Consider the following 57,671-nt stretch of genomic DNA (forward strand, 5'->3'; position numbering starts at 1 on the left):
ACGGCAGCAACAGAATCGGCATGTCCAGCTGTTCGCCGGGTATTTAACACCATGACCATGGATACTCTTCAACTTCAAGGTGATTTGTATACGCATATGTCTCAAATGAATATGTATCCTGCACCTGCAAAAGCATTGCGTCAGGATGTGGACAAACAGCTTCAGACCGCACAGCAAATGCAGCAGCAAACAGGGCAATTTGTTCAACAAAAAACAGGGCAATTTGGCTCCTCCGCTCAGAATGCTCATATTACGGCTAATGGACAGCATCAGCCTTCTCATTTAATGTAACCATACTGGTTAGCAAATGAAGTATTCTACCTCGTTACCTTAAGAATGACGCCTGTTTATACCGGAGACTTCGGTATTAACGGGCGTTTTTTGTATATATACCCATTTAGCTGAGAAAACATAGTCTTCTATAGGAATTCATATGGGGTTATTTTGTTTGCAGAGATGCTCAATTCGTGTCATATTAGTATTAAACTCTTTTCGCGGGCGACGCATGAATGCGCAACGTCATTTGCGAACTATCCGGAGGGAAGGCATGAAGGAAATGAATGAACTAAAGAGGAAAGTGCTGGAACTGCTTAAAGAGGATGCCAGAAGATCTACTTCACTCTTAGCTACGCTACTAGGCGCGGAAGAAGAAGACGTAAAGACGGCAATTGGGCAATTAGAGAAAGATCACGTAATTGTTAAGTATGCAGCTGTTGTTAACTGGGATAAAGTGGATGATGAGAAGGTAACTGCGCTGATTGAAGTGCAGATTACACCCGAACGGGGTCGCGGCTTTGAAGGAATTGCGGAAAGAATCTACCTGTATCCACAAGTGAAATCCGTGTATCTGATGTCCGGTGCTTACGATCTCCTGGTAGAAGTGGAAGGCAGAAACTTACGTGAAGTGGCCAATTTTGTTTCCGAGAAGCTGTCTCCAATTGATTCAGTACTCTCAACTAAAACGAACTTTACCCTTAAAAAATACAAACAGGATGGGATCATCTTCGAGGAGCATGAGGAAGACAACCGTCTGATGATCTCTCCATAAAGGAAGTAATCATATGATCACGAATAAAACGCAACTAACTGGAGAAGACAGCAAATCAATGAATTCTTATTTAGCTCCGCTAGTACAGCAAATTCAGCCTTCGGGTATTCGTAAGTTTTTTGATCTGGCTGCAGGCAGCAAAGATATCATATCACTTGGAGTTGGGGAGCCTGATTTTAAGACCCCGTGGCATGTCAGAGAAGCTTGTGTCTATTCGCTGGAAAGAGGGTTTACAGGCTATACATCCAATGCGGGTATGCCTGAGCTACGGGAGGGAATTGCGAACTATTTGCACACCCGTTTTGCAGTGGATTATGATCCTGCCAATCAGATTATAGCAACGGTCGGCGGAAGCGAGGCCATTGATCTTGCTTTGCGTGCTTTGGTCACGCCGGGAGATGAGATTCTCATACCGGAACCTTGCTATATTTCCTATTCGCCTATAACAGCTATTGGTGGAGGAATTCCTGTAGGGATCGAAACGGTTGGAGAGAATAACTTTAAGCTTACGGCAGAAAGCTTGGAAGCGAAGATCACACCACGATCCAAAGTTCTGATTCTGTGTTATCCAAGTAACCCTACGGGAAGCGTGATGACCCGTGAGGATTGGGAGCCGATCGCCAAGGTAGTAGCGAAACATGATCTTATTGTAATTTCAGATGAGATTTATGCTGAATTGTCATATGGAATGAATCACGTCAGCTTTGCTTCATTGCCAGGTATGATGGACCGTACGATTCTGGTCAGTGGTTTCTCCAAAGCTTTTGCGATGACTGGTTGGAGAATGGGTTATGCTTGTGGTCACCCTGATTTAATCTCCGCAATGCTTAAGATTCACCAGTACACTGTGATGTGTGCTCCTTCTATGGGTCAGGTGGCTGCACTTGAGGCACTGACCAATGGGATGGAAGAGAAGGATCGTATGGTTGATTCTTATAACCAACGGCGGAGGCTAATTGTTAAAGGTTTACGTGATGCAGGGCTGGAGTGCCATGAACCACAAGGTGCATTTTATGCTTTTCCAAGCGTGCGCAAAACGGGACTGACATCTGATCAATTTGCACAACGATTATTGCTTGAATATAAGGTGGCAGCTGTACCTGGAAGTGTCTTTGGTTTAGGTGGTGAAGGTTACTTACGCTGCTCCTATGCTACATCAGTATCTCAACTGAATGAAGCTATAGAACGCATTGGTGCTTTTGTCACACAATTGGAACGAGAGAGAATGGAATAGAGAAAATTGGACTATAGCCTATCCTATAATCCTATGGTATTATTTTACTTTGAGAGTAATTAACCCCTATAATAGAACTAACAAGGATGTATTTTACTCTGAAATTAAGCGTTGCTTTGAAGTTGCTTTTATTACTTTAATGATATTTTGTGGCACGCGCTCAATAATACTTTTAGGAGGGATGATTGTGCTTAGTGCCGATTATTACTTACCTTCCTATGGAGGGCAATGTTTTTCTGGAAATGGGAAACTGTCCCCCAAGGGTGATGCTTCTGCTCGCATACTCTCTCTGGAAGATGAAATTAGAATACTCCGTAGCAAAATGGAGCAGCTTTTTTTACAGGAAAAATCATTCACTTCAGATAATGTGATTGAAATTAGCAGTTTACTGGATCTCAAGATAAATGAATACATGAAGGGGCGTCCAGCTGGGAAATAACGTCGCTACATGCTGTTGAAGAGGACCCTACGGTCCTCTTTTTGTTGTTCCTTTTGAGCTCGTACACATCGAATATTGCAGTCTAATTGGAGGCGAAACTTATTTTTGGAGAAAATGAGGTAGGGATGATAAACTATACTCTTCATTTGCCATTTTTATATAAGAAAGCTTAAACTAGCATTATGTGATTTGAAGAATGGATAGGAGGAGTAAGCCATGGTGATCTATACACGCACGGGTGATGCGGGTCAAACTTCAGTGATTGGCGGCCGGGTTGGTAAGGACGATGTCCGAGTTGAAGCCTACGGAACGATCGATGAACTGAATTGCTTTATAGGTCAGGCAAGGAGCCTGATGGAGGACGATCAGTTTGATGATGTACGCGAGCAGCTGCTGGAGATTCAGCATGAGCTATTCGATTGCGGAACCGATCTGGCTTTTATTAAGCTAGGTGATGGTGGTCAATATATGGTAACAAGTGAGATGGCTAAACGGTTGGAGGGCTGGATTGATGAACTTCAAGCAGAGAATCCACCACTAGAAAAATTCATCCTCCCTGGGGGCAGTCCATTGGCTTCGGTTCTACATGTGTGCCGTACGGTTTGCCGCCGGGCGGAACGCCGGGCAGTTACACTTGGACGAAATGCAGACATTAATCCGGAAGCGGTTATTTATTTGAACCGGTTATCCGATTATTTCTTTGCGCTGGCTAGGACGGCTAATACACGGGCAGGGATTACTGATGTAGAATACATTCGCAGTAAAAAGGTGTTCCGAGACTAATATGACTAGCTATTATTCACCAATTACTTACATTATACCGCCAGAAGAGGATGACTGGTTGCTGAAGACGATCCTGCATAAACGGATGGATGTCTCACGTAAATTGTTGTCACGCCTTAAGCAAACAGAACAAGGGATTACATTAAATGGAGAACGTGTTTATATCAGCGTACATGTTAAGGCAGGCGATATTGTACAGATTCGCATGGAAACAGAGACTTCGGATGATATTTTACCGCAGCCGATTCCCTTTGAAATTCTATTTGAAGATGAGCATCTGCTCGTAGTAAACAAGGCAGCGGGGATCATCGTGCATCCCACACACGGACATTACACTGATACGCTGGCTAACGGAGTAGTTCATTATTGGGCGCAAAAAAATGAACGTTTCCGCTTTCGACCCGTCCATCGTCTGGACCAGGAAACCTCCGGTGTGTTAGTCATCGCCAAGAATCCATATAGCCATCAGCATATTTCTGAGCAGATGATTGCGGGTACAGTGGACAAACGTTATGCTGCATTTGTTCATGGGGCTCCTGTGGAGCCTTTCGGCGATATCGACGGACCTATTGACCGTGATCCTGAGGAGCCGCATCGGCGTATCGTGACACCGGATGGTTATCCTTCTCTGACTCGGTATGAGGTTAAAACCGTATACGCACAAGGTTCAAAAGTTGAACTGAAGCTGGAGAGTGGTCGTACTCATCAGATTCGGGTCCATATGACCTCTATCGGCTGTCCTTTGATTGGTGACAGCATGTATCGTCATGAGCTGTATAATCTACCGGAATTGACTTTAACTCAAAGTGAACAGTTAGAGTCCGTTACAGCACTAGATGCCTCCATACCGCGTCAAGCACTGCACGCGGTGCGTCTGACGTTCAAGCATCCGGTGCTGCTGCAGGAAATGATCTTTGAAGCTCCATTGCCTCCTGATATGGCGGCTTTGGAGGAGATACTGGAGCAAGGACCGATAGCGAAATAGTGATAAAATTATCTTAGTGATGTTAAGCGGAGAGGGCGAATTAGTTCTGGAGAAACGGAGTGTTCGCCTTTATCCTCGGATTTCATCTGCAAAAAGCGGACTAATCAAGAAACCTGAGGATAACAGCGATCGGAAGAATAATTCGCCAGCACAGCGCACTCATCACTACCATTAAAGGAGCACAACATGAGCAAACTAAAAGTATATCAATATCCAAAATGCAGCACCTGCCGCAGCGCAGTAAAATGGCTACAAGCTCAAGGTCATGAGCTAGAGCTTCAGCACATCGCAGAACAGCCGCCCACCGTTGAGGAGCTGCGTGAATTGCTGGCCAATAGCGGACTTGAACTGAAAAAGTTTTTTAATACAAGTGGTGAAGTCTATAAAGCATTAGGTCTTAAGGACAAAATGATACAGCTTAGTGAGCAGGAGAAGCTTGAGCTGCTAGCGAGCCATGGCATGCTAAATAAACGTCCGATAGTCACTGATGGCGTTAAAGTTACGGTAGGCTTCAAAGAAGATCAATATGCTGAAGCTTGGACTAATACTTCCAAGGCATAAATCCGTAAAGGGGATGTTCCAACAGTCATTTCATGGGTGTTGGGACATCCTAATTCTCGACTTTATGTCCATTGTGCGGCCATGCTTCTCATTTTGAGAGCCATGGTTTTTTTATGTTAATTCAAAGGATAAGAATAAGCTCCAATATGTGTAACTTTATGATCCCTTATCAGATCAAGTGTTTTCTGATAGAATACTCTTTGTGCAATAGCATGGACAAGCGCTTAATAACAATACAACGAACGATTAAGGGAGAGGTTTATACATGAGAGCAGAAACAACGGGCCGTGTAATGCTTGTAGATGGAATGGCTCTGCTGTTCCGGGCCTTTTATGCGACCTCTTATGGAGGATATATCCGCAAGACAAAAGCTGGATTGCCGACGAATGCGGTGTATGGTTTTTTGCAGTATTTTTTCGATGCAGTAAGCACCTTTGAGCCTTCTCACGTCGTATGCTGCTGGGATATGGGCAAAGGAACGTTCCGCACCGAGAAATACGATGGGTACAAATCGAATCGGATTGAAGCGCCATTAGAGCTGATTCCACAGTTCGATCTAGTAAAAGATGTAGTAGCTGAGCTAGGTGTGCCGAATATCGGACTTGCAGGCTATGAAGCGGATGATTGCATTGGTACGCTGGCTTCTTGTTACAGTGAAAACTCTGAGGTGTATATTTTGACGGGTGACCATGATATGCTTCAGCTCATTGATGAGAACGTAAAGGTCGTCATTATGAAAAAGGGACGCTCTAACTATAAAGTGTATGACCTTGCAGAATTGCTGGAGGAAAAGGGTCTAACCCCTAGACAGGTGATTGACTTGAAAGGCTTTATGGGCGATACCAGTGATAATTATCCCGGCGTAAAAGGGATTGGTGAGAAGACTGCGCTGAAGCTGCTGACCGAATACAGTACAGTTGAAGGTGTAATTGAGAATCTGCATCTGCTCCCTAAAGGTGTGCGTACCAAAATCGAAGCAGATCTGGATATGCTGCATTTATCGCGAGAGCTAGCTGAAATCCGTTGCGATGTACCAGTGGTCTGCGAGCTGACAGAAGCCTTGTGGCAACTACAGCGGGAAACAGCTGCGCGCAAATTTCAGGAACTAGAGTTCGGCAGCTTGATGCATTTGATTGCTGAGGTGCAAGACGAACGGGGAATTGTACAGATTGAGTTAGGCGATTTGGGTTAAGATCAGACACCCTTCATGCAAAGATGCATGGAGGGTGTTTTGTAAAACTATAAGAACGTATAAGTTTCGCACTATACATTATCCTTATATTTCTCTCTTAAACGTTACCGTCCTTATAAGGACGCCAAAGGCGTTTATACTTGTTGTGATTGTGATAGCGCTTCATTCAACGTATAATTAGGGCTGGTGATTGCTTTTTTTAATGCTATTATTTATTTATGGATGGGTAGCGTATCAACTTCTAACTAGAGAAAGGGAGATAATTGCTGTGAAGCTATTGGGAGCGATTGAAGCAGGCGGAACAAAGTTTGTATGTGGGATTGGTTATGAGGACGGTACCATTGTTGACCGAGTTAGCTTTCCAACAACGACACCGGAAGAAACGATGGGACTAGTAATAGACTATTTTAAAGAGAAGAATGTAGAAGCATTCGGAATCGGATCTTTTGGACCGATTGATCCCGTACTGGACAGCCCTACTTATGGTTACATAACAACGACACCAAAACCTCACTGGGGACAATATAATCTGGTAGGCACAATGGCTGAGCAATTTAACGTTCCGATCGGCTTTGACACGGATGTGAATGGAGCAGCGCTTGCGGAGAGTAAATGGGGAGCGGCTAAAGGTCTGGACAGCTGTCTTTATATTACAGTTGGGACAGGCATTGGAGCAGGAGCGGTTGTTGGCGGCCAGATGGTCCATGGATTGTCACATCCTGAGATGGGACATATTCTAGTCCGTAGACATCCAGAGGATACGTTTGAGGGTTACTGTCCTTATCATGGCGATTGTCTTGAAGGATTAGCCGCAGGTCCGGGGATCGGCAAACGCTGGGGACAACCGGCAGGAGAGCTGCCAGTGGACCATCCGGCATGGGAGATGGAAGCTCACTATCTTGCACATGCACTCATGAACTATGTGCTGATTCTGTCTCCTCAAAAAATCGTAATGGGCGGTGGTGTTATGAAGCAAAGCCACCTGTTCCCTTTAATTCGTACTAAGCTGCAAGAGTTATTGAGCGGATATGTTCAGCATCCATCGCTTAATGTCGACATCGATAATTATGTTGTCTCACCAGATCTTGGAGACAATGCAGGACTTGCTGGAGCGATTGGATTGGCTACATTAGCTCTAGCTAGAAACTAGTATAAAAAGGCATTGACTGTTCGGTAATATATGGTATTCTAGGATTTAACAGTATAGCATTTAATGAGGGAGCACCTCTTTCGCGTTTATCGTGAGAGAGGTGCTTTTTTTGCGTTCGGGGTCTGATTGAGAAAGGATTTGCTCGCTCCGAAGGAGGCTCTTCCCGGGAGGTTACTTTGCTTGCTGTAAGTTGAGAAAGGTAGGGATGAATATGCAAATTGTATTTATGAACCGTTTATCCAGAATATCTGGAGTGGATCAAGAGATGTATGCCCAGCTGTGGATTGGAGAGGAAGAGGGGATCTGGAGTTTGGGCTGGCGTGATTTTTCAGGTGGGGAGAATTACATCGAGAATTTGTGGTATGAAGGTGGTTCATGGAATGAAATGCTCTGTGTATACAGGCATGAGCTGGCAGTGAAGATGGGAGATGGCTATCGACCCTTAATCGACGGGATATTCCACGAGGAGGATAGTCTTACTGGACGTAATCAGGAGCAGCTGAAGCTTCAATATTACAGTGAATATTATGGGAATGAAGCCATTTATGAAGAGTTATGTGCTTGGCGCCGTGGTAAGGCTTCGAGTGAACGGAAGGCGCCCTATATTCTCGCCAGCAATCGTCTGTTGCGCTTGTTAAGTACATTTCTACCGCATACGCCAGAGGAACTGATGCAAATTCCGGGTGTAGGAGAAGGCAAGGTAGCGCAGTTTGGGGCCGATTGGCTGGCTATAACTACTGCGGTGGCAAGGGAACATTCCTTTCCTCTAAGTTGGGTGTATGAAGTAATTGAAGAGGAGTCTTTCGTATCTTGGCTTTATAAACAAAAAGAGGTCAAATATAAAAAGCAGCTAGAACGACTGCGCTTGCGGAGGATTTTGCTACAGGGGATCGAGAATGGATTGGGCTTGGAACAACTTAAGGTGAATAGTGGAGTGAACCGGCGTGAACTGATTGAAGCGGTAGAGGAACTAGAAAGAGAAGGTTATTCCGTCGAAAAGCTGATCCATGTAGAGCTTAGCAATATGCCGCAGAATGAGCAGGAAGCGATTTGGAATGCTTATGTGGAGCTAGGGGATCTTTTCTTAAAACCGGTGCTACATAAGGTGTATGGTGACGATTTTTCCGCTGCTGAAGGATTGGATATTTATTATGAGCGTCTGCGATTGATCCGCATCCGTTTCCGTCGGGAGCAAACGCATAAAGTGGGCATGGCGACCAGTTTCTAAATTTATGCATACCAAAAGACGAAGGCTTCCTTATACCTTACGGTTACAGGGCCTTCGTCTTGCTTATTCGTCCGATTCGTTTCATAGCCATTCCTTCTTGCGGAAAACATACAGCATCCCACAGCCTAAGGTCAGCATGACGCCTATAACGCCATAATAGCCATATTTCGTATGAAGCTCGGGCATATGATCAAAGTTCATACCGTAGATTCCGGTAATTACGGTCAGGGGCATGAATATGGTTGTGATCGCAGTAAACACTCTCATAATTTCATTCGCTCGGTTGGCGATACTGGATTGGTATGCCTCTCGTAAGTTGCCCATGAGATCGCGATACGTCTCAAAGGTTTCAGATATTTTAACCGCATTTTCATAAATGTCGCTAAAATATTTCTGCAGCTGATCATCAATCAGACGGAGGTCTTTTTTGTTTAGGGTATTGATCACTTCTTTTTGTGGTCCCAGCATTTTTTTTAACCATAAAATTTCACTTCGCAGACCGATAATTTCACTGAGATGTGACTTCTTGGTATGCATGAGGATATCTTCTTCCAGCTTCTCAATCCGAGCTTCAATCCGGTCGCCGACGGAGAAATAGTTATCTACGACAAGGTCAATAAGTAAGTAGAGGAACATATCTGGTTCACTTACTTCTTGCTCCCAGAGCATAGGCTTCAGGATTCGTAGTTCATTGATCTTTTGTTTCGTGACAGTGATGATGTAATGTCTTCCAAGGAATACATTGAGCGCCCGCAGGAAAATTTCTTCATCATCAAAGCGGATGCTATTTACAACTATAAAGTAGTGACTTTCGTATATTTCGATCTTCGGACGCTGATCCTCTTCGCTAAGGCAATCCTCAACAGCAAGATCATGTAGGTTGAACAAAGGCTGAAGCAGCTCCAAATCCTCTACATCGGCGTCAATCCAATAGAACCCTTCTGTTGGGGGTGTTAGTGTTTCATCAATTTCATCAATAGGTGTAAAAACCCCTGCATTTACCAGCCGGATTTTCATCTGATTTCACTCCTCCTATCCCCAGGTCTTCACCAGGGACTGCTAAATTAAGCACAGAGAAAAAAATCAGCTTGGCCGGCGTTACAATCAATACATAGGGCCAAATGACGTTTCGAGGGCATGAAGAAGAACTGCTCCCGCCGCCGGCAAGCTGATGATTATCCTGTGTGGTTGCTCATTCTGTACACATATTTGCGAGCTCGGGTCGCCTTCCATTCTTCTTCTCACCTCTTCTTTTCGTTCAGGTATGAAATACTTGTCTAGTATAACAACGGAGTATGCCTCTTTCAAGCAAATTTATTGTGATTTTGAGGCTTCTTCAGCATTGTATGGACTTGACGAAAAGGAGGTTCATGATTTAAAGTTAATTTTAAAGTAATTTAATTGAATACAGCTAAATCTTATCAAGAGCAGGTGGAGGGACTAGCCCTATGAAACCCGGCAACCGGCGTGTAAACGCACGGTGCTAATTCTTGCGGAATTTCTGCAGACGTTTAATCGTCTTCAGGAACATTCTGGCAGATGAGAGAGGCGCATATGACTGTAGATATGACCTTTCTCGATTTCCGAGGAAGGTCTTTTTATTGTTCAGCAAGCCGCAGTGCGGCAAAACAACTAAATTCAGCTAAGGAGTGGAAAGACAATGCCAATTAAAATTCCCGACAGTTTACCGGCGAAAGAAGTATTATCCGGAGAAAATATTTTTGTGATGGACGAAAGTCAGGCTTTCCATCAGGATATCCGTCCACTACGGATTGCTATTCTGAACCTCATGCCGACTAAAGAGACGACAGAGACTCAATTGCTGCGTTTAATTGGAAATTCGCCACTACAAGTTGATGTTACTTTACTGCATCCACGTTCCCATATTTCCAAGAATACTTCTGCTGAACATTTGAAGAGCTTTTACAAAACCTTTGACGAGATCAGCCACCGCCGTTTGGATGGTTTAATCGTTACAGGTGCTCCTGTAGAACAAATGGAGTTCGAGGAAGTATCGTATTGGGAAGAACTGAAAGAGATTTTTGAATGGAGCAAGGACAATGTGACTTCAACCATGCATATTTGTTGGGCGGCACAGGCAGGCTTATATCATCATTTTGGTGTTCGTAAAGTGGCATTGCCTGAGAAATGCTTTGGCGTCTTCCCGCATACGATTAATCAAAATAACATTAAACTGCTGCGCGGCTTTGACGAGGTATTCCATGTACCACACTCTCGTCATACCGATGTCTCTCGTGAAGATATTGAGAATAATCCAGATCTGCAGATTCTGGCGGAATCCGAAGAAGCTGGTATGTATCTAGTGGCTACAAACGACGGTAAACAAATATTTGTGACCGGACATTCCGAATATGATCCTCTATCCTTGAAATGGGAATTTGACCGTGATGTGACTAGAGGGATGGAGATGGCTTTGCCGAAACATTACTTCCCTAAAGATGATCCAGAACGTACACCTCCAGCAGTGTGGCGCGCGCATGCCAATTTATTATTCTCTAACTGGCTCAATTACTATGTATATCAAGAAACGCCTTATGATATCGACCCGATTGTTTATTAAAAACAGCGCTACAATATAAATTAGGAGGCATTAATCATGGATGACAAACTTAGGATTGAAAGTAGACTGGCTCAAATAGGTTCTCAAGAAGATCCAGCCACAGGAGCAATTAATTTTCCGATCTATAATGCAACGGCATTTCGTCATCCAAAACTCGGTCAGAGCACAGGGTTTGATTATAGCCGCACCAAAAGTCCGACCCGTTCAGTGCTTGAGAATGCAGCTGCGGAACTGGAATCCGGAGATGCAGGATTTGCTTGTAGCTCAGGGATGGCAGCAATACAAACGGTGCTTACCTTGTTCGCTCAAGGCGATCATCTGATCGTTTCGCTGGATCTTTACGGCGGTACCTATCGTTTGTTGGAACGGATTATGTCCAAGTTTGGAATCACTGCTTCTTATGTAGACACGAATGATTTGGATGCACTGGAAGCTTCGCGTCGTCCAAATACGAAAGCTGTATTTATTGAAACGCCAACGAACCCACTTATGATGATCACGGATATTGAAGCTGTGTGCAGTTGGGCACGTCACCATGGGTTACTTAGCATTGTAGATAATACGCTGCTGACTCCATTCTTCCAACGGCCTATAGAATTAGGTGCGGATATTGTAGTTCATAGCGCAACTAAGTATTTGGGTGGTCATAATGATGTACTGGCAGGCCTAATTGTATCCAAAGGTGTAGAATTATCAGCTGAATTAGCTATTCTGCATAACTCTATTGGCGCCGTGCTCGGACCAACAGACAGTTATCAGTTGATGAGAGGCTTGAAGACATTGGCGCTGCGTATGGAACGTCACGAGAGCAATGCACTAGCGATTGCCCATTACTTACTAGAGCATCCAGCGATTGCGGAAGTGTTCCATCCAGGATTGCCCGATCATCCAGGGCATGAAATCCAGAATCGCCAATCTTCAGGCAATACCGGTATTTTTTCTTTCAAATTAAAAGATGCCAGATACGTGGAGCCGCTTCTTCGTCATATTCGTCTTATTGCATTCGCAGAGAGCCTGGGCGGCGTAGAGTCACTTATGACTTATCCGGCTGTACAAACGCACGCTGATATTCCTGTGGAGATTCGAAATGCTGTGGGTGTAGATGATTGTTTGCTACGCTTCTCCGTCGGTATTGAACATGCAGAGGATTTGATTGCTGATCTTGGCCAGGCACTAGAGGCCGCTAGGGCAGAAATTGAGTCTTTGTAACAGGAAGATATGTTCAATCGAGCGTTAGTGGAGAAATAGAGTATAACTAGCAGTATCGCTTAGTGCGATGCTGCTTTTCTTCTGGATGGGATTTTGCGAAGAATGTAAAAGCATTTTTCAAGCTGTTCAGATTGTGATACGATGAGGAAATGAACTGTTCATTAGTATGAGAAAGGGTTGTCGTCTTAAAAGGAGACAACGTTTTTTCTTCCTGTTATTTTGTGATTCTACCATACCCCTAAGGGTTTAAAAGGAGGATGCGAACGATGAGTGCGATAGATCTTATTTTGGACAAAGCCCTACGGGGTGAACGTCTCCAATTGGAAGATACCATCCGACTGTTCGAGAGCAACGAAATTGAGAAAATGGGTGCAGCTGCAAACACCATAATGCAACGCTGGCATCCAGAGCCGATGGCCACGTTTGTAATTGGTCGTAATATTAACTATACGAATGTATGTGATGTCTACTGTCGTTTCTGCGCATTTTATCGCAGACCGGGCTCTGACGAGGGTTATGTACTGCCGGATGAGACGATTTACCAAAAAATCGCTGAGACTATCGCTGTAAATGGTACGGAAATACTGATGCAAGGCGGTACGAACCCAAATCTTCCTTTCAGCTATTATACCGATATACTTCGCGGAATTAAGCAACGTTTTCCTGAGATTACAATGCATTCCTTCTCTCCTGCTGAGATTATGAAGATGAAAGAAGTATCTGGATTATCGCTCGAGGAAGTTGTGCGTGAAATCCATGCTGCTGGTCTGGATTCTTTACCAGGTGGAGGAGCGGAAATTCTCGATGACCGTACACGCCGCAAGATCAGTCGTCTTAAGGGCTCATGGCGCGAGTGGATGGACGTAATGCAGACAGCACATAAGATCGGGATGAATACAACAGCTACGATGGTCATTGGACTTGGTGAGAGTATGGAAGAGCGGGCACTGCACTTACTTCGTGTGCGTGAGGCTCAGGACGAGTGTATTGCCAACAAATATGATTCAGAGGGTTTCTTGGCCTTTATTTCTTGGACATTCCAACCGGACAATACTAACTTGAAGCTGGATAGACAATCGCCTGAGGAATATCTGAAGACGGTTGCCATTAGTCGCCTTGTTCTAGATAACATTAAGAACTTCCAGTCCTCTTGGGTAACTATGGGACCAGAGGTCGGCAAGCTTTCCCTTCAATATGGCTGCAACGATTTCGGCAGCACGATGATTGAAGAGAACGTAGTATCTTCTGCGGGCGCGACCTACAAGGTCAACATCGAGTCGATTACTGGGCTGATCCGCGAAGCAGGCAAAATCCCGGCACAGCGGAATACACGCTACGATATTCTGCGCGTGTTCGATGATGCTAATGCGAAAATTGATAATGATTTCATTATGCAGAACTAATATATAATTTAATCAACGCTTGTTGCTCGTTAATCCGTTTAGTGGATGATTGAGCAGCAAGCTTTTTTTTGTGAAATTTCGATCACTAGCCGTCGCACAAATGTCATCTACGTAAGCGAAGCTTGGTGTTGGGAACGCCTTGAGAATGGAGGTTATGTACCTGTGAACATAAATTCATTATTTTATTACATTTCTGTATACACATTATTATCCAAAAGTGATATCATAATCATATCAAAAGAATATCTTATGGGGGTGCTTTTTTATGAAGGAGAAGACGCTTCGTCCTGTCAGCGGATTTTGGGTTATCGCATTGATTGCAGTTTGTTTGGGTGGTGGAATCTACGGTGCTGTTCAGGAATATATCGCAGTATCGGTCATTCTGTTCGTTGTAGCGGCAATACTATGTACGAGTATTACAGTTGTACAACCCAATAAGTCGGTTGTAGTCACCTTTTTTGGTAAATATGTAGGGACTATTGCAACGAGTGGATTGTTTGCAGTCATTCCGTTCAGCGTTCGTAAGACAGTTTCCCTGCGTGTTCGTAACTTTAACAGTGTGAAGCTCAAGGTCAATGATGTCGAAGGTAATCCCATTGAAATTGCTGCAGTTATCGTCTTCAAAGTGATTAACTCCGCTAAAGCCCTCTTTGATGTAGATAAATACATGGCTTTCGTAGAGATTCAGAGTGAAACGGCGCTGCGTCATGTAGCCAGCAAATACCCTTATGATAATTTCAATGAATCTGGTATGTCCCTGCGTGCCAATGCAGATGAAATTGCTAAAGAGTTAGCGACTGAGCTTCAAGAGCGCTTGTCCTTATCTGGTGTAGAAGTCATTGAAGCCCGGCTTACACATTTGGCTTATTCAACAGAAATCGCCAGCACTATGTTGCAGCGGCAGCAAGCTTCTGCCATTCTGTCTGCTCGTCAAATCATTGTTGAAGGTGCAGTTGGCATGGTCGATATGGCGATTAAACAGCTTAAAGAGAGCGGTGTAGTGGAGCTTGACGAAGAACGTAAAGCGGCCATGATCAATAATCTGATGGTGGCGATCGTGTCGGAGCGCGGAGCGAGTCCGGTCATTAACGCCGGCTCGTTGTATTAAGGCGGTGCATCATGGCGGCCAAGAAAAGCTTTCCATTGCGGATCGATCCGGATCTGCATGAGGCGTTGGAACGTTGGGCGGGAGAGGAATTTCGCAGTGTAAACGGACATATCGAATACTTGCTGCGTGAGTCTTTGAAACGTGCAGGCCGCTTACCTGAAAGGAAACGCCGAGAAGAGTAACTTGTTAAGGACAGTTCTAACGCTATTTTCTGGATGTAGAACTCACCGTGTAGGTGACTGTTAACGCGGTTTACAAAATTTCGCCCCTTCTACAGACTTGACTGTCAGAGAGGACAGATTTATAATTACTCCATAATTCAATGTTAACAGCTTTGACAAAGATATGAATGGATTGTTCTGGACCGTATCAGAGAGAGGGAACATAGGCTGTAATTTCCTCCGGTATCCTACTATCAATTTACCCCTTTGTAGCTGCGGTTATGAATTCCCTGAAATGGGATAGTAAGAACTGCCGGTTCATGGTCGTTATTCCATGCTTACGAAGGATTCTGACTCGACTCTGCTTTAAGAGCAGATTGAGAGAATCGAATTTGGGTGGAACCACGGGTGCAATCGCTCGTCCCTTTGCGGGACGGGCGTTTTTTGTATGCGTGGATAATTTCGTTTCGCAAAATTTAAAATTATTGTTTGGCTTAAGGAAATGAAGGAGGAAATTAAAATGGTAAGTATTAAACTTCCGGACGGCTCCGTTCGGGAATACGCAGAAGGTAGTAATATTGATGATGTAGCAGCTTCTATTAGTAGTGGACTTCGCAAAAACGCGGTGGCAGGGAAATTGAATGGTATTGTCGTGGATCTGTCCACTCCGCTAGAGGAAGGCGCATTGATAGAAATCGTAACTTTGGATTCACCTGAAGGCTTGGAAGTTATGCGTCACAGTACTGCCCACTTGATGGCGCAAGCTGTAAGACGTTTATATGGAACAAAGGAAGTTAAGCTTGGTGTAGGTCCTGTTATCGAAGATGGATTCTACTACGATATGGATTTGGAACATCCGCTTAATCCTGAGGATCTGCTAAAGATTGAAAAGGAAATGGATCGCATTATCTCTGAGAACCTTCCAATCGTACGTAAGGAGGTTAGCCGTAAGGAAGCGCTCCAAATATTCGGTGAGCTAGGCGATCCTTACAAACTTGAACTAATCGAAGCATTGCCTGAAGATAGTGTGATTTCGATCTATGAACAAGGCGAATTCTTCGACTTGTGCCGTGGACCACACTTACCTTCGACTTCTAAGATCAAAGTCTTTAAATTGATGAATGTAGCTGGTGCTTACTGGCGCGGCGATAGTAAGAATAAAATGCTTCAACGCGTATACGGTACAGCTTGGATTAAAAAAGCGCAGCTCGATGAGCATCTTCGTCTGCTTGAAGAAGCGAAAAAACGCGACCACCGTAAGCTGGGTAAAGAGCTTGAAATCTTCACATTTAATCAATTGGTAGGCCAAGGCTTGCCGATCTGGCTGCCTAAGGGTGCCAAACTGCGGAGTATTCTGGAACGTTATATTGTGGACCTGGAAGCAAGTCTAGGATACCAGCATGTATATACTCCGGTTCTTGGTAATGTTGAACTATATAAAACTTCTGGACACTGGGAGCACTATCAAGAGGACATGTTCCCTAAAATGACTATTGATAATGAAGAGTTTGTTCTTCGTCCAATGAACTGCCCCCATCACATGATGATTTATAAGAGCTCCATGCACAGCTATCGTGATCTGCCGATCCGTATTGCTGAACTGGGTATCCAGCACCGTTATGAAATGTCAGGAGCATTGACTGGCTTGCATCGTGTGCGTTCGATGACTCTTAATGACTCCCATATTTTCTGCCGTCTGGATCAAATTAAAGGCGAGTTCATTCGTGTAATCGAGTTGATTAAACAGGTATACAGTGACTTTGGTATTAATGACTACCGTTTCCGGTTGTCTTATCGTGATCCTAAGGATACTGAAAAATATTACGCTAATGACGAAATGTGGGAAACTGCACAGCGTATGCTGCGTGAAGTTGTAGAAGAAGCTGGTCTGCCATTCTACGAAGCAGAAGGCGAAGCTGCCTTCTACGGTCCAAAACTGGATGTACAGATCAAGACTGTACTAGGCAAAGAAGAAACTCTCTCCACTGTACAGATCGACTTCTTGCTGCCTGAACGCTTTGAATTGGAATATATCGGTGACGATGGTCAGAAACACCGTCCAGTCGTTCTACACCGCGGTATTTTAGGTACTATGGAGCGCTTTGTTGCTTTCTTGTTAGAGAACTTTGCAGGATCACTGCCGCTTTGGCTGTCTCCACAGCAGGTTAAAGTTATTCCTGTTTCGACTGCCTTCGACGATTATGCTAAGGAAGTTACAGACAAGCTGCGTCGCCGTGGTATCTCTGCTGAGGCAGATTTGCGTAATGAGAAGCTTGGCTATAAGATCCGTGAAGCTCAGCTAGAGAAGCTACCATACATGTTCGTAGTTGGCGAGAATGAGATGAATGCCGAGACAGTTTCCATCCGTAAGCGTGGAGAAGGCGATATGGGAGCTAAGCCGCTTCAAGAAGTTATTGAGCTGCTGGCTCAGGAAATTGCAGACCGTGTAATCTCCTAATTACTTGTAATAATCAACACCAAAAGTACGTCTAATAACGACCTCTGTCATATGCCCATAAGGATCGAAAATTGATCTTTATGTATAAAATTTTGTGAATCGGGAAACCTTCGCTAATAAGGGGGAGGTTTATCACATGAACAAAATGGGCATATTTCAGAGGTTTTGGTGTCTTTTCGTCACAATAGTCCTACTGTTGACTGCTGCAGGTATCATTCCTGAATCCAAGCATCAAGCAGTTGTGGCCAATGGGACAGGAGACACATTGCAGCACACAGATATTAGTAAAACGCTTTCGAACGAATTGCAGCATACTCAGGCTAACTCTGGTTCAATGAGAACCAAAGATCAACAAGCTATTCTCACCACTGGCCGTGCTACCTTGTTATCAAACGAGTCATATTCCAGCGGACCGATCGTTCCTGCGACAACAAAAAATAAACCAGTAGCTACAAAGTCACCACAGAGCACTAAAGCTCCAACTACCAAAGGGAGTGGGGGCACAGGGTCTTCAAAATCGCCGTATTCTGTTCCAGTAGCTGCGCCAGCTCCTGACCAGATTATTACTTCAATGAAAGTGATGGCGACGGGTTATACTGCGGGTTTTGAATCTACAGGTAAAACATCTAAACATCCTGAATACGGAATCACCTATTCAGGTGTTAAAGTACGTAGAGATAAGAACACAGTCTCGACTATTGCTGCTGACCCTAAGGTAATCCCGTTAGGGAGTATACTTTATATACCAGGTTATGGATACGGCATCGTTGCTGATACGGGATCTGCCATTAAAGGGCGGAAGATTGATTTGTATTTTGCTACTACGAAACAGGTGTATAAGGAATGGGGCAAAAAATCAGTTGTAGTTCAGCTCATTAAGCGAGGAAACGGTACATGTACAGAAGTGATGTTGAAGAAGCTTACTCAAGCAATTGAGACTTATAATGCTGTACCGCAATCCCTGCTGGAGGAATCCATTTAAGATATAGTGGTTATATTTCAATGAATTTGGTGGATTGATCTTATTTTCACTTGGCCATGCATAATAGTGACATCACCTTGCCATAATACGGACTGGGGCAAAGCATTAGCCTCATCCGAGATTTCCTCTTAGTAAGCATTATCTATGCTGCATAAGGGATAAGGGAGGTGAATTCCGTGGCTAATAATAAAAAATCTAAAGTTCAAGAAAACTACAAAACACCGAATGAAAAATACAATGCTGAGTTTGCTGTTGAGAATGACGGCGCAACTAAGCAAAGTGGAAATACTTCTAAGCCAGTTCAGAAACCACAACAATAATGCGCTACTGAAGCAGAAGACTGCTGAATAAAGAGACTGTCCCGGATCAGTTTATAACTGAGGGACGGTCTTTTTTTTATATTTCATATATAATGAAGTAAATGGAATATTACCCCATTCGTCTCCGTCTAGAGACTGAGTGGAAGTTCCTTCTCTCGCCGCTGTTTATGAGCGCTTCCTTCCTGTAGACTAAGGCTATAAGATTGAAGAAGAGAGCGTTCCACTAATTTAAAGGGGAAATGGAATATGAAAAGAAGGTTCACAAGTCAGATTTTTGGCGGCTTGATCCTGATAGGGATTGGAGCCATGTTTCTACTTAGACAATTGGGTTACACCGATTTCAGCTTAGGTTATTTGATCTCAAATTATTGGCCTGTTATCTTGATCCTCATGGGGATGAAGCGACTTCTGGGTACGGGAGACGAACATCAAAAAGGTGGATCTTCACCTATCGGCGGTTTTTTCTTTCTGGCGATCGGAGTGTTCTTCCTTGGACGGAATTTGGACTGGTTCGATATTTCAGCCGGGGATTTTTTCAAAATGTTCATTCCAATCATGCTTATTGGTGGCGGTCTTTATGTGATTTTTAAACCACGAGGTTCAGTACCACCAGTGCCACCTGCTCCAACTTCACCACCTGATTACTTTCCTCCAGGAAAAAGCTCACTGGATGTAGAACCGCCAAAGCCGTTGGATTCCACGCTAGATGAACAATTTGAGCAGAAATTCGGCAAACCTTCTGGTGGGCGAGACTGGAATATTAATCTTCAAAAAGATGAAGAAGAGGATGAGGACGGAACTGGAGCTTTTAAGTCCACCGCTGAATCACGTTGGCAAGAGAAACAGGAGCGTCATGAGCGCAGACGCCAGGAACGTCATGAGCGTCATGCTAGAAGACATGGGGAATGGCATGAGGAGTTCCATGAGACAGAGAGTAACAAAAAGGAGTCAACCAATCGCTCTGCTTTTTTTGGGGATGTCCACATGGGTCGCGAGCATTTCCAACTGAAGAACACAAATGTCTCGCAGTTTATAGGTGATACTGTACTGGATCTGACGAACGCGCAAATTGCTTATGGAGAAACGAAAATTAATATCTCCGCTTTTATAGGTGACATCAAGGTGTACATTCCGAATGATATGGATCTTGGAATCTCAGTGAACAGTAGTTCATTTATCGGTGATATGGAAGTTCTGGATCAGTCTCGGAGTGGATTTATGAGCAGTGTTCAATGCAAGACGCCTTATTATAAAGAAGCGGGCAAAAAAGTCCGCATTAACGTAAGTGCTTTTATAGGTGACATTAAAGTTAAAACGGTGGGTTAGATGGGAACAATCTTCAGTAATACCAAATGGTTGTTGTTGTTTTACTTTTTGCTCACTGGAGCCGTAAGCGCCGGGTTGATGTATGCAGGCACTTGCCTTGGGTATATCGAAGTAATGGATTATCGCATGTGGCTATACTTATGTCTTGGGATCGTGTTGTTCACTGTTGTAATCGGTTATATGGCAGGTCAGCGCATTCAGCGCCGGATTGATCATCTGGATCTAAATATGCTGCAGGTAGCCAAAGGGAATCTGTCCGTACGTATGCCAGAGAGTGATGACCAATCTTTTGCGAGAGTGTACCACGAATTTAATGTCATGATGGATACAGTTGAGAACAAGATGCAGCTTCTGCAGCGATTGGGTGAGCAAGAGGTTATTGAGAAGGAACAGGCAGCGGAGAGTGCGGTGTTGGAGGAAAGAAGGCGTATGGCCCGGGATTTGCATGATACGGTGAGCCAACATCTTTTTGCCATTCATATGTCGGCTTCTTCGCTGCCTAAAGTGCTGAAGGTGAATGAAGCTCAAGGTCAATTGGTAATGGATCAGTTGATTGCAATGTCACAGATGGCACAAAAGCAGATGAGAGCACTAATTGCACAGTTGCGACCGGTAGAGCTGGAAGGCAGGAATCTTTTCGAGGCACTGGAAAAATGGTTCCCTGATTATTGCCGCCAGAACGGCTTAAAAGGAATGAAGGAGCTTGAGCTGCAAGGAGAATTATCTGAGGCTATTGAACATCAGTTATTCTTGATTATCCAGGAGGCTATGGCGAATATTGTGAAGCATGCTGAAGCTAGACTGGTCAGTTTATCGCTGCGTGAAGGGTCAAGACAAGTTGTGCTGAGTATTAGTGACGACGGTCAAGGCTTTGAACATATCCAGCAAAAACAGGGTTCGTACGGTCTTACCACCATGCGCGAACGTGCAGAGAAACTGGGTGGACAAGTGGAGATTATTAGCCGTAAGGGTGCGGGAACGACCATACGTGTACATATCCCTAAGTTTGTGCAAGGGAACTCTGAGTTAGAGGAAAAACGTGCGTTAGGAACAGATACAGAGGACGAGGAGGAATAGAGCATGAGCGTCATAAGAGTGCTGCTCGTGGATGATCATGATATGGTGCGGATGGGTCTTAAAACATATCTGATGCTGGAGCCGACGTTTGAGGTTATAGGAGAGGCAGCAAATGGACAGGAAGCGCTGGAGATGCTGCGTGCTGGTGGACATGAAGGCTTACCCGATCTCGTGCTAATGGATCTGATGATGCCTGTGATGAATGGTGTGGAGACTACTCGTGCAGTGCTATCGGAATTTCCTGGTCTCAAAATCGTTATCTTGACCAGCTTCTTAGAGGATGACCTCGTCGTGGACGCTATAGAAGCTGGAGCAGTCAGCTATGTGCTCAAAACTGTGTCGGCAGAGGAATTGATCTATGCACTGCAAGGCGCATTTCGCGGTATGCCAGTTATGACAGGTGATGTATCGCAAGCGCTGACACGTGGGATTCGCCAGCGTACCGTGCAAGGTGATTCCTCCGGCTTAACGGAACGTGAGAAGGAGGTCTTACTGCTCATTGCTGAGGGCAAGACCAATAAGGATATCGGCGAGGAACTACATATCAGCATCAAGACAGTGAAGACGCATGTCAGCAACCTGCTGATGAAATGCGAGCTGGATGATCGAACCCAGTTGGCTATTTATGCTCATCGGAAGGGTTGGGCTCAGGGTTAGGTTTGTTGTTCAAAATGATTTGGGGTAGTTTATGGGGGATTAAAAGTAAGTTATAGGGAAAACATCCCTTTAAACTTGAGCATTATGCTTGTATACAGGATTATAGGGAAATCCTCCGTATAAATTCTTTGTTTTTTTCATAAACAGCTATATTGGTGAGAATTATAGGGAGCTTTTCCCTCTAACTCTTGTTTTTTTGTTATATTCGGCTAATTATAGGGGGCATTTCCCTATAATAAAGTTGGTTGACTTCTCTAGCTACACTGTCCATACACTAATTGCGGAATAAGCTAGTTTGTCCAGATTTTATTAGTTTGTAGCTTGCAGTTTGTAGTTTGCAGATTGTTGTTTATGGATCATGTTTTTATTTTTATTTTTATCTTTTATCTTTTATCTTTTATGTTGTATCTTTGGAAGTTCGGGCTGCGTTGTTTTCCGCGCCCGAGCTTCTTTTTTTACTTCCCTGCCAGGGATTGAGTATCAGAGCGAAAAGTTTACGTCCGCCTTTGAAATCATGTTCCAACCGCAGGTTCAATTCATAGGAACATGAGTTCAACAGCGGTGTAGCCTGAAACCCAATCCCGCCCAACAGCATGTGTCTTCTTGAACCTAGTCCCCTAATAACTCCCTTCTGATTCCAAATCCCGTCTATTGGCCTATATCTTTTATCTCCGCTTAAATTGTTTTTAATGTGACCTTAAGGTTTAAAGTACAAAATAAGAAACAAGAAAACAAATTAATCCTTGTCAGGCGACAGGATGCAGGAGGTAAATAAACATGGACGATAACAAAAACAACTTTAATCGTGACAATGGACCAGCACCAGATCGGGATTGGGACAATAATAACCATAATAGCAATAATAATCAGTCTTCCGAATCCGGATCATCATACTACTATTCTTATGGACCATTTAAATCATTGAACAAAGATGAAAGTAACGTAGACGGAAGTGCTCAGCATTACAACCGGATGGAGCCGGAGCGGGTAGAGATTACACCTCCACAGCCTGTAAAACAACTCCCATATAACAGTTCATATCGCAGCACAGGCTTCGATGGTAATGGCGGGGGACGAGGTGGAAACGGCGGAGGCGGTTCTGAGGGTGGCGGTGGCTGGCAGTTTAATAAAAAGCCAAAAAGCTCAGTAAAAACAATATTTGTTTCCTTCTTAGCGGGTATGGTCGTTCTCTCAGGTTCGATGTTCATGGCAGATCGAGGTAACTGGTTCACAGGAGATGCAGCTTCAACCATTGCGAGCTCAGAATCGAATGGAACGGCGAAGACAACGAATGAGAGTGCTAGTACTACACCTAATACTACCACTACATCATTGGTGAAAGGATCTCGTGATGTGACTGGTGTAGTTGATGCGGTTGGACCAGCAGTCGTCAAGATTGAGACGTTAGTGAAATCTGGTTCGCGTAATGGGAGTTCATCCAGTCCGAACTTGAGTGATCCGTTCTCTCAATTTTTCTTCGGGGATCAATACGGTGGAAGTGGTTCTTCACAAAATGAGCAGGACTCGAAGTCAGGTTCAAACTCTTCATCGCAGCTCATCCCTTACGGAATTGGAACAGGTTTCATTTATGAGAAATCCGGATATATTTTGACCAATCAGCACGTCATTGAAAATGCCGATGTCATCCAAGTTACAGTGGATGGCGTGACCAAACCATACGAAGCAAAATTGCTGGGTTCTAGCAAGGATCTGGATTTGGCAGTACTGAAGATTGAAGGAGATACTGATTTCCCTACAGTTGCTCTGGGAGATTCGGATAGCTTGAAAGTAGGTTCAGAAGTGGTTGCTATCGGTAACCCGCAAGGCTTCGACCATACAGTAACCTCTGGTGTTCTTAGTGCAAAAGGACGCAGTATCGATATCAACGAAGAAGACGGTAGTGGAACACGCAACTACAAAAACCTTCTGCAAACAGATGCTTCTATCAACCCTGGTAACTCCGGTGGTCCGCTGCTCAATATGAATGGACAGGTAATTGGTATGAACGTAGCTGTTAGCACAGATTCCCAAGGTATAGGTTTCGCTATCGCTGTGAATACGATTAAAGATGTCGTAGATAAACTGGAAGCGAACCAAGCGATTCCAAAAGAACCCGTTCCCTTCATTGGTGCAACGCTTATGACGATTACAGATGAAGTAGCTAAGCAAATGGGCACGGATATTAAAGAAGGTTCTGTAGTTGCAGACATTATCTTTAAATCGCCAGCGTATGCCGCAGACTTGCGCCCTTACGATATCATTACAGGTGCAAATGGAACAAAATATGCAACAAACCAAGATCTGATCGCTTTCATTCAAACGTTAAAAGTCGGTGACAAAGTAACGCTGAATGTTGTGCGCGATGGCAAGAACATGGATCTCTCCGTAACAATCGGCAACAAAAATGATTTTGATACGACCACACAACAAAGTCAGCAACGATAACACCGGACGGTGAATAACGCGGAAGGGGCAACCCTTCCGTTTTTTGTCTAAACATGGTGTGACTGCTACAATATAAATAAATAGAAATGAACAATGGGGGCTGCTTGATGCGACCGAATATTCTTATTATTGATGATGATGAAAAAATTATCTCCATGCTGCGCCGGGGACTAGCTTTTGAAGGCTACGATGTTAAGACAGCGGTGAATGGAGCGGATGGTTTACGAGCAATCCTGAGCAGCGATCCAGATGTGGTGATTTTGGATGTTATGATGCCTCAGGTAGACGGATTTGAAGTCTGTCGTCGTTTGAGAGAAGGGGGCAGCAATGTACCTGTTCTAATGCTCACAGCAAAGGATGAAATTGAGCATCGTGTGAAAGGGCTTGATCTGGGTGCGGACGATTATCTAGTAAAACCATTTGCACTTGAAGAATTACTTGCACGTGTGCGAGCATTGCTTCGACGTAAGAGTGAGCAAAGTGGCGGCAGGGAGCAAGCGGTTACTTACGAGGATATTACACTTGATGTAGATTCACGCGAAGTCACACGCGCCGGTAAAAGACTTGAGCTGACGGCGAAGGAATTTGAGCTACTGCATCTTTTTATGCAGAATCCGAAACGGGTGCTTTCGCGGGATCTGATCATGGATAAAATATGGGGTTATGATTATAGCGGTGAATCAAATGTACTTGAGGTATACATAGCTATGCTACGTCAAAAGACGGAGGAACATGGCGGTAAACGCCTTATTCAAACGATCCGGGGTGCCGGTTACATTCTAAGAGGTGACAACTAACATGTCTATAAGATTGCGGCTGACTGCTTGGTATTCAGGGATTTTGGCCGTTATGCTGCTGGCCTTATCAGCCGCAATTTACGGTTTTGTCTATTTTAATACGTATGGGGACTTGAAGGATCGTCTGAAAGTACAATCTGAGCAAACGAAACTTTTATTTAGCGTTGATCGCTACAATGGTGAGCTGAAACTTGGCGGAGTTGGTCCTGAAAACTCCAATTTATATACGCAGATTTATACTTATGGCAGCAAAAGCTTGTCACAATCGACAAATATGATTAACTTTGGCCTACGGTTTGATTATCCTGCTAAAGATAAAATAGCAAAAGGATTTCGTAATGTTGTTGTGGGCGGCAATCAGTTCTTAATCTACGAGATGCCTATCGAAATAGAGCATTATAATAATAATCCAGTGGCTGTATTACAAGTCGCTGCCTATGTGAATGAGCAGAATAAGCTCTTGGAGCGTTTGAAAAATATATTGCTTGTCGGTTCTTTTGCTACCTTGATCGCGGCATTTACCTTTGGTTTATTTCTGGCCCGTAAAGCGATGAGTCCTATTGGGAAAGTGATTGAAGCTGCAAATGGGATTCAGACGGGGAATGACCTAAGCTCCCGTATTGAATATGATGGACCTCCAGACGAAATAGGAAGACTTATTGAGACCGTTAACAGTATGCTTGGGCGTATGGAAGGATTCTACACAGAGCTTGAGGATTCGTATGCGGCTCAGCGTCGTTTCGTATCGGATGCTTCACATGAGCTTCGGACACCACTCACAACCATACGCGGGAATATCGATCTGCTGCAAAAAGTATGGGAGATGGAGCCGGGCGAAGGGAAGATGAGCGAGGCTGAAGTTCGCCAGCTCTCGATGGAATCGGTGAAGGATATCGCGGACGAGTCTAAGCGAATGAGCCGACTTGTAGCAGATATGCTCTCTCTTGCGCGTGCTGATACAGGGCGAACCTTCGAGATAGAGCCGGTGGCACTGGAACCAATGATGACTGAGATTTCGCGTAGGGCATCCTTCCTGCCTCGTCAAGCAGAGTGGGTTACAGGGGATATGTCCGTTTTAAATGGAAAATATGTTGTGGGTAATAAAGATTATTTACAACAAATGTTATTTATTTTTATTGATAATGCTTTTAAGTACACGCCTTCTGGCGGGGTAAGTTTAGATACGATTTTCTATCAGAATCAGGTTGGTATTCGGATCACCGATACGGGGATTGGTATGGACAAAGATGAGGTTCCATATATTTTCGACCGATTCTATCGTGCAGATGAATCACGTGGAATTACGGAAGGGATTGGGCTTGGTTTATCTATTGCTAAGTGGATTATTGACGAACATGGCGGGTCTGTGGAGGTTGTTACACGTCAAGGTGAGGGAACCACTTTTGTGATCTGGCTGCCGCTTCTCTTTGCTCCGCCGCTGGAATAGGGTATAATTTAAAGTGTGCCCTATTACAGAAGTCAACGAAAGCAGAAAGTTGGTGAAGTCATGGAAGTCATTAAAATCTCTCCCCGGGGATATTGTTACGGAGTAGTCGATGCTATGGTAATGGCACGGCAGGCTGCACAAAATCTCGATCTTCCCCGGCCGATTTATATACTGGGCATGATTGTTCATAATAGTCATGTCACGAATTCGTTTGAGGACGATGGCATCATTACCTTGGACGGTCATAATCGCCTCGATATTCTGGATAAAGTAGACAGTGGAACGGTTATATTCACTGCTCACGGAGTTTCACCTGAAGTGCGCAAGATGGCTAGGGATAAAGGATTGACTACTGTTGATGCTACTTGTCCTGATGTGACAAAGACACATGATCTCATTCAGGAGAAGGTCGATGATGGCTATGAGGTTATTTATATCGGCAAGAAAGGCCATCCGGAACCGGAAGGTGCTGTTGGCATTGCGCCAGAGCATGTGCATTTAATTGAAAAAGAAGATGAGATTGCAACCCTATCCATCCCTTCTTCACGGATTGTAATTACCAATCAGACCACTATGAGCCAGTGGGACATTAAACATATTATGAAAAAGCTTCTAGAGACCTTCCCGGGTGCCGAAGTGCATAATGAGATATGTATGGCTACTCAGGTGCGTCAGGAGGCTGTAGCCGAACAGGCGGGGCAATGTGATCTATTAATTGTCGTTGGTGATCCACGAAGCAACAACTCTAATCGTCTGGCACAGGTGTCGGAAGAGATCGCAGGTGTTCCGGCCCATCGGATTTCTGATATCTCTGAACTAAATACCGAGTGGCTAAAGGGTATAAATATTGTTGGGGTTACTTCGGGCGCATCTACACCTACACCAATTACTAAAGAAGTTATTAATTATTTGGAGCAGTACGATTCCAAGAATCCAGAGACATGGGAGATCAAACGTACTGTGAATATGGCAAAACTACTTCCTCCAGTTAAGAATAAGAGTGCAAGTACTACTTAATGCGCTGTAAGCGGACTTATATATTTGTGCTGGGACAAAAGCGCGTAATCTCGTCTGTCGGGGTTACGCGCTTTTCTATTTAGAAAAAGCGGTTTCATCTAATAAATCAGGAAATAGGATTGACGGTAATAGATTTTTAAAGTAAAATCGCTTTATTGATTAAAAGCATAAAAGCTTAAAAGCGAACCCGCGTCGTAGTGTGAATGTATACAGCGGAATTATTATAAATTTTAAGTGTAGAGAGGAAGTTATTCATATGATCGTCATTACATCCAATCAAACGCCAGAAGAACAGATTAAAAATATTATCACAGTTATCGAAAAAGAGGGCTTGCAGGTGCATCTCTCCAAAGGTGCAGATCACACTGTTATCGGTTTAGTAGGAAGTGTCGCTCCTAAGCTTGCAGAGCATTTGCGGCAAATGAAGGGTGTGGAGAACGTCGTAAAGATCTCCAAGTCTTATAAGCTAGCTAGCCGTGATTTCCATCCAGAGGATACTATTATTGATATCAAGGGTGTGAAGATTGGTGGAGAGAATCTGGTGATCATGGGCGGACCTTGTGCCGTTGAGACTCCAGAGCAGATTGATGAGATTGCCCGTCTGGTTAAAGCATCAGGTGCTCAGGTACTGCGTGGAGGCGCGTTTAAGCCCCGTACAGGCCCATACAGCTTCCAAGGTGTAGGTGTAGAAGGTTTGACCATGATGGCTGAAGCAGGAAAGCGTCATGGCCTGTTAACCATTACAGAGGTTATGACCCCAGAGTATGTGGATATTTGTGCAGAGCATGCGGATATCCTCCAGGTGGGTACACGGAACATGCAGAACTTTGATTTGCTGCGCAAGTTGGGTACTTGCGGAAGACCTGTCCTTCTAAAACGCGGATTCAGTGCAACTTATGATGAATTGCTCAATGCAGCGGAGTACATTTTGGCAGGCGGAAATAAGGATGTGATGCTCTGTGAGCGTGGTATTCGTACATTTGAGACTTACACACGCAATACGTTGGATCTATCGGCTATTCCGGTTCTACAAAGCTTAAGCCACCTTCCGGTAATCTCTGACCCAAGTCACGGCACTGGACGTCGTGAGTTAGTTGAACCTATGGCAAAGGCTTCGGTTGCTGCGGGTGCAAATGGTCTAATTATCGAAATGCACACAGATCCGGACAATTCCATGACAGGTGATGGTGTTCAATCGTTATTCCCTGAACAGTTCGATAATCTGCTTAAGGATCTAGAAAAGCTTGCTCCGATTGTTGGACGTAAGTTTTCAACTTCACCAGAAACCGTTTCGGCGCTATAATATGTAAGCATATAACAACCTTGGAAGTCCTCTAAACCCGCGGTACAGCGGGGTAGTAGGGCTTCTTTGCTATTGGATAAGTTAGATATTTTATGAATATTAACGAAAATAATGGATTTCACGAAAGCGTTAGAATATCTTACATTGCTGAAAGAAATACCTGACATAAGCATTGACGATGTTAGGTATGAGATTTATAATGACGACAGCAAATAAAAATGAAACAAGAACATTTGCATACTGTGAGGGGCTTAATGTTCGGAACTTGGGGGAGGAAAAATTCATGTCGGTTGAAAAAGTGTTGCAAACAATTAAAGAAAACAATATCGAGTGGGTAGATTTTCGATTCGTAGATTTAGGTGGCCGTGCTCACCACATTTCTCTGCCTGCTTCTGAAGTGGAAGATGAAACTTTTGTAAATGGGGTAGCATTCGACGGTTCTTCCATCAAAGGATTCCGTGGTATTGAAGAATCAGACATGGTTATGATGCCTGATCCGAACAGTGTGTTCATTGATCCGTTTACAGCTCATCCAACGCTGAACGTAATGTGCGACATTTTCACTCCTGATGGTGAACGCTATGAGCGCGATCCTCGCGGTATTGCTGTGAAAGCAGAAGAATTCCTTCAGAAGAGCGGAGTTGGTACATCAGCATTCTTCGCACCTGAGTCTGAATTCTTTATCTTTGACGATGTTCGTTACGAGAGTGGTATGAACAGCTCCTCATTCTTCGTAGACTCTGAAGAAGCGGCTTGGAATACGGGTCGTAAAGAAGAGGGCGGCAACCTTGCATTCAAAGTTGGCGTTAAAGGTGGATATGTACCTGTAGCACCTGTGGATTCCCAACAGGATATCCGTAGTGAAATGTGCCGTCTGCTTGCTGAAGTGGGGCTGCGTATTGAGCGTCATCACCACGAAGTAGCAACTGCAGGCCAAGCGGAAATTAACTTCCGTTTTGATACCTTGAAGAAAACAGCTGATAATCTCATGACTTATAAATATATTGTACAAAACACTGCACGTCAGTACGGCAAAGTAGCAACTTTCATGCCAAAACCGCTGTTTGGCGATAATGGTAGCGGAATGCATGTACACCAATCAATTTTTGACGGAGACACTCCTTTGTTCTACGAAAAAGGCGCTTATGCTAACTTGAGCGAAATGGCTCTTCACTACATCGGCGGTATTTTGTACCATGCACCAGCTTTGATCGCTTTGACTAACCCAAGCACCAATTCATTTAAACGTTTGGTTCCTGGTTACGAAGCACCGGTTAACTTGGTATACTCCAAAGGAAACCGTTCTGCAGCAGTTCGTATCCCGGTAGCAGCTGTGACACCAAAAGGCTGTCGTATCGAGTTCCGTACACCGGATTCTACGGCTAACCCTTACTTGGCATTCTCTGCAATGCTGATGGCAGGTCTGGACGGAATCAAGAACAAGATCAACCCGCAAGAACTGGGTTACGGTCCTTTGGACAAAAACATCTACGAATTGTCTGATGCAGACAAAGAAAAGATCCGCAGCGTTCCAGGCAGCCTGAGCGAAGCACTTGATTCTTTGGAAGCTGATTACGAGTTCCTTACCGAAGGTGACGTATTTACTAAGGACTTCATTGATAACTATATTGCTCTGAAACGCTCCGAAGCTCAAGAAGTTGCAATTCGTGTTCATCCACATGAATACTCTCTGTACTTCGACTTGTAAGATTGCTTAAATAATATAAAACATAAACAAATAAAGGTGTTCCTAAGTCATGGAAATGGCTTAGGAACACCTTTTGTGTTGATTTAGGATGTTTAATACTCCAGACAAAAATGAGGATATCTTTGACCATTGATATGGGAAAGAAGATCCTCATTTTTTGCTTCTGTAGTTTATTAATCTGCGCCGTATCTCTAATTTAATAAAGTAAAGGTATCACTAAGGGATCTATACTAAACCCCGCTCAGGTGCGCCGCAGGATTCTCTTATGATGAGCTCTGGCTCCACGCTGAAAGAGCTCGTGCCAGATTGATTGTTTATTAGATCATACAGCATTAACGCAGCTAGACGACCGATCTTATCTTTATTTTGTTTAATTGTAGTTAAGAGTGGTGTTGTGTAATTGCAGGCTTCGATATCGTCACAGCCAATAATCGCGACGGTACCAGGAACCGCGATAGAAGATTCCTTCAGGGCTCGAATAGCCCCGATAGCTAGCTGATCAGAGGCCGCGAAGATTGCTCTGGGTAAATTTCCATTAGCAATCATTCTACGCATGGTCTCAAAACCGCTGGCTTCAAAAAAATTGCTCCCGTTTAAGAACCAGTTTTCTTTAATTGGTAGTCCTAAATCTTCAAGCGATTTGCGGAAACCACTTTCACGTATATTGGAGATTTCTGACTCTGAGGAGCTGCCGATGTAACCAAGTTCTCTATAACCTAATAAGTAAAAGTGTTCGACTACCTTAGTGGACATCTTGAAATTATCAGACATGATATAACCAGAATTGTCGCCGGATAGCTTTAAATCAACGCCGATGCAAGGGATAGAACTACTATCTAATTCGCTGATAGAGGTCTCTAGCTCTTGTCCGGAAATAAGTAGGCAGCCATCTACATTAAAGTGCAGACAACGGGCAAGATAATCATTAGTATCGCCACTTTGAAATTTTTCGTTAGAGAAAAAGATAAGGTCGTAACCTAGCAGTCCCATTTGTTTTTTGAAGGAGTTTAGGACTTCGATGAAAAAAGGATGGGTAAAGTCAACATTCAGCATTCCTGCAAAAACCACACCAATTAGATTCGATGATTTTGTAGCTAATGTTTTTGCTGAATTGGAGGGGGTATATCCGGTTTCCTTTATGATTTGTTGTACCCTAGTCTTGGTGTCTTCCGAAATTTCGCTGTAGTTATTTATGATTTTAGATACTGTCGAAACAGAAACTCCAGCTATTTTCGCTATATCTTTAATGTTATAGGCCAACTTTAGCCCTCCTTGTAATAAAAATTACTCCGTAATCTATGAAAAAAGTATAGTTGAGTCAGATTTTTATGGATTTGAAGTGTAAAATTCGAAACGTTTTCGTAAATGATTTTATAATTATATAGGTAGATAGTCAATGAGATGTTTAGTAGTATCGCAGGAATATCCTTTATATCAAAGGATTTTTATAGATATTTGGTCAAGAATAGTTCAAAGATAAAGAATAAAAAAGACTTTACAAAGATAAATAACGATGTAATAATAAAAACAACGAAACCGCTTTCTGTATTATCGTCGTTAAATTTTCGTGATTTCAGGGGTTAAGATGGTGTTTCGTTAGAAGGTCGTAACAAATTATCTGGGGGGTAACAAAAATGGTAAAGAAGCTTTCTGCAGTATTGTTGAGCTCAGCGCTAGTGCTCTCATTAGCAGCATGTGGAAGCGGCAACAACACAAAGGGTGAGGCTACAAATGCTCCGGGGAACGGAACAGATAAGCCGGCATCTGGTGACAAGAAAGTGATTAAGATCTTGCACTGGAAACAAGAGAACATTAACAAAGTCATTACAGACATTAATAAGAAGTTTGAAGAGAAATATCCGGAATATAAAGTGGAGTACACAACGACTGGTCCGGATGATGAATTCAAACAAGCGCAAAGAGCAAGAATCACAGCTGGTGACGTTGACGTCCTTGCCGATCTTTCCGGTATGAGATTGTCGCCGAAAGATTGGACACCAGGTGCGAAAGTGCCAGACTGGCAACAATGGATTGATTCCGGTTTGATTGCTGATCTGAGCAACGAAGCTTTCGTTAAAAACTACAACGCGAATGATATTGCTAAGGCGGGTACTTACAACGATAAAGTGTATGCGATCCCAACCGGTAAAGTAGCAATGTCAGGTTTCTTCTATAATAAAGAAATGTTTGAAGAAAACGGTTTGACTGTGCCTACTACATGGACGGAGTTCATTAGTCTTCTTGATACTCTGAAATCCAAGAGCATTGTACCAATCGTAGTGGCTGGTAAAGATGTATGGCCTTTGAAACTGCCAGTGTTCGGTTTGCAGTCTAAGATTCTAGGTGGCGGCGACCAACAAAAATGGATTGAAGGCGTTTGGAAAGGTGCTTCGGCATTCAACGATGCTGAGGCAGTAGAAGTGCTAGAAAAAATGAAGACGCTTCAAGATAACTACTTCATCGACGGTTTCTTGGGGATTGACTATGCAACAGCACCCTCGTACTTTGCAACAGGTAAAGCAGCTATGATTGCTGACGGAACTTGGGATGCTCCTACGATTGCTGCTGCTAATCCAGATCTGAAATTCGGATACTTCCCAATTCCAGCTACTGAAGACGCTGCTAAAAACAATTCACTTGTAGGTAAATACGATGTAACTTGGTATGCAGCAGAAAAAGGTCCGAACAAAGAAGGCGCTTTGAAATGGCTGGAATTCTTCTCTGAACCAGAAAACTACACAGAATACGTTAAAGCTGCAGGCTTCTTGCCAACACAAGATAACATTGCAACTGACAGTGACTTTATTGACAAAGAGCTTGCTCCTTACATGACAGGTGACTTTGAGCTAGCTTATGAAATCATGATGATTAACCGTGATAACGTTGGCGAGCACATTGCTGCTGAGGGTGTACACACCGAATACCTTGCACCAGGTGGCGAATTTAAAACCGCTAAAGAACTTGCAGATGTTCAACAAAAAGAATGGGAAGCTGCAGCTCCTAAATAAGCTGTTATCTCAATAAACAGACATCTACAACATACTGTGCACCATCATGTACTACAACATCGGGGTCTGTTCGTACAGACCCCGATCATTTTATTGAATTAGGATTGGGTAGGTGAGAGAAATGTATCCGTTCGGAAAAGGTATAAAGAGATATTTACCACTTCTGCTGCTTATGATTCCATTATCGTTGTACGTTGTTTTTTATTTTGGACCCTCTATGATGACGGTCATCTATTCATTTACAGATATTACTAACGTTCCTGGAAGCAAGTTGAATTTCGTAGGCCTCGACAATTATTATAGTGTTTTTAACTCCGGAAATTCAGGCGAACGTTGGGATTCCATTATACGAACTGTTTATTTCATGATCATTGTTACAATCGTACAGAACGGTGTCGGTCTCCTTATGGCCGTAGTTATTAATCAGAAGCTGAAAGGCGATTATTTTTATCGCGCAGTTTTCTTTTTGCCGGTTGTGCTCGGTGTTTCGGTAGTTGCACTGGTATGGGGCTTGATGTTTGATCCGCTAAGTGGTCCCGTAAATCAACTGTATGATTCATTGTTCGGTTATAAAGATATGTTCTTTGGAAGCTTCACCCATGCGTTTGGTTATATTATATTTACGCAAATTTGGATGTACATGGGTTATTCCATGCTGATTTTCCTTGCAGGACTTCAATCCGTACCGAAAGATCTATATGAAGCTGGATATATTGATGGAACTACGAAGTGGCAATCTTTTAAGAACATTACGTTCCCACTTATTGCTCCATCGTTCACCATTAATATTATTTTGTCCATCATCGGTGCGATGTCCACCTTTGATATTATTCTCGCAACTACGGACGGTCGCTTTAACACAAGAACGATGGCTTATGACGTGTATAAAGAGACGTTCCGTGGTTCTCTGCAGATGGGACTTCCATCCGCGCTTTCGGTGGTACAGTTCCTTATGATTCTGGTCTTCGTTGTATTTGCAGTTAAACAAATGCGTAAGAGAGAGGTGGAGTATTAATGAAAGATTCCAAAACCGCCAAAACTCTCTCCTATATTCTGATTGCAGTGTTGCTTGTTTTGTATGTCATGCCGCTATTATTTGTTATAAATGTTTCATTCAAGTCCTTCACAGATTACCTGCTAGACCCGATCGGACTTGTGAAAAGTATTCAATGGGATAACTACAAGGAAGCATGGCTAAAAGGTAATTTCTCTAATTATTTCCTGAACAGTCTGCTGTATACAGCCGTAGCAACAGTGCTTACACTAATCGTTTCGTTATTCGGAGCTTTCCCGGTTGCGAGAAATTATGTGAAGTGGAGCGGGTTTATTTATTTGTTCTTCTTGATGTCACAGTTCTTGCCTAACCCTATGGTTGCACAGTTCAAGCTGATGCTTACCATGAAACAGGAGCTTGGGTTTGTGGGTTATGATACGAAGTTGGGTTATATTCTGCTTAAAACAGGCGGAACAGGCATCGTGTTCATGATGTTCGTTGGTTACATTAAAGGAATTAGTCGAGAAATGGATGAAGCTGCGGGTATGGATGGTGCTGGATATATGCGATATCTATTCCAGATCATTATGCCGCTGATGAAACCTGTTATCGCAACGGGTGTTATCTTAACAGCGATTACCATCTGGAATGACTTTGTGGGACCGGTCATGTATTTGCCAAGTCCGGAACATTATCCTATTACCTTTGGGCTTAAAGAATTCCGCGGTCAATATGGGAACAACTGGCCTATGTTGGCGTGCGGTATCATGATCGTATCAGCACCACTTATCGTCCTGTACACTTTCATTCAAAAGTATATTGTTGACGGTGCATTGGCAGGTGCGGTTAAAGCTTAAGTAGATGTGTAAATGAGAGGATGGGAACAATGGACCGCAAAAAAATTCTTGGCTTTGAATTCACCGGAAAGGATGGGGAGTTCAAGCTTCAGCAACCGGATCATAGTAGTTTCTTATACTTCCCTTTAGTAAATGAGGGGGGGATGATGTCGACTGTAACCCCGAAGTTTCATGGTCAGGCGACGACCGGTCATAATACATTTTTAACACCGCCATTATCTGTTGAAGATTTGCATAATTCACGTGCCTCACGTAATTTCTGGGTTTACGTCGAAGGCAAGGGTGCTTGGTCTGCAGCTGGAAACTCTGCTAAGCAAAATGCAGCGTTCTACACCCCATCAGCTGATGATGCAGTCCTTGAGGCTGGATTCCTATGGCATCGTGTGACTCGCAGTAACTCCGAGATGGGTGTCAAAGCTGAGATTACCAGCTTCGTACCTAGCGGTAACGATAAGGTAGAACTTATGAAAGTTACGTTGACGAATACAGGAACAGAGGAGCTTACCCTGACGCCGACAGCCGTAGTTCCATTGTATGCCCGTTCGGCTGATGATCTGCGGGATCACAGACATGTAACCTCCCTGCTAAACCGGATTTACACTTCTCCTTATGGTGTTGAGGTTCAACCTGCACTATCTTTCGATGAGCGTGGTCATCGCATTAACCATACCTCTTACGGTGTATTTGGAGCGGAAGGTGACGGCAGTCAGCCTGTTGGTTTCTTCCCTATTCAAGAGGAATTTATCGGTGAAGGTGGAAGTCTTGACTGGCCAGAAGCTGTTATTCTGAATACTACGCCAGAGATTGGTAAAGGTGGGGGCGTCGATAGAGAGGGTTATGAAGCCGTTGGTGGCCTTCGATTTGCTCCCATTACCTTGTCTCCTGGTGAAAACCATTCATATGTCGTAGTTATGGCAATTGATAGTGATAGAATTAACGTTGAAGCGATGATGGGCAAATACGGTACATCTGAAGCTTTTGATCATCTCCTAGAGGAAACTAAAGCGTTCTGGGCAGACAAAGTGAATATGGTTGAATTTCATACCGGCGACTCGAATGCAGATCAATGGATGAAATGGGTAACTATCCAACCGGTCCTTAGAAGATTGTATGGTAACTCCTTCTTACCGTATCATGATTATGGAAGAGGCGGACGTGGCTGGCGAGATCTTTGGCAAGACTGTTTGGCGCTACTCATTATGGAGCCTGCCGAAGTTCGTAGCCTACTCTTCAACAATTATGCTGGTGTGAGAATTGATGGCAGTAACGCAACTATCATCGGTCAACAGCCAGGTGAATTTATCGCTGACCGTAACAATATTCCTCGTGTATGGATGGATCATGGGGCGTGGCCGTTCTTAACAACGATGCTCTATCTGGATCAGAGTGGTGATCTTGATTTCTTGTTGCAAGAACAGACTTATTTCCGGGATACTTTTATGAGTCGCTGTAAGGAACGTGATACTTCTTGGGATACCTCTGCAGGCAGTGATCTTAGAACAGCTTCTGGGGAAATCTACAAAGGTACAATTCTGGAACATATTTTGCTGCAAAATCTAGTCCCGTTCTTTAATGTAGGGGAACATAATAATATCCTGCTCGAAGGCGCCGACTGGAACGATGGTCTAGATATGGGTGCGGATCGCGGAGAGAGTGTAGCTTTTACATCTTTCTATGCTAGCAATCTATTAGATATTTCTCGGATGTTACGTACCCTGAAGACTTCTAAAGGTCAGGAAACTGTTGAATTGGCCGAAGAAATGCAGCTACTACTGGATACGCTTAATGAGTCTGTGGATTACAGTTCAGTATCAGGCAAGCATGAGAGACTGGATCGGTATTATGCTGCCGCACCAAATAAGGTGAGTGGAGTTCATGTATCTCTCGATATTGATAAAGTAGCTGATGATCTGGAGCAAAAAGCGGAATGGTTATTTGACCATTTGCGCAGCAACGAGTGGGTACAGAGCGAGAACGGCGATGGATGGTTTAATGGTTATTATAATAACGATGGTGAACAGGTAGAGGGTGAATTTTTTGAAGGCGTTCGTATGACGCTTACGGGTCAAGTGTTCCCGCTTATGGGTCATGCAGCGGCTCCGGAGCAAATTCCACACATTATAGCTGCTGTAGATCGTAATCTATTTGATGACAAGATTGGATACAGGCTTAATTCCCGTTTCGGTGGGATTCAGCAAAATCTGGGTCGTGCTTTTGGTTTTGCTTTTGGCCATAAAGAAAATGGGGCCATGTTCAGTCACATGACCATCATGTATGGAAATGCGTTGTACAAACGTGGTTATGTAAAAGAAGGTCATAAGGTCCTTGAATCTCTTTACAGCTTGAGTACGGATTTCGAAAAAGCTCGCATCTACCCAGGTATTCCTGAATATATTAACGAGCAAGGCAGAGGGATGTACACGTATCTAACAGGCTCCGCAAGCTGGCTCTTGCTAACCATGGTCACTGAAGTATTTGGTGTGAAGGGCAAGCTGGGAGATCTATTGCTAGAACCTAAATTAGTAAAAGAACAATTTGATTCCGAGGGCAAAGCATCGATAAAGACGATCTTCGCAGATCGCGAGTTTGAAGTGGTCTATAAAGCCACTGGAAGCTTTAACTACGGAGAGTACCAAATATACTCCGTTACGCTGAACGGCGGCGAGGTGACGCTGCAGCGTGGCTCAGGAAGTGTGATTATTCCACGTGAGGAGCTACTTGCTCTGCAGACAGAGAAGCTTCACGTGATTGAAGTGACTCTGGCGTAATCATAACAAGATTTTATTAAAAACGTCTGCACCGTTATGATTAGCGGCTGCAGACGTTTTTTTTGAAAATTATAAAAATTAAGTTTTTTCATAAATGATATAATGGGGCTAATTTACTTATTTGTTGAATGATTGAAAGGGGTTTGTGAAGAATGGGTTGCAGGCTGTCAAATGGCGTATTATCTGTTGATATCGCTGATATTGGAGAAGATTATAAAGGGACTCGTTTTGACTGGACGGGGTTTATCACACAAGTTACGTTAGAAAAGGGTAGCCATACGTTTTGTGTGCCAGAAAGCTTGAGGGAAGGCGAAGGTACTGGAGGAAGTGGACTATGTAACGAGTTTGGCATTTCCCGGGCAATTGGGTATGATGAAACGCCGATTGGAGGCTGGTTTCCAAAGCCCGGAATCGGATTGTTACAAAAGCTGGATTCGCAGAGCTATAGCTTTCTTAGCAAGTATCCACTAACCCCCTTTGCTATTGATATGGAGGTTAGGGATGATTCGGTTACATATACTGTTCAGCCGATGGAAAACAATGGATACGCGGTGCTTTTGACCAAAACGATCTCTATTAAGGAAGATCAATTAATAATTGCATATGAATTGCATAACAAAGGTGAAAAACCATTCCAAACCGAGGAGTATATCCACAATTTCATTGGAATTGATGGTTTGAATATAGGTGCAGATTTTGAGTTGCGTCTCTCGAATGGGCTCAAAGTAGAAGAACCAGAATCTCAATACACGAATAATTTACTAGAGGTATCTGGTAATACCCTTACTTGGTCAGAAGAGCCAGACCGATTCTTTTACTGCAAGCTGAGTGGCTGGGGAGGCCCGGAAGCTAAGTTCAATTGGGAGTTGGTTCATAAGCCTAGTGGAACAGGAGTCCGCGAGAGCGGAGATTTCCCAGTTGCACGAATGGCGCTATGGGGAGAGCGCCACGTGGTCTCACCTGAAGTTTTTGTGAACATTAGTCTTTTACCGCATGAAAGCAAGTCCTGGAGCCGAACTTATCATTTTTTCACATCATGATAAGCAGTAATCAAAGCTTTTATGTGAATAATTATACTTGCTGGTGTGTGAGATTATTGCTATCATAAGCGATATCCATATTGATAGGAGAGAAAGGGTGGGGAGTAGTTTTGAATAAGAGAGCATACAATTTTAATGCCGGACCGGCAGCATTGCCGCTTACGGTACTGGAACGCGCACAAGCGGAGTTTGTTGATTTCCGGGAAAGTGGAATGTCTATCATGGAGATGTCGCACCGTGGAGCAATCTACGAATCCGTGCATAATGAAGCGCAGGAACGTCTGCTTTCGCTCCTCGGCAATCCGAAGGGCTATAAGGTATTGTTCTTACAAGGTGGAGCAAGCACACAGTTTGCTATGATCCCTATGAACCTGATTTCCGAAGGCCAAGTAGGTAGCTATGTTATGACAGGTAGCTGGGCAGATAAGGCTTATAAAGAAGCTAAATTGGTAGGGGGAGCTCATGTTGCTGCTTCTTCCGAAGACAAGAAATTCTTAGCTATACCTGAATTGAGTTCGATTAAAGCTGCGGAAAATGCTGCCTACCTTCACGTTACTTCCAATGAGACCATTGAAGGAACGCAATATGCAGAATATCCGGATGCTGGCTCGATTCCGCTCATCGCAGATATGTCCAGTGATATTCTATGCCGTCCAATCGATGTAAATCAATTCGGAATGATCTATGCTGGAGCTCAGAAGAACCTAGGTCCTTCCGGCGTGACTGTAGTTATTGCTAAAGAAGAATTGCTTGCAGAATCACCTTCTAACATTCCTACAATTATGCGTTACAGCACTCATTATAAAAACAACTCTCTTTACAACACACCTCCTTCTTTCTCGGTTTACATGGTTAATGAAGTATTAAAATGGATTGAGGAGCAGGGTGGTTTAGCCGGCATCCAATCCAAGAACCTTGAAAAAGCGGGTCTGTTATACGATCACATCGATGGAAGTGACGGATTCTACAGTGGCGTTGCTGAGAAGAGCAGTCGCTCTATTATGAACGTTACCTTCCGGATGCAATCGGAAGAACTCGAAAAACGGTTTGTTAAAGCTGCTGAACTGGAAGGTTTTGTCGGCTTAAAAGGACATCGTAGTGTGGGTGGCTTGCGCGCTTCCATTTACAATGCAGTTCCTTACGAAAGTGTTAAAGCACTTTCTGATTTCATGAACCATTTCCGGCAAACTCAAGGTTAATGAACTCTATCGTAAACCTTCCGCCTATGGGTGGAAGGTTTTCAGTTTGTTTGGAGAAACTACTGTTATGCACTAGAGTAAAATATCTGGCTATTAAGCCTTTAGAGAGGAAGGAACCCTATAATGGCACTCCATATCGTATTAGTTGAGCCGGAAATACCGGCCAATACTGGAAATATTGCGCGTACCTGCGCAGCAACAGGCACTCATCTTCACCTGGTTCGCCCGCTCGGATTCCGTACAGACGATGCTACATTGAAAAGAGCAGGATTGGATTACTGGCACGCTGTTAACATTGAATACCACGACTCTTTTGCTGAGGTACTTGAGAAGTACAGTGAGGGACGTTTCTTTTACGCAACGACGAAAGCAGAGAAGAGATATAGCGATTTTGATTTTCAAGATGGAGATTTCTTTGTCTTTGGTAAAGAAACGAAGGGGCTTTCTGCTGATATTCTGGAAGCGGGTAAAGAAACAAAAATGCGCATGCCAATGAGTGATGCCGTGAGATCGCTGAATTTATCTAATTCTGCGGCTATTATTGTATATGAAGCTCTTCGACAGCTAGACTTTCCTAATCTTGTTTAAAAAAAGACAATTTTTTTGTTTTTTTCAGCAGGATTCGACATTTTAATAACGAAATATAATGAATGAGCCGAAATATATAGTAGCTACAAATTATTAGTTGAACAGGAGAGGTGTACGTTAGATATGAAACCTGCTGGTGTAGTTCGCAAAGTGGATCAGCTGGGTAGAATTGTTCTGCCTAAGTCCCTGCGTAAAAGGTATCAGATGAATGAAGGCGACCCGGTTGAAATTTTGGTACAGGGTGACCATATCATCTTGGAGCGTTACCGTCCAAAATGTGTTTTCTGCGGATCAATGGAAGGTGTGAGTGAATATAAAGATCGTTATATTTGCGCTGCATGCCTCTCCGAAATGACGCAATTGCCAAGACACGCCTAGGAAGTACATATTTACACATTTAGAATTCTGACAGCCTATAGTTTTCTAAATAAAGAAACTGTCCCATTCGTAGACTTCTTCTACTTGTGTGACAGTTTTTTTGTTTCAGGCTTATAAAAAATGCCTCAGAGCCAAGTGGCTACTGAGGCATTTCTTGCTTATAGACCTTTTGTTTTGTCGTCGTTGTAAGATGAGGTAAGGATGCCGACCATAAATAACACAAATACGATAGTTACGATCCAAAAGGTTAATGAGAACGACATACTGGCACCTCCATTAGCAAATGTATTCGTTATCTAGATTATACCCTGCAAATCAATAAAAATAAACGCAAATGTGATATGTTGCATAGACATTTTACTATAATCATTCAAAAAACAGGAAATTTGTCGGTACAGCTCTAAGATTTCCGTCTGATGGTTTGTTGACTACTCTTCCGTTGAAGATGAGCGATGACGACCCTCCACCATCCAGATTATAAGCATCCATGACGCCCATGTTATATAGCTTGTTCTGAATTTCCTCTAGCCGAGCACCAGAGCTGCCAAGCTCATTATAGCCATCCGCTACAAAGATGAGAAGCTGATCATCCTTATAATTACCGATTACTGTACGTGGCGCCCGATTGGGGGATGTTTTCCACTTTTCCGGGATCGGTACTTTGATGTTGTTCTTAAGTAGAACAGGCACAAAGGTTGCACCAAATGCGGGTTCGAGTTGATCTAACTGTGCGCGGCTGTAAAATTTCCCGCCGATTAACTGTCCGGACTTGTTCAGACCTACGAAGCTGAGATCCTTGAATGTCGGCTCGAAACCATATAGATACTTTCCATCAATCACAGTAGTGCTTAAGGGATAGCGTTTTCCGGCTTTATCCGCAAAACCTCCAGCATTAATACCTGCAATAGCGCCATGACTTTGTACAGCGTGCATAGTGGTTTCTGCGCCACCGGTAGCTTCCTTAGCAAGACTCATCTGCATCGCAGTTGGATCCTTCAATTTGATCTTCAAAGCATAGGCCTTATAGTTACCTGGATTCAGCTTATATAGCTCAATTCTAATCCGGTCGCTACTAAGGACCTCAGAAGGTATTCCAAGCTTGGCGGATATCCGGCGGTTATAGATCAGCTCAGGACGGCTCGCTTGAGTCTTCGCTGTCTCAACCAATTTATTCATAGCAGTAGTGGTTCCCTTATATAGCTTAGCGCTAGCGCTTACTGCATCTATGGTGTAGGATGCAGTGCCTTCAGCTAGGGTTAAATCCTTTTTTAGGACAGCTGTTTCATTCAGAGGCCCTGAGCTAGGTGCGAATTGCCCTACATCAAGATCCAGCTCGAGCGGTGGCCGATACCACCACATACATATCAGTAAACCTAAAAAAGGTGCGGTCAGAAGCAGAAAGAAGCGGTTCACTCTTTTGACTGGCGTCATCATTTGATCAGATCCATTTCTTTCTTCAAAGCTTCTAACTGTTTGCTAACTTCGCTCAATTGCGTATATAGCTTGTTACTATTGTCTGTCTTGGCACTTGCATTATCTTTAGTGAAGGTTAATAGTTCGTTAAAACTTTGCACAGTATTCTGCAATTCCTTCACTTCTTCAGTGAGAACGGCAATTTTCGACTCATAGTCGGTCTTCAGAACGGTAAGCTGCTGCTGGCTCTGATTGCTAAGTTCGCTCAGCACTTGCTGCTTCAAATGGTTTGTGTAGCTGTATACAGCATATACACCAATTCCAATCATCACGATCCAGAACAGTAAAAACCATTTTACGGAAGGGCCGCTTCTCACAGCAGCACGGCGCGAGTGTACCGGGGACGTTTCCGCTAGCGGTTGCATTTGATCACCTCGGGTTGGTCTTTTTTTCAAGTCCCCATTCTATCAGACTTTGACTAGTTTCGCAAAAATGTAAGAGAGTGTGAAAACTAGAAAAAGTAATTGCATCCTATTAAACTACTGCGATACAATTTCTATAGATTGGAATTTCTGATAGACGTACTCAAGGTAACCAGCGAGAGAATAAACGAACAAGTCATCATACTTCCTTGCTTGCGTTTAAACCGGAAACGCTGCGGCGCTTTCCTTTCTGGATGATTATATAAAGCAGGGGGTCTGGGCATTAATGATGAAGGTTTGGCAGGTGGTTATTGTGGGGTGTCATCCTACAAGTATGCTGGGGACAAAATTGATTTTGGAAGAGGGAGGAGAGCTTAAAGTTCTAGGAATGTATTCAACTTGGGACGAAGGCGCTTCCATCGTAAGGGAAAAGAATCCCGAGCTAGTGCTGGCAGATTATCATATGCCTGAAGGTAATATTGAGAATGTGCTGTTAAATATGAAAAAAAGCTCACCAAACTCACATTTTGTCGTAATGACGGATGAAGACGGCAGAGATCTGCTTCAGCCCCTCATAGAGCTGGGAGCCAGCGGGATCTTCTCCAAAGGAGCTTCTCCTCATCAGCTTTTACAGCTGATCCTGGGTTTGCGGGTGGGTTTTCTTTCAATGCCGCTAGAATGGATAGAAAAAGGATCCTGGCCGATTTCGACGTCTAAAGGACTGGATGATGTTCTTCAATTGACGCAGACAGAGATGTTTATTATGGAGCGAATCGTTCAGGGGATTACTTATGATAAAATAGCGCTTGAAATTGCAGTAAGCCGTCGCTCGATTGACAATTACTTGCGCAAAATTTATGTGAAGCTTGATGTTTCGACGCGAGCGCAGGCCATTGAGAAATTTGCTCTCTTTTCAAGACAAAACAGGCAAATCTACGCATAACCCAAGCTACACGACATAATGACGGTAAAGGCGGAATATTCTTGAAATAGAAGAAAGCATATCACGTTAAATGGATAATCGTCCTCGGAAGAGGAAAACTAAGCCATTTCTACTTGGTACTAGGGAAGGGGGATTTCGCATGCTTTACCAATTTTCTGCTCGCGCGCACACACTGCTGTCGTCACCGCTTCTAAGTATTCGCACCCAAACACGGAGAAGCTCCATGATATCGCTAGCTGAAGAATTACCAGCGGAAGAACTGTTCCCGTTATCGCTGCTTGCTGAAGCAGCTTCTACGGTAATATCTGCAGATGCAGGGGCACTTCAATATGGTGATCCTGCAGGTTATGGGCCACTTCGGGAGTGGCTTGCCGGGGATTGGCTCAGAGAAAAAGGGGTGACTGTTACTGAGGGTGGAGTTCTGCTAACAACGGGTAGCCAGCAAGCGATCGATTTGTTGTCGCGGGTGTATATTGATCCGGGAGATCGCGTATTAGTAGAAAATCCGACATCTCCAGGATTCTTGCAAACGCTTAGGATGCAGGGGGCCATTATTATTCCTGTAGAGGGTGACTTGGACGGCCTTGATCCAGATCATTTGCGGAAGCAAATTGAACTGCATAAGCCTAAGATGCTGTTTGCAACACCAAGCTTCACGAATCCAAGTGGCATCCTATGGAGCTTACAGAGACGGCGTGAGGTGTTAGATCTTTGTATCGCCTATGACATCCTGATTGTAGAAGATGATTCTTATGGGGATTTACATTTCCAGAAGTATGGTGAGCATTGGGCCACAAGATATCCATCCTTGTATGCGCTGGAAAATATAAGTGATGGCGGACACGTATTATATATCGGTTCGTTCAGCAAGACCGTTGCGCCCGCGCTGCGGACGGGCTGGGCTGCAGGTAGCCGGGAAGTGATCGGGATGATGGCTGCTGCCAAGCAGATGGCAGACTGGCAATCGAGCGCTTTAAATCAGCGGCTCTTGCATCATTTGTTGGATGTGACCGCTTTTGATCTTCGTGAGCATATTGCGCAGCTGAACCGAGAATATAACACCCGACTGAAGTTAATGGTTGAACTGCTAAAACGTCCAGCTTGGAAGGGAAGCTCCTACGAGCAGCCGTCAGGAGGTATGTTTCTATGGGTATCTCCACCGGAGGGAATGGATGTTATGGCATTGCTAAAATGTGCGCTTGGTAAGGGAGTGGCATTTTTGCCAGGACCGTTATGTAGCGTAGATGGAAGCGGGAATCAAATTCGTCTTAACTTCAGCCATCCCGGTCGGGATGAGCTGCTACTCGGCATGAATCTGATGAGCGAGGCGGTTAAGGAGTTCACGGCTCGGAGTTAGGTGGGTGCTGATTAAGTAATCTGATGGATCGGACGTATAAAAGTAACAAACAGGTTGATGAGTGGTCATAGGCGTAGGCAGATATGCGGTCAGATGCGCAGGGTGATGTGTAGGCGGATGAACGGGCAGATCATTGAATGACACACTCAGGAAGTCAATACGGTCAGAGTGATGCATTAGCCAAGGAGTAGAGTGCGGGGGAGGTAATTATAGGGAATTTCTCCCTATAACTGGCTGATTTGTATTCTGAAATGGAGACTATAGGGAATCTCTCCCTATAAATTTCGGAAAAAGCTCTTTTTATGGAGTGATCTATGCATTTATAGGGAGGAATTCCCTATATTTCAGTTTTTAGCGCTTATATTAAGAAATTATAGGGATGATTTCCCTATAATTTAATGTATCAGCTTGAGATTGATGCTTCGAATGCTAGATCTGTTTCTGTGGCTTTAACAGATTGGAACACAAAAAGCATCCCGTAGATGGGATGCTTTTTGGCGTTACCTAGACATTGTTACGTATGCATTAGAATAATAAGTTTAAAGTCCAAGTAAATGATTAGGACCTGATTAAAAGACGAAAGTCGAAGTAAAAGATCAAAATCGAAGAAAATGATAAAAGTCAGAGTGAAAGATCAAAATCGAAGAAAATGACAAAAGTGAGAGTGAAAGATCAAAAGCAGAAAAAAAGATAAAAGCTCCAGAAAAAATTTGAAATTGAAAGAATTTTTTGCTTAGGATAGGCAAGCTAATTGCTGTGCTGATTGCTGTCATTGGAGGCGCCGCCAGTTATAGCGGCGTATTCCACTAGTGCGGCCTGACCGGCTGGGGTCAGGGTGTAGCGCCCACGGCTGACACGTTGGAACCAGCCGTAGTAGTTGTGCTGCAGCATAGCGGCGGCGTTCGGTACGCCGCTACGCTTCCGCAGCTCGGCCGGAGAGATCCCGGCCGAGCGTGCGCTTGAGGCAGCGCTAGGGGCACCGCTTCGCGTGCCAGCCGCCGCTGCCTGAAGAGAAAGCGCGACACGCAGCGCTTTCTCACGGTAGGCAGTCACGAGCTTGACGCGTGTGCTGCCGCCGGTGTTGTAGTCTCCGCTGCGCTCGCGGAACTCATAGAGCAGGCGCTCGCGCCGCCGCTTATTGCTGCGCTGCGCAGGCGGCGTCTCGTCCGGCTCGACGAGCACCTCGACCAGCGGGGCCTTGGTCTTATAAAAAACAACGGTGATCAGCCCGAGGCCAAGACGGCGGCACAGTCCGCTAAGCTCGCCCCAGCGCTGGTTTACCGCCCCTTTTTTATCACGGACACGTTCTACTGCGAGATAGACCGTAGGACTGAGCTTTAGCCGTTCCACGCCTTGCAGGAGCAAGGCGAGGTTGAATGATTTTTTCATCTCTACGATTAGAGGGAGTTCTAAATCTTCACGAATACCCACCAAATCGCAAGTCCGAACCTCACCCTTGATGCTGTATCCTTGCTTTTCAAAAAAAACCTTCAAAGGAGCATAAAGCTCCGTTTCATGTCGTACCGCCATAGTGTCACTCCCGTAGCCCTTTATTTTCGAGTTTCCATTAAGGTTTTACTGCGATTTTATGATTCTCTATTATAGCACAGCAAAAAAGAGGTCAACTATTCCGCGCTTGCCGCATAGGTATGTAATACACTTTTTAACGCTATAGGAGAGCAAGTAGGAGCGCAAGAGGAGGCAGCGAGCAATGGATATTTTTGAGCGAATAGCTTCGTATCGGGCTGAGAACGACCGTTTGGCGTGGAGCGGGACCTTCAAGCAGTATATAGAACTTTTGAAAAAAGACCCCTCTCCCGCAAAAACCGCTCACTCCCGCGTTTATGACATGATTAAGTCGCATGGCGTAGAGGACATAAACGGACGCAAACGTTATAAGTTTTTTGAACAGGAGATTTTTGGACTTGATCGTGCAGTCGAAAAGTTAGTGGAGGAATATTTTCATTCTGCAGCACGCCGGTTAGATGTTCGTAAACGGATTCTGCTATTGATGGGACCTGTCAGTGGGGGGAAATCGACCCTAGTCACGCTGTTAAAACGAGGTTTGGAACAATACTCGCGGACGGATGCGGGTGCGGTATATGCGGTTGAGGGCTGCCCGATGCATGAAGATCCACTACATTTGATCCCCCTGGAGCTTCGTCCAGAGATTGAAAAAGAACTCGGTGTGCGTATTGAGGGCAACTTGTGCCCGTCCTGCCAGATGCGGCTGAGAAATGATTATGCGGGAGATATTGAGCAAGTTAAAGTGACGCGTGTCATTTTATCAGAAGAAGAGCGGGTAGGGATTGGTACCTTTAGTCCATCCGATCCGAAGTCGCAAGATATCGCCGATTTGACAGGAAGTATCGACTTTTCGACCATTACTGAATTTGGTTCGGAATCCGATCCACGCGCTTACCGTTTTGACGGAGAGTTGAACAAAGCTAACCGTGGGCTGATGGAATTTCAAGAAATGCTCAAATGCGACGAAAAGTTTCTGTGGAACCTGCTGTCACTGACGCAAGAAGGCAATTTCAAGGCTGGCCGGTTCGCGCTGATCAGTGCGGACGAAATGATCATAGCTCACACCAATGAAACCGAGTATAAGTCGTTTATTTCTAATAAAAAGAATGAAGCGCTCCAGTCCCGTATGATTGTTATGCCTGTTCCGTATAACCTCAGAGTATCGGAAGAGGAAAAAATATACGCCAAGCTAATCGCCCAGAGTGATATGAATCATGTGCATATTGCGCCGCATGCATTGCGTGCTGCTGCTATTTTCTCGATCCTGACCCGTCTGAAAGAAAGCAAAAAGCAAGGCATGGATCTGATCAAAAAGCTCCGCATGTATGATGGTGAAGAGGTGGAGGGCTACAAAGAGGCAGATCTCAAGGAGATGCAAACGGAGTATTTGGATGAAGGCATGTCCGGAATAGATCCGCGGTATGTTATTAACCGGATTTCCAGCGCCTTGATCAAAGGTGATCTGCAGTGCATGAACGCACTGGATGTGTTGCGGGCAATTAAAGACGGTCTGGATCAACATCCATCGATTACAAAAGAGGAGCGGGAGCGTTATTTGAACTTCATCTCCATTGCCCGCAAAGAATATGACATTTTAGCTAAAAGTGAAGTGCAAAAGGCCTTCGTTTACTCCTTTGAGGAGTCCGCCAAGACATTATTCGAGAATTATCTCGATAATATCGAAGCCTTCTGCAATTGGTCCAAAATCCGCGATCCGCTTACGGATGAGGAAATGGAGCCGGATGAGCGGTTAATGCGTTCGATTGAAGAACAAATCGGTATCTCTGAGAATGCGAAAAAAGCGTTCCGGGAAGAGATTCTGATCCGGATTTCCGCGTATTCACGCAAAGGGAAGAAATTCGAATACAATAACCACGATCGCCTGCGGGAAGCGATTGAGAAGAAGCTATTCACAGATCTCAAAGATATCGTCAAAATCACCACCTCGTCCAAAACGCCGGATGAAAGTCAGCTCAAACGGATCAACGAGGTATGCGCCAGACTGATTGATGGGCATCACTATTGCCCAATCTGCGCTAATGAGCTGCTGAAGTATGTAGGCAGTCTGCTTAATCGGTAAAAAAGAGTAAAAGTACATTTGCAGACCACCATTGGGTGGTCTTTCTTTATGCTGATAGATATTTTTTACGTGTATCAATACGTTATATTAAGTGGAATTTGGCTAGGTTCGCGCGTCCGAAAAGTAATGCATGAACCTGAAAAGTGGCAGGTAGCAGCCGCCCTCACAAGAGAAACCTGCAAATGTACATTATTTTATATGGTAAAGCTCTTTAAAAGTGTTAGATCATACAGCAAAATACAGCTCAGCAAAACAGGAACAATCCTCCTCGCTCGCAGTTGATATAATGAAATCACCGTACGGGGGAAGGCTGGTGCTGCACTTGAATTACAGTAAGGATATAGAGAAATGTGTTGAATATATTGAAGCTCATATCAAAGAAAATATAACAGTGGAAGAAATAGCCGCTGAAGTCGGATATTCGGTGTATCATTTTTGCCGAGTGTTCAGCTTATGCAAGGAAATGTCCGTGATGGAATATGTGCGGAGCCGGAAACTGTCTTTAGCGTCAATTGAATTATTTGCCGGCAAAAGAATCATTGATATTGCGCTGGACTATGGTTTTGAGACACAAAGCGGGTTCACTAAGGCCTTTCGTAAGGCATTTGGCTATAGTCCGACACAATATGCGGCGCGGATGGATGGATTTATTAAAGGGAAAACACTATTTGAAATCGGAGGTTTTATAATGAACCCTGTTATTGTTAGCAAGCCTGCATTTAAGGTCGCTGGGTATGGGATCCAGACTAATGTTGCTGGAAGTATGTATACCAAGGATATTGCTTCTTTTTGGAGCCATTATGAGGGTGAGAATCTGGAGTCCAAAATGTATAAAATACTAAACCCGCCTAAACACGGGGAAGTCGGTTTGTGTATTCCTTCCTCAGATAATGGCAATGCGACCTATCTATTAGGTGTTATTGTGGAGGACTACTCCAAGGTGGAAGATGATATGTTGACGATGGATGTGCCAGAAGCCGAGTATGCCGTGTTTACAACGCCGCCAGTAGATACTTCAACGGATACAGAGCAAATACAGTTTGCACAGGTTATAAAAAGCACTTGGAAGTATATCTTCGAAGAATGGTTTAAGGATAGTGGCTACGTTTATGATGACAGTAAGCTGGACTTCGAATTCTACGACGAACGCTGCCATTCGCGGCCGGATACAGTGATGGAGATTTATGTTCCTGTGAAAAAATCGACTGAATAATTTGAACGAAATTCTCATAGCAAATGCTGCTCGGTAATGATCGTAACTTCGGGGAATGTTTGGGTCTCCGGCCGCTGTTGTCTCCAGATTTATTTGATTTCTATACCGCATTCGCGGTTTAAATCCGGAGACAGCATATGCTTTCGAAGTGAGCTTTCCTAGGGAAAGCTTTCGGGCGATCGCTATCGCTCCTACGACTCCAAACTTCCCCTACGTTACTTTCACCTCAGCAGCATTTGCCATGTTCTAATTATTCAGTCGATACGGGGTGTCGACGTAAGAAGGTCCGCAGCGGGTTACACGCTGCGGACTTTCTTCATTTAAAATTGATTAGGACATGATTGACGGTTATCCCCTCCCGTAGTCTAATAGAGTCAATTAGACGTGTAACTTGATAATCTCGGGGAGTGGAACAGATGATTAGAGAAGCAAAAGTAGAGGACTGGAAAGACATATCCGAATTATTAGAGCAGTTGGGTTATCCAGAGACAGAAGCGTTCATGCAAGAAAAAATAGAAAAGCTAGTCCTGCATCCGGATGAGGAATTATTAGTTTTCGAGGAAGACCATAAAGTAGTCGCTTGCATTTCCATGCATTACATACCTCAATTAGGGCTCACGGGGGATACTGCAATTATAAGCTATCTTGTGGTGAGTAATGCCATTAGGAGCAAGGGAATTGGACGGATGCTTGAGGAATATTGCACTGATTTAGCTAGAAAAAGAAACTGTGACCGAATTCAAGTTCATTGCCACTCCAGAAGAACTGATGCGCATAGATTCTATGCCCGACAAGGATTTACTGAGGCTCCGAAATATTTTTCAAAGATGTTAAATGAATCCGAATAATCAACAGACCAAATAAAGAGCGGCAGACCAGGGACGTACTACGCGTCCAGTTCTGCCGCTTTGTTTTTCAAGTTATAGAGTCCTATTCTCTTTAAATAAACTTCCGCTGTACCTTCTTGCCATCATACGAGAACCGCGCCTTTTTGTCCTCCACGACGGTCTGCAGATGAACGGTCCGACCCCATAACGAATAGATATGCGGGAGCGTGCGTTCCAAATACTTCAGATCCAGCTCGATGCTTTCGTAGCGGTGGGTTATGAATAACTCACCATTCTTCTCGAAGTCGGCATCCTCTATGACCAAGTAAGGTGACCCGCCATTGACTCGGGCAAGCACCAGTTGATCACGTACGTTTTCCCATGCTTTGTCGGTGATTTTCCATTCCGGACCTTTTTTCTCAAAAACATAAAGATCGAGGTCGTTCACCAGTTCTTTGGACAGATAGCTGCGGATAAAAGAAGTATCGGATTCCAACTCCCGTACCTCAAATATTTTCTCGCGGTCCCAGCGGCGTTCGATGTCTTCGAAGATCTTCAGCCCCAGGTAGTATGGATTCAGGCTTTGCCGTGAGGGCTGCACGACGGAGGAATTCAGTTTAGCGTATTCTACGGTTTCCTCAACCGTTAGATCCAGTTCACGGACGATACGCTGATGCCAGTACGAAGCCCAGCCTTCGTTCATGATCTTCGTCTCCATTTGTGGCCAGAAGTAGAGCATTTCATCATGGAGCATCGTCATAATGTCGCGTTGCCAATCCTCCAAGACGGTGGAATATTGCTGGATGAACCAGACAATATCTTTTTCCGGCTCAGGTGGAAACGCACGATTACCCGATGATGCTTCCTGTGGTCCAGAATTACTCTTGTCTAGATTCCATAACTCGTCGTACGGATTAGCTGATTTGGAGCCACCCGGAGGGGCATCCTTGAGTGCCTTCATTTTGGCTTCCAGCAGATGGGTCTTACCAAGCTTGCGCGGCTGGATCAAGCTGGGATCTATATGCTCTTGAATGGCGAGAACGGAATCGATGAAGCTCTCTACAGCATCGGTGCCGTAGGTTACTGAATAACCGGCGATACGATCCGCTGTAGCTGACATACTCTCGACCATATCCCGGTTGGACATGGAGAAGCGCATATTATTTTTGAAAAAATCACAGTGCGCTAGCACGTGAGCTACAATTAGCTTGTTCTGAATCAGCGAATTCCCGTCGAGCAGGAAGGCATAACAAGGATTGGAGTTAATGACGAGCTCGTAAATTTTACTCAGCCCGAAATCGTATTGGGATTTCATTTTGTGAAACGTTTTTCCGAAGCTCCAGTGTCCAAATCGTGTAGGCATTCCATAAGCTCCAAATGTATAAATAATATCTGCGGGGCATATTTCATAACGCATGGGATAAAAATCTAAACCAAAGCCCGTGGCTATTTCAGTAATCTCGGCGATTGCCCGCTCCAGTGCATTAATTTCTCGGCTTGGCATGACTCAGTTGCTCCTTCCTATATTTCTGTAGATCCAACCTGAATAAACCCTCACTAAATGGGGTCTAGCTTCATACAAATGGGTCGATCAATGTAGTTCATATTATGTATATGGGTAGGAGGGGGGGAGTATGACGGTGCGAAGTATTTGGATAAAGCAGGGGATTTCAGAATTGAAATACTTAGATTACGGATTAACTATGTTGGAAGTGAAAAAGTAGGTCAGATATGCTTTAGTAAGAATTAAAGAACCGAAGATTCGTAAGTGGCTTGTTGAGATAGATGATTTATAGGACAAAAAATAATAGCCTAACCCATGCGCGATTACGTGTGGGTTAGGCTATTATTCATCTGGATCGATTCCCCAAAATACATAATGAGACATTCCAGTGTTAGTAAAGTAACAAGCATCGACATACACTTCACGAAGACTCTCATCAATCCTGTATATAATTATCACATTGCCGACTAGCACCCAGTAGTATCCGTTAAATTCAAAACCAGGGAAGTCAGAAACTCCATTAGCTTTATATTTGGGTTCATCATCCAATGCAGATTTAGAACGTTTGAAGACGTACATGGGGTCTACTTTATATTCCTTCATTTGGGCAAGAGCTACCCGAGCGTAAGTGGTCCAGAGAACCTTGTAACGGTCAGATTTCATTCTGAACCTCTTTCAGTAATTGTGCAAACTCTTCTTCGTTGTCACTGTATGTGGAAATTCCATCTTTACGATCCTTCTGAGCTTGATGAAGTTGAGACAGAACAGCTTCATCTTTAAAAATGACTGAAGTCATTCGCTTCTTCTGTTCATCTGTAAATGTAGGCCGCTCATCTTTCCTTTGCAGCGTAACGTTGAATCCAAAGTTCTCTTCGATTAGCTGGACCAAATCTTTAAGGTCTACGTAAGATTTGCCCTGAAGGCTCTGTTCCAATTGTTCTTTTGAAATGGACATTCAGTTCACCGCCTTTTCGATATTATAACATAAGCAATGTGCTTATACATATTCACAAAAATGACGGCTTTCTTCATTGCAGTCATACTATGGAACTTATAATAGTATTATTATAATTATGGGTATTATTTCCTAGCCGTTAATAATAATGAGGTGTGAAATATGCAAGAGCTGATTTCAATGTACAGAGATCGTTTAACTGATCTAACTGCAAAAAATAGAAGTTTGAAGTTAATGAAAATTTATAATAAAAATCATTTTGATATTCACTCTTTCTCAAATATAGAAAATGGGCTTGATATTGCAATATTGGAAAAAGTCTGTGCTCTAGAAGACGAAATCAGTTTGATTCCACAGAATAGCCTTGTTGAAGAATCTGTATTAGCTAATCGTAGGCTGATTCAACTTAAAAGAGAAGTTGATCTAATTGAACAAGAAACGGGCAACAATCCTTTTTTACGTTGCTTATGGGTTTCTTGAAGGGTTTTTAGTGCCTAATTTTTTTATTAGATGTCCAATATTTATTCATCCCAGCTAGGCTAAGTTTTTGTTATCGGATTTTGTGGGGAAAGTGAAATGATGCACGATTTTGCGTTTCATTTCTAGACCACCGTTTTTCAGTAAGAAGCATGCATCTACTTATATTTTAAGGAGCTTGCACGCATTCAAATAGAATAATTGAGTCATTACAATTGGTATTAAAGGGTCGAGTGAATGGTTAACTTTAACATAACAACAAATACAATCAGCCGGCGAGATATATTCTCGACCGGTTATTTTTATTCTCCAAAATTAAGCACTGTATCGCATGATTCCGTCTTTGGTGATAACAATAAAAAAATTCTGGAATTTCCATTGACGCATATTTAGTTTTCAAGGTATATTAATCAATGTTTTAAACGATGTTTAATTGTATGTCAAGTTAAGGAGAGTTCTATGACGAAGGAGAAGATTTTGGACGCAACGCTGCATTTAATTAAATCCGAAGGGATTGATAGTGTCACCATTCGGAAGATTGCTAGTGAAGCTGGCACTAATGTAGCGCTAATTAATTATTATTTCGGATCGAAAGAAAAGCTTATGCATGAAGCAATGAAGATGATCCTGGAAACATTCCGCTCGGCGTTTGACATATTTGATGTTGTGGAATATCTGCCAATCGAACGACTGAAACAATTTATTTTGACGTACACCTCATTTCTTAAAGACTATCCTGATTTGCTCAAGCGAATTCTTGGCCATGATCCACTGTTTGAATCAGTAACCGAATATGTACATTTTATGAAACAACAAGGGTTCGAAAAATTAAGTGAAGTCATGACAGAAGTGACAGGTGTAACCGATCGAAAGACCGTATTGTTGATGACACAGCATATGTTTGCTGCCATTATGTCACCGTTCACCAAAGTGAATCCTGCTACTAAATGTCAGCCTAACAACTGCATTCAATCGTCTCTACTCGATATTCCTATATCGATTGAGGAAAGTATCGATTTGTTTTTCGAGCATTATTTTCATAAATATTCAGTCAAAATTTAGAAAGATGAGGTATTACAATGACTTCAAATGCTGCAACAAAACCCCTTACGCAGGAAGGGGACACGTTCTCGCTAAAAGCTATTCTGCCGCCTTTGCTCGCGATAATCGTCGGTATGATTATGGTCATTCTGGACAGTACAGTTGTTAACAATGCAGTTCCTAAATTAGTGGATTATTTTCACACTGACCTAAAGACGATTCAATGGGCAATAACGGGGTACACATTGGCACTATCCGCAGTCATTCCACTTGCCGGTTGGATGACCGATAAATTTGGATCAAAGCGTATTTTCCTTGTAACGATTGTGCTGTTTACGTTAGGGTCAGTCCTATGCGGCTTAGCCCAATCACCTGAACAACTGATTATATTCCGTATTATTCAAGGTCTAGGCGGAGGTATGGTTGCACCGATCGGGATGGCAATGGTATTCAAATTAGCTCCACCAGAACGTCGCGGCTCTATTATGGGTGTTCTTGGAATTCCAATGTTGATGGCGCCAGCTTTTGGCCCTGTAATATCCGGTTATCTTGTCGATTATGTGAGTTGGCACTGGATCTTCATTATCAATTTGCCGATAGGTATTGTGGCCTTCATTTTGGGTAAGAAATACTTACCGAAGACTGAACCGCAGAAGTCAACACATCTTGATATTCTCGGGATGTGTCTTGCACCGATCGCGTTCGCCATGCTGGCTTATGGTGTGAGCGAAGGGGGAACCGATTGGTCTTCAACGGGTGCTATTATAGGCTTAACAATCGGTGGTATCGCATTAATATTGTTTATTGTGGTGGAGCTTAGACAGAAGTATCCTTTGCTTGAACTGAAGGTGTTTAAATCATCTGATTTCACTCGCGGTATTATTCTTACTTGGATCGTACAGATGGCATTATTCGGAGCTACGCTGATGATTCCTTTGTATTTACAGAATATTAAAGGTTATACCGCACTTCATACAGGTTGGATCGTGATGCCGCAAGCGTTATGCGCCGGTCTTATGATGCCGATTAGTGGTAGGTTGTTTGATAAAATTGGAGCTCGTCCATTAGCGTTCTGTGGGTTGAGTGTTATCGCCACCGCGATGTTTATTCTCTCGACGGTAAACGTGGATACACCGATTTGGATGGTTATTGTCGCGGTTTGTGTGATGGGGTTAGGTATGGGGTCAACCATGATGCCTCTTAATACACATGTATTAAATTCAGCACCACGTCATTTGGTTAGCCGTGTGACACCGTTGACTTCAGCGGCTCAACAGGTTGTCGTATCGTTCGCAGTGACAGGTCTTACAGCTTATCTGACTTCTCATACAAATACTCACATGGCTACAATCGGAAAGACAGGAAATCCGCAGACCGCTTTAGTAGCTGGCTTTGGAGATACCTTTCTCCTGACCGCTTGTATCGTATGTGTTGGTATTGCTATGTCCCTCATCCTTCGTAAGCCGAAGATACAACAAGTTGAAAATACCGGTGAAGAAGTAGATCCAGCGATGATGATGGGTCACTAGTCATATAAAAGCCCCCCAAGAAGGTCACTTTATCTTAAGTGTCTCTCTTGGAGGGGCCTTTTTTTATAGTACTTTCCTATTCCCGCCAACGATCCAATTGCTTCTGGATCTCCTTACGTACCTTATCAATACCTGCTTCATGAAGTTCATGGTTGAATTTGGGGAGAATGATATCGACATCGACACTACCTGTCATGAGACTTGGATAATATTTGCGCCAGACAATCTCAATGTTGTCAATTTGCTCAGCGACCTCTGACAGATCGGGAGTAAAGCCGAGTACTTGGGACTCCACAACCTTGGAGTTGTAGATGCGGAATTGTTCCCACTTGTTTAGTGGGTCAGGGTAGCTTCCACCTAATGTATTTAAGATAAACCAGTTTCCCTGAGTGTATTGTATGCCAGTGTAGCCACCGTTCGCCTTGGGAAGCGGATTTCCTTGACTGTCTTTTGTCGAACTTAGGACAACCTGGCCATTCTGATCCAGCGTATAATGAACGCCTTCAATGCCGTATTGAAATAAGTTACGCAGTTCAGGATCGGTATTCAATAGGTTTAGAAATTTGATGCTCTCCACAGGATGCTTTGTATTTGCATTCACAACCATCATCCCTCCGCGCACGGCTTCCGTAGTTGCCACCTCGGGTGTTACTGGATTGGTTACAATTTTATACCCCAGATCGTTACTCCAGACGCTCTCAGAGAGTGGACCACCACTACCAGATTCCCAAAATACCTTTACACCACGTTTCAAACTTCCTGGTTCTCGCAAGGCGGCATCTTGATTAATGAACCCTAATTGGTAATAACGTCTTAGAGTATCTAATATATGCTTGGCTTCACGGGTTTCGAAGATATTGACCACGGGAGCTGCAGGATCCAGAGATTGGATCATTAATGGGAGTCTGTTGTCCCCTATATATTCGTAGCCG

Annotated in this window: 52 protein-coding genes and 1 riboswitch (2 of these 53 cut by a window edge); of the genes, 43 read left to right on the forward strand and 9 right to left on the reverse strand. The window is 43.8% G+C overall.

The features are described from left to right. From L1028_RS00230 to L1028_RS00275, 10 genes are all read left to right on the forward strand, one after another. Positions 1-291: the 3' portion of a spore coat protein gene (locus tag L1028_RS00230; protein ID WP_234529811.1), read on the forward strand. Its footprint begins 93 nt before the window's first position; only the last 291 of its 384 coding nucleotides appear in the window; the start codon falls outside the window, past its left edge; it ends in the stop codon at positions 289-291. Positions 292-547: 256 nt separating this feature from the next. After that, positions 548-1,048: an Lrp/AsnC family transcriptional regulator gene (locus tag L1028_RS00235; protein WP_094870551.1), complete on the forward strand. Its 501-nt coding sequence runs from the start codon at positions 548-550 to the stop codon at positions 1,046-1,048. A 13-nt stretch (positions 1,049-1,061) separates the two neighbouring features. After that, entirely contained in the window at positions 1,062-2,282 is a 1,221-nt protein-coding gene (locus L1028_RS00240; protein WP_279306818.1) for an aminotransferase class I/II-fold pyridoxal phosphate-dependent enzyme, read from the forward strand. A gap of 181 nt (positions 2,283-2,463) precedes the next feature. Then, positions 2,464-2,721 (forward strand): aspartyl-phosphate phosphatase Spo0E family protein, encoded by a 258-nt coding sequence (locus tag L1028_RS00245; RefSeq protein ID WP_423802996.1) that lies wholly within the window; start codon positions 2,464-2,466, stop codon positions 2,719-2,721. A 216-nt stretch (positions 2,722-2,937) separates the two neighbouring features. After that, a complete protein-coding gene (locus L1028_RS00250; RefSeq protein ID WP_234529816.1) occupies positions 2,938-3,504 on the forward strand; it encodes a cob(I)yrinic acid a,c-diamide adenosyltransferase in 567 nt (188 codons plus the stop codon). A 1-nt stretch (position 3,505) separates the two neighbouring features. Further along, on the forward strand, positions 3,506-4,489 hold the full coding sequence (locus L1028_RS00255) for an RluA family pseudouridine synthase (RefSeq protein ID WP_234529818.1): 984 nt from the start codon (positions 3,506-3,508) through the stop codon (positions 4,487-4,489). A gap of 186 nt (positions 4,490-4,675) precedes the next feature. Further along, positions 4,676-5,050 carry an arsenate reductase family protein gene (locus L1028_RS00260; RefSeq protein WP_234529819.1) on the forward strand — a complete coding sequence of 125 codons (375 nt, stop codon included), beginning with the start codon at positions 4,676-4,678 and terminating at the stop codon, positions 5,048-5,050. 265 nt (positions 5,051-5,315) lie between these two features. Further along, complete coding sequence (locus L1028_RS00265; RefSeq protein ID WP_060625221.1) at positions 5,316-6,242, forward strand: 5'-3' exonuclease; 927 nt, start codon at positions 5,316-5,318, stop codon at positions 6,240-6,242. A 268-nt stretch (positions 6,243-6,510) separates the two neighbouring features. After that, on the forward strand, positions 6,511-7,392 hold the full coding sequence (locus L1028_RS00270; protein WP_234529822.1) for an ROK family protein: 882 nt from the start codon (positions 6,511-6,513) through the stop codon (positions 7,390-7,392). Between the two features lie 211 nt (positions 7,393-7,603). Next, the gene (locus L1028_RS00275; protein ID WP_234529823.1) at positions 7,604-8,620 is read left to right on the forward strand and encodes an HRDC domain-containing protein; all 1,017 of its coding nucleotides are present in this window, start codon (positions 7,604-7,606) and stop codon (positions 8,618-8,620) included. Between the two features lie 81 nt (positions 8,621-8,701). On the opposite strand, the gene corA is transcribed toward L1028_RS00275, so the two are convergent. After that, complete coding sequence (gene corA, locus L1028_RS00280; protein WP_042125638.1) at positions 8,702-9,637, reverse strand: magnesium/cobalt transporter CorA; 936 nt, start codon at positions 9,635-9,637, stop codon at positions 8,702-8,704. Positions 9,638-10,035: 398 nt separating this feature from the next. Next, a riboswitch (SAM riboswitch) is annotated at positions 10,036-10,166 on the forward strand. Positions 10,167-10,280: 114 nt separating this feature from the next. Between corA and metA the strand changes: the two genes are divergently transcribed. From metA to glnA, 17 genes are all read left to right on the forward strand, one after another. Next, positions 10,281-11,201 carry a homoserine O-acetyltransferase MetA gene (metA, locus tag L1028_RS00285; protein ID WP_234529825.1) on the forward strand — a complete coding sequence of 307 codons (921 nt, stop codon included), beginning with the start codon at positions 10,281-10,283 and terminating at the stop codon, positions 11,199-11,201. 36 nt (positions 11,202-11,237) lie between these two features. Continuing rightward, entirely contained in the window at positions 11,238-12,410 is a 1,173-nt protein-coding gene (locus L1028_RS00290; RefSeq protein ID WP_234529828.1) for a PLP-dependent transferase, read from the forward strand. 266 nt (positions 12,411-12,676) lie between these two features. Next, positions 12,677-13,813 (forward strand): cyclic dehypoxanthinyl futalosine synthase, encoded by a 1,137-nt coding sequence (gene mqnC, locus L1028_RS00295; protein ID WP_234529830.1) that lies wholly within the window; start codon positions 12,677-12,679, stop codon positions 13,811-13,813. 265 nt (positions 13,814-14,078) lie between these two features. Next, the gene (locus L1028_RS00300; protein WP_234529832.1) at positions 14,079-14,921 is read left to right on the forward strand and encodes an SPFH domain-containing protein; all 843 of its coding nucleotides are present in this window, start codon (positions 14,079-14,081) and stop codon (positions 14,919-14,921) included. Between the two features lie 11 nt (positions 14,922-14,932). Further along, positions 14,933-15,103, forward strand: coding sequence for a type II toxin-antitoxin system antitoxin (locus L1028_RS00305; RefSeq protein WP_042125648.1), 171 nt, complete (start codon positions 14,933-14,935; stop codon positions 15,101-15,103). Between the two features lie 499 nt (positions 15,104-15,602). Continuing rightward, positions 15,603-17,540 (forward strand): threonine--tRNA ligase, encoded by a 1,938-nt coding sequence (thrS, locus tag L1028_RS00310; RefSeq protein ID WP_076300071.1) that lies wholly within the window; start codon positions 15,603-15,605, stop codon positions 17,538-17,540. Between the two features lie 415 nt (positions 17,541-17,955). Next, entirely contained in the window at positions 17,956-18,522 is a 567-nt protein-coding gene (locus L1028_RS00315) for a 3D domain-containing protein (RefSeq protein ID WP_423802997.1), read from the forward strand. Positions 18,523-18,698: 176 nt separating this feature from the next. Beyond that, complete coding sequence (locus tag L1028_RS00320) at positions 18,699-18,842, forward strand: hypothetical protein (protein ID WP_234529835.1); 144 nt, start codon at positions 18,699-18,701, stop codon at positions 18,840-18,842. Positions 18,843-19,088: 246 nt separating this feature from the next. Then, positions 19,089-20,168 (forward strand): cell wall-active antibiotics response protein LiaF, encoded by a 1,080-nt coding sequence (liaF, locus tag L1028_RS00325; protein ID WP_234529837.1) that lies wholly within the window; start codon positions 19,089-19,091, stop codon positions 20,166-20,168. Continuing rightward, on the forward strand, positions 20,169-21,245 hold the full coding sequence (locus L1028_RS00330; protein WP_234529840.1) for a sensor histidine kinase: 1,077 nt from the start codon (positions 20,169-20,171) through the stop codon (positions 21,243-21,245). It abuts the gene before it with no gap. Positions 21,246-21,248: 3 nt separating this feature from the next. Further along, on the forward strand, positions 21,249-21,902 hold the full coding sequence (locus tag L1028_RS00335; protein WP_042186223.1) for a response regulator: 654 nt from the start codon (positions 21,249-21,251) through the stop codon (positions 21,900-21,902). A 777-nt stretch (positions 21,903-22,679) separates the two neighbouring features. Then, positions 22,680-24,347 (forward strand): S1C family serine protease, encoded by a 1,668-nt coding sequence (locus tag L1028_RS00340; protein ID WP_234529842.1) that lies wholly within the window; start codon positions 22,680-22,682, stop codon positions 24,345-24,347. 107 nt (positions 24,348-24,454) lie between these two features. Further along, the gene (locus L1028_RS00345; protein ID WP_234529844.1) at positions 24,455-25,144 is read left to right on the forward strand and encodes a response regulator transcription factor; all 690 of its coding nucleotides are present in this window, start codon (positions 24,455-24,457) and stop codon (positions 25,142-25,144) included. A gap of 1 nt (position 25,145) precedes the next feature. Beyond that, the gene (locus L1028_RS00350; RefSeq protein ID WP_234529845.1) at positions 25,146-26,591 is read left to right on the forward strand and encodes a sensor histidine kinase; all 1,446 of its coding nucleotides are present in this window, start codon (positions 25,146-25,148) and stop codon (positions 26,589-26,591) included. A gap of 60 nt (positions 26,592-26,651) precedes the next feature. Continuing rightward, entirely contained in the window at positions 26,652-27,608 is a 957-nt protein-coding gene (locus tag L1028_RS00355; protein ID WP_234529848.1) for a 4-hydroxy-3-methylbut-2-enyl diphosphate reductase, read from the forward strand. Between the two features lie 256 nt (positions 27,609-27,864). Then, a complete protein-coding gene (aroF, locus tag L1028_RS00360; protein ID WP_234529850.1) occupies positions 27,865-28,911 on the forward strand; it encodes a 3-deoxy-7-phosphoheptulonate synthase in 1,047 nt (348 codons plus the stop codon). A 283-nt stretch (positions 28,912-29,194) separates the two neighbouring features. After that, positions 29,195-30,619 (forward strand): type I glutamate--ammonia ligase, encoded by a 1,425-nt coding sequence (glnA, locus tag L1028_RS00365; RefSeq protein WP_042186233.1) that lies wholly within the window; start codon positions 29,195-29,197, stop codon positions 30,617-30,619. Positions 30,620-30,844: 225 nt separating this feature from the next. On the opposite strand, the gene L1028_RS00370 is transcribed toward glnA, so the two are convergent. Further along, positions 30,845-31,879, reverse strand: coding sequence for a LacI family DNA-binding transcriptional regulator (locus L1028_RS00370; RefSeq protein WP_234529852.1), 1,035 nt, complete (start codon positions 31,877-31,879; stop codon positions 30,845-30,847). 374 nt (positions 31,880-32,253) lie between these two features. Between L1028_RS00370 and L1028_RS00375 the strand changes: the two genes are divergently transcribed. From L1028_RS00375 to L1028_RS00410, 8 genes are all read left to right on the forward strand, one after another. Continuing rightward, complete coding sequence (locus L1028_RS00375) at positions 32,254-33,627, forward strand: ABC transporter substrate-binding protein (RefSeq protein WP_234529854.1); 1,374 nt, start codon at positions 32,254-32,256, stop codon at positions 33,625-33,627. Between the two features lie 121 nt (positions 33,628-33,748). After that, entirely contained in the window at positions 33,749-34,642 is an 894-nt protein-coding gene (locus L1028_RS00380; protein WP_042125669.1) for a carbohydrate ABC transporter permease, read from the forward strand. Continuing rightward, positions 34,642-35,478 carry a carbohydrate ABC transporter permease gene (locus L1028_RS00385; RefSeq protein WP_234529856.1) on the forward strand — a complete coding sequence of 279 codons (837 nt, stop codon included), beginning with the start codon at positions 34,642-34,644 and terminating at the stop codon, positions 35,476-35,478. Before L1028_RS00380 ends, L1028_RS00385 begins: the two co-directional genes overlap by 1 nt. A gap of 29 nt (positions 35,479-35,507) precedes the next feature. Then, entirely contained in the window at positions 35,508-38,246 is a 2,739-nt protein-coding gene (locus tag L1028_RS00390; RefSeq protein WP_234529858.1) for a GH36-type glycosyl hydrolase domain-containing protein, read from the forward strand. Between the two features lie 152 nt (positions 38,247-38,398). After that, on the forward strand, positions 38,399-39,286 hold the full coding sequence (locus tag L1028_RS00395; protein ID WP_234529860.1) for a hypothetical protein: 888 nt from the start codon (positions 38,399-38,401) through the stop codon (positions 39,284-39,286). A 110-nt stretch (positions 39,287-39,396) separates the two neighbouring features. Further along, positions 39,397-40,485 carry a 3-phosphoserine/phosphohydroxythreonine transaminase gene (gene serC, locus L1028_RS00400; protein ID WP_234529862.1) on the forward strand — a complete coding sequence of 363 codons (1,089 nt, stop codon included), beginning with the start codon at positions 39,397-39,399 and terminating at the stop codon, positions 40,483-40,485. Between the two features lie 123 nt (positions 40,486-40,608). Then, the gene (trmL, locus tag L1028_RS00405) at positions 40,609-41,073 is read left to right on the forward strand and encodes a tRNA (uridine(34)/cytosine(34)/5-carboxymethylaminomethyluridine(34)-2'-O)-methyltransferase TrmL (RefSeq protein WP_234529864.1); all 465 of its coding nucleotides are present in this window, start codon (positions 40,609-40,611) and stop codon (positions 41,071-41,073) included. Positions 41,074-41,196: 123 nt separating this feature from the next. Next, positions 41,197-41,451 (forward strand): AbrB/MazE/SpoVT family DNA-binding domain-containing protein, encoded by a 255-nt coding sequence (locus tag L1028_RS00410; RefSeq protein ID WP_039871533.1) that lies wholly within the window; start codon positions 41,197-41,199, stop codon positions 41,449-41,451. Positions 41,452-41,817: 366 nt separating this feature from the next. Here L1028_RS00410 and L1028_RS00415 read toward each other — a convergent pair whose 3' ends face one another. Next, positions 41,818-42,885, reverse strand: a complete 1,068-nt coding sequence (locus L1028_RS00415) for a phosphodiester glycosidase family protein (protein ID WP_234529866.1) — start codon at positions 42,883-42,885, stop codon at positions 41,818-41,820. Next, positions 42,882-43,289 (reverse strand): hypothetical protein, encoded by a 408-nt coding sequence (locus tag L1028_RS00420; RefSeq protein WP_042186244.1) that lies wholly within the window; start codon positions 43,287-43,289, stop codon positions 42,882-42,884. The genes L1028_RS00415 and L1028_RS00420 overlap by 4 nt, the downstream gene beginning before the upstream one ends. Before the next feature lie 283 nt (positions 43,290-43,572). Here L1028_RS00420 and L1028_RS00425 point away from each other — a divergent pair, with 283 nt between their 5' ends. Both L1028_RS00425 and L1028_RS00430 read left to right on the forward strand, forming a co-directional pair. After that, a complete protein-coding gene (locus tag L1028_RS00425; RefSeq protein ID WP_234529867.1) occupies positions 43,573-44,229 on the forward strand; it encodes a DNA-binding response regulator in 657 nt (218 codons plus the stop codon). A 139-nt stretch (positions 44,230-44,368) separates the two neighbouring features. After that, on the forward strand, positions 44,369-45,586 hold the full coding sequence (locus L1028_RS00430) for an aminotransferase-like domain-containing protein (RefSeq protein WP_234529869.1): 1,218 nt from the start codon (positions 44,369-44,371) through the stop codon (positions 45,584-45,586). A 747-nt stretch (positions 45,587-46,333) separates the two neighbouring features. Here L1028_RS00430 and L1028_RS00435 read toward each other — a convergent pair. Then, positions 46,334-47,116 carry a DUF2161 domain-containing phosphodiesterase gene (locus L1028_RS00435; protein ID WP_234529871.1) on the reverse strand — a complete coding sequence of 261 codons (783 nt, stop codon included), beginning with the start codon at positions 47,114-47,116 and terminating at the stop codon, positions 46,334-46,336. 181 nt (positions 47,117-47,297) lie between these two features. Between L1028_RS00435 and L1028_RS00440 the strand changes: the two genes are divergently transcribed. The 3 genes from L1028_RS00440 (at position 47,298) to L1028_RS00450 (ending at position 51,254) form a co-directional block, all read left to right on the forward strand. Further along, a complete protein-coding gene (locus tag L1028_RS00440) occupies positions 47,298-49,193 on the forward strand; it encodes a PrkA family serine protein kinase (RefSeq protein ID WP_234529874.1) in 1,896 nt (631 codons plus the stop codon). 286 nt (positions 49,194-49,479) lie between these two features. Further along, positions 49,480-50,406, forward strand: coding sequence for an AraC family transcriptional regulator (locus tag L1028_RS00445; RefSeq protein WP_234529876.1), 927 nt, complete (start codon positions 49,480-49,482; stop codon positions 50,404-50,406). 416 nt (positions 50,407-50,822) lie between these two features. After that, the gene (locus tag L1028_RS00450; protein ID WP_234529879.1) at positions 50,823-51,254 is read left to right on the forward strand and encodes a GNAT family N-acetyltransferase; all 432 of its coding nucleotides are present in this window, start codon (positions 50,823-50,825) and stop codon (positions 51,252-51,254) included. A 91-nt stretch (positions 51,255-51,345) separates the two neighbouring features. On the opposite strand, the gene L1028_RS00455 is transcribed toward L1028_RS00450, so the two are convergent. From L1028_RS00455 to L1028_RS00465, 3 genes are all read right to left on the reverse strand, one after another. Continuing rightward, on the reverse strand, positions 51,346-52,737 hold the full coding sequence (locus tag L1028_RS00455; protein WP_234529882.1) for a SpoVR family protein: 1,392 nt from the start codon (positions 52,735-52,737) through the stop codon (positions 51,346-51,348). Between the two features lie 342 nt (positions 52,738-53,079). Next, positions 53,080-53,400, reverse strand: coding sequence for a hypothetical protein (locus L1028_RS00460; protein WP_234529884.1), 321 nt, complete (start codon positions 53,398-53,400; stop codon positions 53,080-53,082). Further along, the gene (locus tag L1028_RS00465) at positions 53,390-53,692 is read right to left on the reverse strand and encodes a hypothetical protein (RefSeq protein ID WP_234529886.1); all 303 of its coding nucleotides are present in this window, start codon (positions 53,690-53,692) and stop codon (positions 53,390-53,392) included. The genes L1028_RS00460 and L1028_RS00465 overlap by 11 nt, the downstream gene beginning before the upstream one ends. A 162-nt stretch (positions 53,693-53,854) precedes the next feature. Between L1028_RS00465 and L1028_RS00470 the strand changes: the two genes are divergently transcribed. The 3 genes from L1028_RS00470 to L1028_RS00480 all read left to right on the forward strand — a co-directional run bounded on the left by L1028_RS00470 (position 53,855) and on the right by L1028_RS00480 (position 56,739). Further along, the gene (locus L1028_RS00470) at positions 53,855-54,172 is read left to right on the forward strand and encodes a hypothetical protein (protein WP_234529888.1); all 318 of its coding nucleotides are present in this window, start codon (positions 53,855-53,857) and stop codon (positions 54,170-54,172) included. Positions 54,173-54,628: 456 nt separating this feature from the next. After that, the gene (locus tag L1028_RS00475; protein WP_234529891.1) at positions 54,629-55,231 is read left to right on the forward strand and encodes a TetR/AcrR family transcriptional regulator; all 603 of its coding nucleotides are present in this window, start codon (positions 54,629-54,631) and stop codon (positions 55,229-55,231) included. A 17-nt stretch (positions 55,232-55,248) separates the two neighbouring features. After that, on the forward strand, positions 55,249-56,739 hold the full coding sequence (locus L1028_RS00480; protein ID WP_234529893.1) for a DHA2 family efflux MFS transporter permease subunit: 1,491 nt from the start codon (positions 55,249-55,251) through the stop codon (positions 56,737-56,739). 76 nt (positions 56,740-56,815) lie between these two features. Here the strand turns inward: L1028_RS00480 and L1028_RS00485 are convergent, their stop codons facing one another. After that, a protein-coding gene (locus tag L1028_RS00485) for an ABC transporter substrate-binding protein (protein WP_234529895.1) crosses the window boundary here: on the reverse strand, positions 56,816-57,671 show its 3' portion. 638 nt of this gene lie beyond the right edge of the window; the window shows 856 of its 1,494 coding nt (coding positions 639-1,494); the start codon falls outside the window, past its right edge — the gene reads right to left on this strand; its stop codon occupies positions 56,816-56,818.

The sequence above is a fragment of the Paenibacillus pseudetheri genome (genome assembly GCF_924513355.1).
Classification (GTDB): domain Bacteria; phylum Bacillota; class Bacilli; order Paenibacillales; family Paenibacillaceae; genus Paenibacillus_AQ; species Paenibacillus_AQ pseudetheri.

Bases quoted from the DNA above. Each gene is read 5' to 3' on its own strand.
- L1028_RS00235 (WP_094870551.1), top strand. From the start codon at position 548: ATGAAGGAAATGAATGAACTAAAGAGGAAAGTGCTGGAACTGCTTAAA.
- L1028_RS00240 (WP_279306818.1), top strand. From the start codon at position 1,062: ATGATCACGAATAAAACGCAACTAACTGGAGAAGACAGCAAATCAATG.
- L1028_RS00245 (WP_423802996.1), top strand. From the start codon at position 2,464: ATGATTGTGCTTAGTGCCGATTATTACTTACCTTCCTATGGAGGGCAA.
- L1028_RS00250 (WP_234529816.1), top strand. From the start codon at position 2,938: ATGGTGATCTATACACGCACGGGTGATGCGGGTCAAACTTCAGTGATT.
- L1028_RS00255 (WP_234529818.1), top strand. From the start codon at position 3,506: ATGACTAGCTATTATTCACCAATTACTTACATTATACCGCCAGAAGAG.
- L1028_RS00260 (WP_234529819.1), top strand. From the start codon at position 4,676: ATGAGCAAACTAAAAGTATATCAATATCCAAAATGCAGCACCTGCCGC.
- L1028_RS00265 (WP_060625221.1), top strand. From the start codon at position 5,316: ATGAGAGCAGAAACAACGGGCCGTGTAATGCTTGTAGATGGAATGGCT.
- L1028_RS00275 (WP_234529823.1), top strand. From the start codon at position 7,604: ATGCAAATTGTATTTATGAACCGTTTATCCAGAATATCTGGAGTGGAT.
- corA (WP_042125638.1), bottom strand. From the start codon at position 9,637: ATGAAAATCCGGCTGGTAAATGCAGGGGTTTTTACACCTATTGATGAA.
- metA (WP_234529825.1), top strand. From the start codon at position 10,281: ATGCCAATTAAAATTCCCGACAGTTTACCGGCGAAAGAAGTATTATCC.
- L1028_RS00290 (WP_234529828.1), top strand. From the start codon at position 11,238: ATGGATGACAAACTTAGGATTGAAAGTAGACTGGCTCAAATAGGTTCT.
- mqnC (WP_234529830.1), top strand. From the start codon at position 12,677: ATGAGTGCGATAGATCTTATTTTGGACAAAGCCCTACGGGGTGAACGT.
- L1028_RS00300 (WP_234529832.1), top strand. From the start codon at position 14,079: ATGAAGGAGAAGACGCTTCGTCCTGTCAGCGGATTTTGGGTTATCGCA.
- L1028_RS00305 (WP_042125648.1), top strand. From the start codon at position 14,933: ATGGCGGCCAAGAAAAGCTTTCCATTGCGGATCGATCCGGATCTGCAT.
- thrS (WP_076300071.1), top strand. From the start codon at position 15,603: ATGGTAAGTATTAAACTTCCGGACGGCTCCGTTCGGGAATACGCAGAA.
- liaF (WP_234529837.1), top strand. From the start codon at position 19,089: ATGAAAAGAAGGTTCACAAGTCAGATTTTTGGCGGCTTGATCCTGATA.
- L1028_RS00330 (WP_234529840.1), top strand. From the start codon at position 20,169: ATGGGAACAATCTTCAGTAATACCAAATGGTTGTTGTTGTTTTACTTT.
- L1028_RS00335 (WP_042186223.1), top strand. From the start codon at position 21,249: ATGAGCGTCATAAGAGTGCTGCTCGTGGATGATCATGATATGGTGCGG.
- L1028_RS00340 (WP_234529842.1), top strand. From the start codon at position 22,680: ATGGACGATAACAAAAACAACTTTAATCGTGACAATGGACCAGCACCA.
- L1028_RS00345 (WP_234529844.1), top strand. From the start codon at position 24,455: ATGCGACCGAATATTCTTATTATTGATGATGATGAAAAAATTATCTCC.
- L1028_RS00350 (WP_234529845.1), top strand. From the start codon at position 25,146: ATGTCTATAAGATTGCGGCTGACTGCTTGGTATTCAGGGATTTTGGCC.
- L1028_RS00355 (WP_234529848.1), top strand. From the start codon at position 26,652: ATGGAAGTCATTAAAATCTCTCCCCGGGGATATTGTTACGGAGTAGTC.
- aroF (WP_234529850.1), top strand. From the start codon at position 27,865: ATGATCGTCATTACATCCAATCAAACGCCAGAAGAACAGATTAAAAAT.
- glnA (WP_042186233.1), top strand. From the start codon at position 29,195: ATGTCGGTTGAAAAAGTGTTGCAAACAATTAAAGAAAACAATATCGAG.
- L1028_RS00375 (WP_234529854.1), top strand. From the start codon at position 32,254: ATGGTAAAGAAGCTTTCTGCAGTATTGTTGAGCTCAGCGCTAGTGCTC.
- L1028_RS00380 (WP_042125669.1), top strand. From the start codon at position 33,749: ATGTATCCGTTCGGAAAAGGTATAAAGAGATATTTACCACTTCTGCTG.
- L1028_RS00385 (WP_234529856.1), top strand. From the start codon at position 34,642: ATGAAAGATTCCAAAACCGCCAAAACTCTCTCCTATATTCTGATTGCA.
- L1028_RS00390 (WP_234529858.1), top strand. From the start codon at position 35,508: ATGGACCGCAAAAAAATTCTTGGCTTTGAATTCACCGGAAAGGATGGG.
- L1028_RS00395 (WP_234529860.1), top strand. From the start codon at position 38,399: ATGGGTTGCAGGCTGTCAAATGGCGTATTATCTGTTGATATCGCTGAT.
- trmL (WP_234529864.1), top strand. From the start codon at position 40,609: ATGGCACTCCATATCGTATTAGTTGAGCCGGAAATACCGGCCAATACT.
- L1028_RS00410 (WP_039871533.1), top strand. From the start codon at position 41,197: ATGAAACCTGCTGGTGTAGTTCGCAAAGTGGATCAGCTGGGTAGAATT.
- L1028_RS00415 (WP_234529866.1), bottom strand. From the start codon at position 42,885: ATGATGACGCCAGTCAAAAGAGTGAACCGCTTCTTTCTGCTTCTGACC.
- L1028_RS00420 (WP_042186244.1), bottom strand. From the start codon at position 43,289: ATGCAACCGCTAGCGGAAACGTCCCCGGTACACTCGCGCCGTGCTGCT.
- L1028_RS00425 (WP_234529867.1), top strand. From the start codon at position 43,573: ATGATGAAGGTTTGGCAGGTGGTTATTGTGGGGTGTCATCCTACAAGT.
- L1028_RS00430 (WP_234529869.1), top strand. From the start codon at position 44,369: ATGCTTTACCAATTTTCTGCTCGCGCGCACACACTGCTGTCGTCACCG.
- L1028_RS00435 (WP_234529871.1), bottom strand. From the start codon at position 47,116: ATGGCGGTACGACATGAAACGGAGCTTTATGCTCCTTTGAAGGTTTTT.
- L1028_RS00440 (WP_234529874.1), top strand. From the start codon at position 47,298: ATGGATATTTTTGAGCGAATAGCTTCGTATCGGGCTGAGAACGACCGT.
- L1028_RS00445 (WP_234529876.1), top strand. From the start codon at position 49,480: ATGAAATCACCGTACGGGGGAAGGCTGGTGCTGCACTTGAATTACAGT.
- L1028_RS00450 (WP_234529879.1), top strand. From the start codon at position 50,823: ATGATTAGAGAAGCAAAAGTAGAGGACTGGAAAGACATATCCGAATTA.
- L1028_RS00455 (WP_234529882.1), bottom strand. From the start codon at position 52,737: ATGCCAAGCCGAGAAATTAATGCACTGGAGCGGGCAATCGCCGAGATT.
- L1028_RS00460 (WP_234529884.1), bottom strand. From the start codon at position 53,400: ATGAAATCTGACCGTTACAAGGTTCTCTGGACCACTTACGCTCGGGTA.
- L1028_RS00465 (WP_234529886.1), bottom strand. From the start codon at position 53,692: ATGTCCATTTCAAAAGAACAATTGGAACAGAGCCTTCAGGGCAAATCT.
- L1028_RS00470 (WP_234529888.1), top strand. From the start codon at position 53,855: ATGCAAGAGCTGATTTCAATGTACAGAGATCGTTTAACTGATCTAACT.
- L1028_RS00475 (WP_234529891.1), top strand. From the start codon at position 54,629: ATGACGAAGGAGAAGATTTTGGACGCAACGCTGCATTTAATTAAATCC.
- L1028_RS00480 (WP_234529893.1), top strand. From the start codon at position 55,249: ATGACTTCAAATGCTGCAACAAAACCCCTTACGCAGGAAGGGGACACG.